Below are 57,671 nucleotides of genomic sequence, written 5' to 3' on the forward strand. Positions count from 1 at the left end.
TCTTCCTTCGCGAGTCGTAGCTCCTCAGCCATTAATTCAATAAGCAGATCGGTCTGGTTGCAGGCAACGCAGTTGTAACGGAACTCAAAGTAGTCGAACGGCATCCCCGCCTCGAGATCCTCACGGTTAGGCTCGAGCAATGGAGACCCGCAAGCGCGGCATACGCAAGTCTTAAGTAGTTCGCGTGTATGCTCCATAACCCCTAGCTCTGCCCAATGGCGTTGAATCTCATCCAAGTTGCGAGCGAAGAACTCATGATTTTTGAGCATCACCTCCCATGTACTACCTAACAGGGCTGCTGGGTTCTCCGAAAGCTCGTGCGTGATGAAATCTCTCAGGAGCGGGAAAAGGTCAAGCAAGAACTTGTTGATGTCTTCCAATGGGTGTTTTGGATGCAGATGTTCAAGATCGTTCCGGCACGTTTGCAAAGCGTTAATCGCTTTCCAGTCAGTCCGTATTTCCAACCCTTCGAAATGAAGCTGAATGTCTGCTACATCGATGGTCTTGTTTCTTTCAAGCTCGGGGCGCCATTGGATCATTCCGTCATCGGTGCGGCATGGTTTGAATTTCCTGGCCTTGTAGATCAGGCTCGCCGCGTGCTCCGGGGAATCGGCTAGAGTTGAAATCTTGTATTTGAATAGTAGAAGTACACCGGCGAACAGATTACGAGCGGCTGATACAGCTCGGAGTGGGTTTCCGGTTTTTCCCTGAGTGAATTGATAGTCCTCAATTCCCAGCTGGATTGAGGTCACCGCGTTTTCAAGAATCTTCGCCTTATCTAACGTCGGCGCGTTGTTCCCGGACATCTATCTCCCTCCCTAGTACCGCGCGGCGCATTGAGGCAGCAAGATACCTGATGCCTGACTAACAAAAACTTCCCTCAAGCCCGCGCTGGGCAGCCTTGTTGCTATGACTTGGTTCGCTGCTGCGCTGCCGATCAATCGTCCGGCCGCCGCGATAGTTTTCTACAGGTCAAATCTGTCTTGGTGACACGTAACTCACCCCATCTGAATTTTTTAAGGTCAGTCCCCTTTTTTGTGTAGCTCTCGACCAAGGTTTCAGGTCTTGAGGTCCAAAGGCCCCGCCATCGATACCGTTGTTCAATCGACGAACGTTACCCGTGGGTCGGATAGTACCTTTCTGCGACAAGCAGCAATCGGCCAAAAGTTGACAATCTACGTCACTATGAACTCGGGTAAATCCCCATTACGCATCAAGGAAATTGATGCGTAATGGCAGAGTACTTTACGCTACTAAGTCTTCGACTTTTTTCCATTCAATACAATTCTCTGGCTTTGGCTTACCAGGATCCAAAAGAAAATCCAAAAGTGCTTTAACCTTGTTCGCAGCTTCGGGATCGTTTTGAATTTTCACGAATGCTCGATACGGTTTTTCATCTTTCTCTTCGCTTCCAAAAAGTGCTGTTTCAAAACAGGTTTTACAAGCGACTAGCCGAACTTTTCCCTTGGCATTTTCCAAATCAAAAACCGATTGGATAGTTTTATTCATTCCCCAGGCAGGGTTGGCTTTTCCTTTGGCTGTCTCGGGAGAATCAGTGTCGTGCAAAATAGTGAACTGTTTAGAAAACTGAAGAAGCACTTTAGCGACTGAAGGGATTATCCCCTTGCCGCGAGCGCGTATAATCTGTACGTCCTTGTACTCATCGATATACATGTCTCTTATTATCGAAAATGCAGTATATTCAGTATCGCCTTCAACAATTACTTGTCGACCGCCAAAAAAGAATTCATTAAGGTAAGGGTCGCAAATATTGAGCATCTTCAGATTTTTCTTGTCGTCGCTATCTAGTCTTGCTCGTTCAGGGCGAAATAATGTGGTGCTTTTAACATTTTCATTCTCGCCACGGAATACTCTAACTATTGTCGTATTGTCCCGAGATAGATCGATAAATATTGGCGAATGAGATGTAATCATTACCTGCCAATTACCGCTTTGAGGTAAGTCGTAAAGTACAGCGCGAGCCTCTCGAATAGCTGAAGGGTGCAAACAGATCTCTGGCTCATCCATAAGCAAAACGTGTGGCCGGGTTCCTTCGCCATCATTTACTTCCGAGAGATACTTTAATGCCGCCCACAGGAGCGTTCGACGGGCTCCACTTCCCTGATTTGCGATACCCGACAAGTATCCATCTTTTGGCCCCATTAAAAGATCTGTAGTGGCCTTGAAGGGAGTGTAGGCCTTTTCAATGTCCAGTTCAGGCTTAGCGTCAAACATGACGTGGTGATTGGGGAATAATTTGTCTAGATATTTGGAGATCTCGGCCTCGATTACTTTGACCTCTTTATCTGTCGCTGCCACTGCTTTTGTTTGCAGGTCTCTGATTTTTTCTATTACCAATTCATAGTCAGATTTTTCTTGTTCGGGATCGCTTTTTATTTTCGTTAACTTGTCCTTTAATAGTGATGTTATTAATTTTGAAATTTCAGTGGCTTGGTCGTCGGGAGAAGCAAAAGCATCAATTCGATGAGGCCTTGGTCTTTTTGAATTAGCTATATTAGGTGCGCCCCAAGGGACTTGCTTGTCCCAACTTCCTTTTTGGACGTCCCAACCTTGGCGTATAGGGTCTTTGCCAGGATTTTCCCAAGTCCATTGTTCCCTGACTAAATATTCGTTATTCGGTAGCAAGCCTAGCCAGCGGTCTCCGGGGGCTTTATCAAAAACTATCGTCTGCAATTCAATATTTGGAAGCCTCTCCACGTCAACCATGCCGCTTGGAAAATCTTGAATATTTAATTTTCCGTCATTTGAACCATGAGACATGACTGTTTCATACGCTTTTAGAATGCTACTTTTTCCAGCGTTATTCGCACCAACGAGTACAACTATATCGTCAAGTTCTATTTCGACAGGTTCTGAGCCGATAGACCTAAAGTTTTTAATTATAAGTTTGTGTAGGCGTGGACGGGGCGAATCTGGCGCGGTTAACGAAACTGCTTCCAAAACAGCTGCTTTCTGCTTTGCCATTTTGCAATCCTCAGACACGGTAATGATCCAAGGCCACGTCTACGCTCCCTGTAGATCAGTACCGATCGTGAGCCCGCATTTACCAGTATGTCAATTTAATATCACTCTCTCGCCTTCCCATTCGTCGGGCAGGGTTAAGAAACAAGACAGATATTTTCGAGCCTATCGTATGTCCGCTTTTGGCCGACAGCAGTCGCTAAAGAACGTCTGTATGAATCAGAAATTCAACAATAATACAGCTGTGGATTATGTGAACCCGACGCAATGCGCCGGGTTTTTATTTAGAAGCTAACCTCTACCGCGGCTCAACATTATCCAGCGCCCGGTTCGCCAGCAACGAACTCAGCTCGATCAGTTGCTGAATGCCGAGGGCGACGTGACGACGTGAGCCGTCCAGCTCGAATGCCAGATCACTGACCATGGCATCAGCCGAAGCCAGGGTTTCGCTGAGGTTGGCGAGCAGGCATTCGTTGTCGACTTCTTCTACGACGGTGAATAGCTGGCCCGGTTGAGTGTCCGCTTTGGGCTTTGTCTGTTTGGGTAACAGGTAGAAATCTAGGGCACGTTTGGCGGCGGCATCGACTTTTTGGGCATTGATGCCATCGATGTGGGGGGAGGTTGGGTCTGCTTCTGGAGGATTCGGAGTTATTTTGAACATTCGTATATTTCCACTAGTAGGGCCGCAACCGTCTCGCTACTAAACGAAAAGGCGGCAGCTGTGCGCAAGTTAGTAGACCGGTGAAATACACAAAGCCCGGCGCGCCCGAAGGCGCCATGCGCACAGCCACCATCGAATGCAGGCGAACGCCTGATTGATGAGGCTCATGCAGCCATGTGTATTACCGGGCTACTAAACCCGACCACTGATGGGCAGTGGCAGGAAAACGATAGAGCCTAGGGACATGGCGCACAAGCGGGCGGATTCTGGCGTAGTTGTAGGTAAAGGCGCAAGGATGCGTGGCCTGTCGGAAGCACGGCAGTCAGGCTCTGAGTCCCGCCCTGGCGGGACGGCCTGCACGGCGATGTGAAACCAAGCAATGTGATGCTGAGCGAAGACGGCGTGCGTCTGTTCGATTTCGGCTTGGGCCTGGCAACGGAAGGTCCCTTGAAAGACCTTCCCCACCTGAATCGCAACCGCCTCAACGCATGGACCCCAGGCTATGCCGCGCCCGAGCTATTGGACGGCTCGCCGCTGTCGGCGAGTGCCGATGTTTATGGCGTGGCTTGCGTGTTGTATGAACTGGCGAGCGGCAGGCATCCGTTCCGCCGCCTGCCTTCAATTCAGGCCCGCGATGACGGGCTGGAACACGGGCTCAAGGCCCCACCCAACCTGCCCAGGCGCTGCTGGCCGGCGTTGCGAACGGCCCTAGCGCTTGATCCGGGGCGACGCAACATTGGCGCGGCTCAGTTGCGTGATGCCCTGGGAGGTGTTTCGTCCTGGTGGTGAGGGGGCTGGGGCGAGAAAAGCGGAAGAGGCAGTACTTGTCAGCCAACCATCAAAAACTTTGGGAACGGAGTTGCTCGCGGATGCGAATAGTCAGTTGCATCAACATCGAGTGTTCCGGCCTCATCGCGAGCAGGCTCGCTCCCACAGGGTGGGGTGGTGGTGTTGTGACTATTGCGCTTCGACGTTAGCCAGCGCTCGGTTTGCGATCCCGCTCGAATACCAGATTGCTGACCGCCTGCCTGCTGAACGTATTTCGGAATGGGGACGGTATTTGCTGGCATCGCCTTCCAAGGGATTGGCGAGGCGGCAATTTGCCATCTACTCTGCGAGTGGGCGTGCAGAACCTCCTGAGCCCCCTCGCCTTCTTAGGGAAGAGATCATGATTAACATTAACGTGACTTGGTCATCCGTGGTTGTGGCTGTTTGCTTACTGACAGGATGCGCGCCTTATCAGAAGTCCCGGGTTCTTGAGGCCGACGAGCGGTTGCTGACCTACTCCACTCGGGTGGATGGAGATGGCAACAAAACCGAGGTGCTGTGCCCCGAGCCCAGCCCGGATGCGCTCAAAACGTTGGCCGGTTCGTTATCCGCAGAAAAAGCGGATGTGGCTGCACTGGCGGCCGCGTTCCAGGAATCAGGGGCAAGTATCGGCCTGCGAACCCATTCGATCCAGCTGTTGAGGGATCAGCTTTACAGTATTTGCCAAGCCTACGGTAACTCCGGCATTACACCGAGCGCCTACCGGATGATGCTCACCCGGAACCAGCGCAACACTGTCGCTCTCATGGCGATTGAACAACTCACAGGGGTTGTCCGTAGCCCAAGCGTAACGCTGAGCGGCTCAGCGACAGCAGACAGAGCGGGCGCTGTGCTTGAACTGACCACCCAGTTGAATGCGGCGAATGCGAAGTACAAGGGTATGGATCCAGCGACGGATGAAGCCAAGCAGTTGAAAGCGTCGATTGATTCCATTGAGGCTGCGCTGAAGGAGGCGAGGAAATCGCTTGTTACGACCTCTGGATCAAGCGCCTCCACATTGGCAAGCACGAGCGAGATCAACAAGGACGTAATGGCTGTGGTTGCAGCCAGTGTCGAGAAAATTGCTGGCTCGGTTATCGGCGTAGATGATCAGTTTTATCTGTGCCTCGATCTGTATGAAAGTATTGGCGAAGCCAGGGTCCCGGCCGTACTGAGAGCCAGGTGCTCTGCCGTTTTTGCCAGGGATTTGAGCGAGGGCGTGAAAAGTCTAGGTCGATCAGATACACATGGGCAGTCCAGCCAACCTGATGCTGGAGGCGTTGTTGATACGACTCCACCACCTACTCTCGGAGATAACTCCAGAGTCGCTCGTACGGTAACCCTGCCATCGGGTGCACAGCTGTTTATCTATGATGATAAGAGTATGGCGGTGATGAGAAAGCTGGAGCCTGATGAGTCATCCGAGAAGGCGATGGCCGCCGATTCCAAAGGTTTGCAAAAAGCGATTGAGGAACTTCGCCGAGGAGCGATGTAGTTTTCGTGGGAAGCGAGCCAGAGCGGAATGACCTCGCAACCTCTTGAGCAAAAGGCCAAGTTCGCACCTTGGCCCCAGCGTTGATTGCGCTAAGAGCCCCGGCGACCTTCACACACCCGACGGAATAGGCGCTTTCTTGCCCAAGCGGATCAACTCATTGGAGAAGCACAGCCCAACGATGATCAGCGCCGCGCCCACGTACAGGCTTTCACGCGGGACTTCATTGAGCACCACGAACGCCAGCAGCGCGGCGAACAACGGTTCGGTCAGTTCCAGCGCTTGCACCTGGGAAGGCTTGAGGTACTCGATGGCCTTGGTGGTGCAGAAAAAGCCGAGGATGGTCGGCAGCGCGGCCAGCGCCAGCAGAGCGGCAATGGCCAGGGGCGACAACTCGCCGATCACGAAGCCGTCGGCCGCCGCCGGCATCAGCAGATACAGGCTGCCGAAGAACAGCAACTGACGGGTGAAGTGCAGCCCACCGGACACGCCCATCCGCTTCATCGCCACCGAAAACGCCCCGTAGCCGCAGCCGGCCATGGACGCGAGTGCCGCGCCCTGGAGGGTGAAGCCCTGTTGCAGGTCGGCGCCGAAGATCACCGCGATGCCGGCAATCGCCAGCGTGGCGCCCACGGTGGCGTTTGCGGTGATGGCGTCTTTCAGGAATATGCGACCCAGCACAATCGAGGAGATTGAGGCACTGGCCATCAGCATCACCACGACGCCCGCCGCGGCGTAATGCCGATAGGCAGAGGTTTCGAAGTGGAACAGCACGAAGATGCCGAGGAACGCGCAGATCGCCGCCTGGGTCCATTTGGCCGTTGTCGCCGGGCGCTTGAGGAACAGCAACAAGGCCGAGAGCAACAGGCAACCCAGGAAGGTCTTGATGACGGCAACGCTGCTGGCGGTGAAGCCATTGCTCATGAGCACTTTGCTGAGCACACCGATTGTTGCGTTCAGTGCAGCGGCGGAGAGTGCAAAGATGACGCCTTTGCTGAAACTGGCTTGCATGGATGACGGTCCCTGTCGCGGTTGGGTCGTTCGATAGAGGTCGGCCACATCGACGACGCAAAATTAGAGGAGATGCATATCCCGCCAAACCCGGCAGTCGTTGCGGCATAGTCCGCGTCGCAGAGCAGGATCCGATGGGCCTTCTTGAGATTCCAGTACGGGGTGGCAAAAAAGAGAGGGTGAATCGTGTGGAAGTTCTCTCCATGCATGACCGCGAAGAATGCTCGGCGAGTTCAATCAACCAAGTCAAGGCCCTGGAGGAATGTTGCCGCTGGCAACGTGATGCTTGACAGGATACCGTTGCCGCCGACCGGCAAGCCGGATCGCCAGTAGGGAAACAATCATCCATCTAAAGGACCTGACATGAGCGACACGCACATCCAGCCGAAGGGCTTTCGCAGCATCATCGCCAACCTGGGTATCAAGGACAGCCGTGACGATTTCATGGCTGTCATCTCCGACGTGCCGGCCAGCATCAGTGCCGTGTTCACCCAGTCGCGCTTCGCCGGCCCAAGTGTGACTTTATCCCGCGAAGTCGCGCAGCGTGATACCGCACGGGGCGTGGTGGTAATTGCGCGCAATGCCAACGTCGCCACTGGCCCCGAAGGCCTGGCCAATGCCCAGGAGGTGCGCACGGGGTTGGCTCGGGCGGTGGACGTCGACCCGCAGGAGTTGGTGATCGCCTCGACCGGCGTGATCGGCCGCCAGTATCCGATGGAGAAGATCCGCGCCTTCCTGGGTGACGTGCCGCCATCGCAGCCTGCCGATTTCCAACGCTGCGCGGCGGCGATCATGACCACCGACACCCACACCAAGTACGCAGCGCGCACGGTTGGCAACGCAAGCCTGGTGGGCATCGCCAAGGGTGTCGGCATGATTGAGCCGAACATGGCGACCCTGCTGACGTTCTTCTTCACCGACGCCAGGATTGCCCCCGATGTGCTGGATGCGCTGTTCCGTCGGGTCATCGACAAAACCTTCAACGCCTTGAGCATCGACACCGATACCTCCACCAGCGACTCGGCGGCGATCCTCGCCAACGGGCTGGCTGGCGAGGTGGACCTGGTGGCGTTCGAGCAAGCGCTTTACGACATCGCCTTGGGGCTGGTGCGCATGATTGCCTCGGACGGCGAAGGGGCGAGCAAGGCCCTGGAGGTGCAGGTCACGGGAGCCCGTGACGATGCGCAAGCCAAGCGTGTGGCTAAGGCCATCGTCAATTCGCCGCTGGTGAAGACAGCCGTACATGGCGCAGACCCGAACTGGGGACGCGTGGCCATGGCGATCGGCAAGTGCGAGGCGGAGCAGGACATCGATCCGGACAAGGTCCGCATTGTGTTTGGCGAAACCGAGGCCTATCCGCGCCAGTTGGACGAGGCCGGGTTACTGGCGGTCAAAGGTTACCTGCAAGGCAAGGAAGTGTTGATCTCGGTTGACCTGAACATCGCCCAAGGGCAATTCACCGTTTATGGTTGCGACCTGTCGGAAGGGTATATCCGGATCAATGCCGACTACACGACCTGAAGCGTAACCAATGTGGGAGCGAGCCTGCTCGCGATAACGATGGGTCAGCTAGCATCCGTGTCCGATGTGCCGACGCTTCGCGAGCAGGCTCGCTCCCACAGGGGCCTGCGTCGGCCCATTGGCCTTTTAGCAGCGCCCTTCCAGGATCGCCGCATAGCCTTCGCGAAAGCTCGGGTAGCGCGGGGTCCAGCCCAGGGCTTTGGCCCGGGCGTTGCTGCAGCGCTTGCTGCCGGCGCGGCGCACGCTGGCGTCTTCAGCCCATTCGGTGACGCCCATGTATTCGCGCAGCCAGCCCACCACATCGGCGAGTGCGGCGGGGGCATCGTCGACGCCGATGTAGCAGTCGTCGAGGGGTTTGCCTTGGCGATCCGCTTCCAGCAGAAACGCCAGCAGGCCTGCGGCGTCGTCGGCGTGGATGCGGTTGGCGTACAGCGGCGGGTCGACCACCACGCGGTAGCCCTGGCGCACTTGGCTCAACAGCCATTCGCGGCCCGGGCCGTAGATGCCGGTCAGGCGCACGCGGCTGGCCGGGATGCCGCTGTCGAGGGCCAGTTGCTCGGCTTCGAGCATCAACCGGCCGGAATAGCCGCCGGCCTCGGTGGGCGACGTTTCATCGACCCACTCCCCCGCCTTCTGTCCGTACACGCTGCTGCTGGACACGAACAGCAGCCGTTTGGGCTGTTGGCCGTGCTGCTTCAGCCAGCCCAACACATGTTGTAACCCTTCTATATAGGCCGCCCGATAGCCCGCTTCGTCATGGTCGGTGGCGGCGGCGCTGTAAACCAGGTAATCCAGCGACCCGGTCGGCCAGGTGGCTGGGCATTGCGCGCTGAACAAATCCCCCGCCACCCCGATAACGCCCGCCGGCAGGCTCGAAACCGAGCGGCGCAAGCCATAGACCTGCCAATGTTCAGCCAGCAACTGGCTGGCGAGGCGGCCGCCGATATCACCGCAACCGGCGATCAAAACAGAAGACACGGACATCAAGCTCTCCTCGGGTAAAGCCGCAGACTAGCGCGCGGAAGAGACGGGCGGCTAGGAATGCAGGAAAAAAAGATACTCTATTACTTTTGTTAACAAGAATTACTTGCAATAATGCACCCCACTTTTGTTCTCGGCCTCACGAGGCCTGGAAGAACATCGACTTCTTTACTCTCAGGTCCGGCCAGCATGAATCGCTCTCTATCCTCCGCTTCGCCAACCAACCGACCTCGCGCCTGGGGCGCCATGGCAGCGCTGCTGTTCAGCCTGCTGCTGGCACCGACCGCCGCGTTCGCCGATGCACAGACGCCAGCCACGCCCCCAGCCACCGCGCCGGCCGCCACCCAGGCGCCTGCCGAAGCTGCTGCCCCCGTCGCAACGCCAGTAGTCGGCGAGCCGGCCCAAGCCGTGGAAGCCGGCGCCCCTGAGGCGCTCGAAGCCGACAACTCCCTGGGCATGGCCCACGACCTGTCCCCATGGGGCATGTACCAGAACGCCGACATCATCGTGAAACTGGTGATGATTGGCCTGGCGATCGCTTCGATCATCACCTGGACCATCTGGATCGCCAAGGGCTTCGAGCTGATGGGCGCCAAGCGTCGCTTGCGCGGTGAGATCGCGGCCCTGAAGAAAGCCACTACCCTCAAGGAAGCCAGCGCCACGGCGGCGAAGGAAGGCACCCTGGCCAACCTGCTGGTGCACGACGCGCTGGAAGAAATGCGCCTGTCCACCAACAGCCGCGAGAAGGAAGGCATCAAGGAACGCGTGAGCTTCCGTCTCGAACGCCTGGTGGCCGCCTGTGGCCGCAACATGAGCAGCGGCACCGGCGTTCTCGCCACCATCGGTTCCACGGCGCCGTTCGTGGGCCTGTTCGGCACCGTGTGGGGCATCATGAACAGCTTCATCGGCATCGCCAAGACCCAGACCACCAACCTCGCCGTCGTCGCCCCCGGTATCGCCGAAGCCCTGCTGGCAACTGCCCTCGGGCTGGTGGCGGCCATTCCTGCGGTGGTCATCTACAACGTGTTCGCCCGCTCCATCGCCGGCTACAAGGCCCAGGTGTCCGACGCTTCGGCCGAAGTGCTGCTGCTGGTGAGCCGCGACCTCGACCACCAGCCGACCGAGCGCAGCTCGCAACCGCACATGGTGAAGGTGGGGTAATCGGCCATGGGCCTGCATTTGAAGGAAGGCGCAGACGACGATCTGGCCGAGAACCACGAAATCAACGTCACGCCGTTCATCGACGTGATGCTGGTGCTGTTGATCATCTTCATGGTGGCCGCCCCGCTGGCGACCGTGGACATCAAGGTTGATCTCCCGGCGTCGACGGCCAAGCCATCGCCGCGTCCGGAGAAACCGGTGTTCCTCAGCGTCAAGGCCGACCAGCGCCTGTTCCTGGGCGAGGACGAGGTCAAGACCGAAACCCTCGGTGCCACCCTCGATGCCAAGACCCAGGGCAAGAAGGACACGACGATCTTCTTCCAGGCCGATAAAGGCGTGGACTACGGCGACCTGATGAGTGTGATGGACGCCCTGCGCGGCGCCGGCTACTTGAAGGTCGGCCTGGTCGGACTCGAGACGGCGCCGAAGAAATGATCACGACGCGCCAAAAGCTGACGCGTTACGGGGCTAGTCTGGCGGTGGTGTTGGGCGTGCATGCGCTCGCCATTGCGCTGGCGCTGAACTGGACGTCGCGCCCGCCCATCGAATTGCCGCCCCAGGCCATGATGGTCGAGCTGGCGCCAATGCCGGCCCCGCCACCGCCCGCGCCGCCGAAGGTCGTCACGCCGCCGCGGCCGCCGGAACCGGTTGAAGAGCTGCCGCTGCCGAAACTCGCCGAAGCGCCGAAGCCGGAGATCTCCGTGCCCAAGCCGGTCAAGCCCAAGCCGAAGCCTCAACCGCCCAAGCCCAAGCCTGTGGAAGAGAAAAAGCCGGAGCCGCCGAAGGAAGAGCCGTCGGATAAGAAGCCGAGCGACACCCCGCCGACCCAGGCCCCGAGCGAAAAGTCCGCGCAACCGGCTCCTGGCCCGTCGCCGGCGCAAATGGCGGCCAAGGCCAACTGGCAAGGCACGCTGCTGGCGCACTTGGCCAAGTACAAGAAGTACCCGCTCAGGGCCCGGCAGATGAACAAGGAAGGCACCAACCGCCTGCGTTTCGTGGTGGATGCTCAAGGTAACGTCCTGTCGTTCAAACTGGTGGACAGCGCCGGCACGGAGTCCCTGGACAAGGCCACCCTGGACATGATCCGCGACGCCCAGCCGCTGCCCAAGCCACCGGCCGACATGCTGACCAACGGCTCTGTCGAAATCGTCGCGCCGTTCGTGTATTCCATCGACAAGCGTCGGCGCTGACCCCCTGCTTCGATCGTTCCCACGCTCCGCGTGGGAATGCCTCAAGGGACGCTCCGCGTTCCAGCTCCGGCACACCGCAAGCAGGTGTGACGCAGAGCGTCACGGGCTGCATTCCCACGCGGGAGCGTGGGAACGATCGGCACAGACAGACGACATTGGACAGTGTCACACCGCGCCCGCAGTCTGATAACGTGCGTCTATCGATTGCAGCCGGTATGCTTGGCTCGCAACTTCACGGACGCTCGCCATGACCCTCACAGAATTACGCTACATCGTGACCCTCGCCCAAGAGCAGCACTTTGGCCATGCGGCCGAGCGTTGCCATGTCAGCCAGCCGACGCTGTCGGTGGGCGTGAAAAAGCTGGAAGATGAACTCGGCGTGCTGATCTTCGAGCGCAGCAAGAGCGCCGTGCGCCTGACGCCGGTGGGCGAAGGCATCGTGGCCCAGGCGCAGAAAGTGCTTGAGCAGGCCCAGGGCATCCGCGAGTTGGCCCAGGCCGGCAAGAACCAGCTGACCGCTCCGTTGAAAGTCGGCGCCATCTACACCGTCGGCCCGTACCTGTTCCCGCACCTGATCCCACAACTGCACCGGGTCGCCCCGCAGATGCCGTTGTACATCGAAGAAAACTTCACCCATGTGCTGCGGGACAAGCTGCGCAACGGCGAGCTGGACGCGATCATCATCGCCCTGCCCTTCAACGAAGCCGACGTGCTGACCCTGCCGCTCTATGACGAGCCGTTCTACGTGTTGATGCCGGCCCAGCATCCCTGGACTCAGAAAAAGACCATCGACGCCGGCCTGCTCAACGACAAGAGCCTGCTGCTGCTCGGCGAGGGTCACTGTTTCCGCGACCAGGTGCTCGAAGCCTGCCCGACCCTGACCAAGGGCAGCGAAGGCGCCAAGCACACCACGGTGGAATCCAGCTCCCTGGAAACCATCCGTCACATGGTCGCGTCGGGTCTGGGTATTTCGATCCTGCCGCTGTCGGCGGTGGACAGCCACCACTACGCCCCCGGGGTGATCGAAGTCCGCCCGATGACGGCGCCCGTGCCGTTCCGCACCGTTGCCATTGCCTGGCGCGCCAGCTTCCCGCGGCCCAAGGCCATCGAGATCCTCGCTGACTCGATCCGCCTGTGTTCCGTGGCCAAGCCGCCTTCGGCCAAGTAACCCTCGACCATGACTGAGCTGTCCAAAGTACCGGTCACGACCCTCAAGGGTGTCGGTGAAGCCATGGCCGAGAAATTGGCCAAGGTCGGTCTGGAAAACCTCCAGGACGTGTTGTTCCACCTGCCGCTGCGTTACCAGGACCGCACCCGCGTGGTGCCCATTGGTCATTTGCGGCCGGGGCAGGATGCAGTGATCGAAGGCACCGTCAGTGGCGCCGACGTGGTCATGGGCCGCCGTCGCAGCCTGGTGGTGCGCCTGCAGGACGGCACCGGCGGGCTCAGCCTGCGCTTCTATCACTTCAGCAATGCGCAGAAGGAAGGCCTCAAGCGGGGCACCCGCGTGCGTTGCTATGGCGAGGCGCGCCCCGGTGCGTCGGGGCTGGAGATCTATCACCCGGAATACCGCGCCATCACTGGCGACGAACCGCCGCCAGCGGACGAAACCCTGACCCCGGTCTATCCGCTCACCGAAGGCCTGACCCAACAGCGCCTGCGCCAGCTCTGCCAGCAGACCCTGACCCTGCTGGGCCCCAGCAGCCTGCCCGACTGGCTGCCCAAGGAACTGGCCCGGGACTATCAACTGGCGCCACTGGCCGACGCGATCCGTTACCTGCATCACCCGCCAGCCGATGCCGATGTCGAGGAACTGGCCCTCGGGCACCACTGGGCCCAGCACCGGCTGGCCTTCGAAGAGCTGCTGACCCACCAACTGTCGCAACAACGCCTGCGCGAAAGCCTGCGTTCGCTGCGCGCCCCGGCCATGCCCAAGGCTCGGGACTTGCCAGCGCGCTACCTGGCCAACCTGGGCTTCACGCCAACCGGGGCCCAGCAACGAGTGGGCAACGAAATCGCCTACGACCTGAGCCAACCCGAGCCAATGCTGCGGCTGATCCAGGGCGACGTGGGCGCCGGCAAGACCGTGGTCGCCGCCCTCGCCGCGCTCCAGGCCCTGGAGGCCGGTTACCAGGTGGCGCTGATGGCGCCCACCGAGATTCTGGCCGAACAGCATTTCATTACCTTCCAGCGCTGGCTCGAACCCTTGGGCATCGAAGTCGCCTGGCTGGCCGGCAAGCTCAAGGGCAAGAACCGCACCGCCGCCCTGGCGCAGATCGCCGAAGGCGCACCGATGGTGGTGGGCACCCATGCGCTGTTCCAGGACGAAGTGCAGTTCAAGAACCTGGCCCTGGTGATCATCGACGAACAGCACCGTTTCGGCGTGCAACAACGCTTGGCCCTGCGCCAGAAAGGCGTGGGCGGGCGCATGTGCCCGCATCAGTTGATCATGACCGCCACGCCGATTCCGCGGACCCTGGCCATGAGCGCCTACGCCGACCTCGACACCTCGATCCTCGACGAACTGCCACCCGGGCGCACCCCGGTCAACACCGTGCTGGTCACCGACACCCGGCGGGTCGAGGTGATCGAACGGGTGCGCAGCGCTTGTGCCGAGGGGCGGCAAGCCTACTGGGTCTGTACGTTGATCGAGGAATCCGAAGAGCTGACCTGTCAGGCCGCCGAAACCACATACGAAGACCTCACCGCCGCCCTCGGTGAGTTGAAAGTCGGGCTGATCCACGGCCGCATGAAACCCGCCGAAAAAGCCGCCGTCATGGCCGAGTTCAAGGCCGGTGCCCTGCAATTGCTGGTCGCTACCACGGTGATCGAAGTCGGTGTGGACGTGCCCAACGCCAGCCTGATGATTATCGAAAACCCCGAGCGCCTGGGCCTCGCGCAGCTGCACCAGCTACGTGGTCGGGTGGGCCGGGGCAGCGCCGCCAGCCATTGCGTGCTGCTCTATCACCCGCCACTGTCGCAGATCGGCCGCCAGCGCCTGGGCATCATGCGTGAAACCAACGACGGCTTCGTCATTGCCGAAAAAGACCTCGAATTGCGCGGCCCCGGTGAAATGCTCGGCACGCGCCAGACCGGTCTGCTTCAATTCAAGGTAGCCGACCTGATGCGCGACGCCGATCTGCTCCCTGCGGTACGCGACGCCGCCCAGGCTCTGCTGGAACGCTGGCCCGACCATGTCAGCCCACTGCTGGACCGCTGGCTGCGCCACGGGCAGCAATACGGCCAAGTGTGAGCACGCTCGCAGTTTCCGGGCGCATCTGCCACGGCAAGCTGGTTATACTGCTCGACTTGTAGGAAAACGGATACAGACCATGACTGAAGCTGCCCTCGTCCCCGAAATTCCGCACGCTCCGTCAGTGATTCGGCAGTTGCTCGAGAAATTAGGCATCGGCTTTGACGAAGTAATCGAACGACCAAGCCTGAACCCCGCCCGCAAGGTGCAGGCGGTTCTGCTACACGATGCCGTCGGCGCACTCATGGTGCTGTTTCCACAAAGCCAGCTGCTGGACCTCAACCGCCTGGCCGAACTCACCGGTCGTAAACTCACGGCGGTACCGACCGAACGCCTGGAGCGCATGCTCGGCAAACATAGCCTGAGCCTGCTGCCCGGCCTGCCGGCACTGACCAGCTCGCCGTGCCTGTACGAAGAGAGCCTGCTGCGCGAACCGAAGCTGCTGATCCATTCGGGCGAGCCGGGGGTGCTGCTGGAAGTCACCAGCGAAGCCTTCAAGAGCATGCTCACCAAGTCCAGCGCCGCGACATTCGGCGAGCCCGTGAGCAATATCACCCCCAACCTGGACCGCCCGCACGACGACCGCGCGGAAATCACCCAGGCTGTACAGGCCTTTACCGCGCGCCGGATCCAGCAACGGCTGGAAGAAACCATCGAGATCCCGCCACTGGCGGAAACCGCGCAAAAAATCATCAAGCTGCGGGTCGACCCCGACGCCACCATCGATGACATCACCGGTGTCGTCGAAACCGACCCGGCCCTGGCCGCGCAGGTGGTGAGCTGGGCTGCGTCGCCGTACTACGCCTCGCCGGGCAAGATCCGCTCGGTGGAAGACGCCATCGTCCGGGTGCTGGGTTTCGACCTGGTGATCAACCTGGCGCTGGGCCTGGCCCTGGGCAAGACCCTGAGCCTGCCCAAGGACCACCCGCAACACGCCACGCCGTACTGGCACCAGTCGATCTACACCGCCGCCGTCATCGAAGGCCTGACCCGCGCCATGCCCCGCGCCCAGCGCCCGGAAGGCGGCCTGACGTACCTGTCCGGCCTGCTGCACAATTTCGGCTACTTGCTACTGGCCCATGTGTTCCCACCGCACTTCTCGTTGATCTGCCGCCACCTGGAGGTCAACCCGCACCTGTGCCACAGCTACGTGGAACAGCACCTGCTGGGCATCAGCCGCGAACAGATCGGCGCCTGGCTGATGCGTTACTGGGACATGCCCGACGAGCTGGCCACCGCCCTGCGCTTCCAGCACGACCCGCACTACGACGGCGACTATGCCGCCTACCCGAACCTGGTCTGCCTGGCCGTGCGCCTGCTGCGGGCCCGTAGCGTCGGCTCAGGCCCGGACGAAGAGATTCCCGATGCACTGCTCGAACGTGTGGGCTTGACGCGGGAGAAGGCTAACGACGTGGTCAGCAAAGTGCTGGAAGCTGAAGTGTTGTTGCGGGAGTTGGCTTCGCAGTTCCATAGCTGAAGAGCACACCGGATCACTGCGTCACCGAGCCTTTGTGGCGAGGGGATTTATCCCCGCTGGGCTGCGTAGCAGCCCTAAAATCTGTATGCCGGGTGTGTCAGGCTGATTGCATCCAACCTTGTTGGGGCTGCTTTGCAGCCCAACGGGGATAAATCCCCTCGCCACAAAAGCAGTCACTAGGCTTTCGTCTTCCTCGGCTTCAGATACCGCATCAGCCCCTGAAACCAGATCACCAGCGCCGGGCTGCCCTTGATCTGGATCGACTTGTCCTGAATCCCGTTCATGAACGCCAGCTGCTTGTTCTTGGCCTGCATGGTGGCGAAGCCATAGGCGGCGTCCTTGAAGGCGATGGCGAAGGCCGGGGTGGGGTAAGTGCCAGAGTGGCTGGTGATGCGCTGATTTTTCACGGTGAAATGCCGGGCGACCTTGCCGTCCAGGGTTTGCAGCTGGAACACCAGCTCCTTGTCGCCCAACTGCTGCTGGAACGCTGGATTGGTCCGGCTGGCCTTGCCCATCAGCAAGCCCAGCATCCACAGCAGGAAACGAAATTTCATGGGCAACGTCTCGAAGAAAGATGAATGGCTGGCGCAGTTTAGCGATTCTTCGGCTAAACGCCATCATCGGATCGCTTTAATGGGAGATGAATAGGTTTTCCTGCAAGATGACTACTAAGTCACTTCTGACAGATAGATGCCTAGGCTTTCATTTTCGTCAGCCGTTTCGGATATTTCCTGCAAAACGCCGGGCTGTTCATGAACTAGGCAGTGGGCCGAGGCACCGATAACCTTTGTTCGTCATCGCAAAAAAACGGTGACACGGACGTGCAAGTCCGTCTCAGGGCGCATTCGTTTATGGCTATTCGTCGAGCATTTTTCTATGCTCGCAGGCTTTTATGGCGGCTGCGCGTGGGAGACCTTCGGGTCTGCCGGGTTCCTGAGACCGGTCTTGCACACCTACGCACAGCCGCCACCCCTTCGAGTGCAAACGAAGGGTGTCGGCTCCACCTCTCAGGATATTCACTATGTTCAAAGTAACTCCGAATCCGCCGAACCCGGCAAAGTCCCGCACCGAAGCCCTCGAAGCCAAAAAACACGAAGACGCCGCCACCCGCGCCCTCGATTACTACCTCAACCCACCACCCTCCCCGCCTGAAGCCGACAAGCACCAGCTCTTCATCGTCGCCCCCCACATCGACACCGAAACCCTGCTGGCCAACGCCTCCGAAGACCTGCAATCAATCAGCACCATCGCCGCCGACCTGGCCGATGACGTCGACGACTCACGCCGCTGCATCGCCCTGGCGATCAGTCGCATGGCCGATGGGGTTCAGTTGCTGGTGGAGCGGGCGCTGGATCGTCTGGAAGCGCAGGAGACGGCGGCGGGGTAATCTCGGCAGGAATGGCGCCATCGCGAGCAAGCTTTGCTCCCACAGGTTCAACTCCACAGCCGAAAGTGACAGGTCGGCTATAAGGCCGCCTTGCTTTTGCCTTGCTTTGCTTTGCTTTGCTTTTGATCTTCAGGCCCCGTTAACCACGACGGCCGAACGCAGGCATTGCGTAGTGGGCAACCCGGCATGGATGCCGGGATAGCCGCGCTGGGCCATGGATGGCCCTTCGCGACGGGCCCACGGAGCAATGCCGGAGTGAGGGCATGCCGAGCCTAGGCGAGGCACCGAGTGGTGGGGCCAAGCCTTTTTTGCTTACTTTTTTTGGCGTCTGAAAAAAAGTGAGCCGCCGTAAGGGCGGAACCCTAAGTGGCCGTTACCGCAGCAATGGATATGTACTCGACGCAAGACCGCCATCGCGAGCAGGCTCGCTCCCACAAGGGAATCGGGGGATAACGCAAATTTTGCGGCCAGCACAAAACAACTGTGGGAGCGAGCCCGCTCGCGATGACGCGGGACCAGTCGACATTGAAGCCAACTGAACCGACGCCATCGCGAGCAGGCTCGCTCCCACAGGGTCTATGCAGTGATCAAATGATCAGCAGCAATCACTCAATCAAACATTCGGGCAAGGAACCGGTGCCCAGTCGCCCAGGTCCGGATTTTTGCACATGCTGTTGACTTGAGTATTGCCAGCGCTGGCGACCTGCTTGCTTTCATCCTGCTTGGCCTTGGCGGTCTGCAGGGTTTTCTCGGTGGTGACCGCTTCTTTCGGCACGGTTGGCAGCACAGGCTTTTTCGCCGGTTTCACGGCTTTCTTGGTCTTGGTGGTCGGCGCTACGACTGGGGTGGTTTCGGCGGTTGCCACGGTGACCACGTCAGTGCGCTGTACGCCCACTTGCTGCAGGTCTTTCTCGTAGGCCTGAGTGTAGTTGTTCAGGTCTTCGGAGGCTTTGCCGTTGACCGCGACGATCAGGTCGTTGGACTCTTTCAGGCCGGCGACGATTTCCGCCAGGCGCTTGCGGCCTTCGGTGTCGTTGACGGTCTTGGCCTTGCGGTCGGCGACCAGTTTGGTGAACGCGCTCTGGTAGCACTGCTGCGAAGCCTTGGCGTAGGCGGTGCTGCGGTCGATGTCGCCCACACGCTTGTTGACATCGGCGGCGTAGGAGGCGATGCGCTGGTTGTCATCAGCGATCTGCTTCTGGCGCTCGTTGTAGTAACCCACTGCACCACCGGCCAGGGCGCCACCCGCGGCACCGATGGCGGCGTTGCGGCCACGGTCTTCCTTGTCGGCGGTCAGGGCACCCAGCAGCGCACCACCGACGGCACCGACGGCGGCACCGGTGACGACCGACTGGGTCATGTTGCCTTCGGTGGCGCGCAGGTGCTGCACGGGCTCGTAGCAGTTAGGGTAGTACTCGACCTTGGTGCTCGACGCGACCTTGGACGTTGGCGACGTCGCGCAACCGGTCAGCACGGTGCTGAAGCCGACAGCGACCATCAGCAAGTGACGCTTGGAAACCGAAGCAGAAGGTTTACGGGAGAAAAGCATAGTTGTGTTCTCTTTTAAGTTTTGACCAACCCGGCACGGCCCGACGCCGCCTGGGTTCCCTCCAAGCTTGCCAACACTGAGCGCTCAAGACCGCAGGGCGCTCGTTGCCAGCAATTCCTTCAATATCGCCGCCGGGTCGGCTCGTTTTTGTTGACGATAATCCCCGACATGACGAACGAATAAGGTCGCGCGCGCCACCAGGCTCTTGCCCAGCACCGGCTTGCGCTCCATCTCCTCCTTGATGCGTTGAAACTGCGCCTGGATCACGGCATCGGTGTAGCGCGTGCCGGTCGCCAGGTTGTCGATATAGATCGCCACCGCGCCATCCAGCGCGCTGCGGCCGTTGTCGATGGCCGTGGCAAACAGTTGCGCGCTGGCATCGTCCTTGGCGTCCACCGCCGTCTGGTAACTGCGTTGCAGATTGGTCAGGCGGATGTTGTAGTTGTTGACGGTCTCGGCCACCAGGGCCGCCGACTGGATCAGGTTGCCGGCCGCTTCCTCGCGCTGCTGGGCGATGAGCGAGACGTTGCGCTTGAGCTCTTCGTTGACCAGTCCCAGTTCGGCTTGCAGGCGCGGGTCGACGCTGGCGGCGATGATGCTGTCCAGGCGTTTGGTCGGATCCTGGGCGTCGTCGATGGCATCGGTCAGGGACGCGAGGCGGCCTTCTTTCTGCCATTGGGCGAACAGTTCCTTGTAGCGCGAACGTGGTGCCGACAACGCGCCGACGGCCACCCGGAAGCCGGTGGTTTCGTTGCTCTGCTCGGTGCCGTCGGCAGCGAACAAGGGGTATTCGCGACGCATGCCGGTGAACAGCGTGCCCTCGCCTTCCAGGTAGTTACCGCCCTTGACCACGAAACCACCGTAGGCGCCCTGGCGCCGTCCGGAATGCACCAGTTGGAAGGATTCCTGAACCATCTCGGCCGCGTTGCCGATCACGTCGAACAAGCCAACGGGGTTTGGCAACTTGGTGCCGATAGGCATCAGTCGTGCGGCCTGGCCCGTGCCGCCGGCCACTTGGTTGAACACCGCCCAATCGGCCAATGGCCCGTCGCTTTCACTGCCCTCCAGGCGCCGTGGGAACAGGCGCCCTTCCAGGTCCTGGCGGCTGACGGCCTGTCCGCCACGGGCGGCGAATTCCCATTCGACTTCGGTGGGCAGGCGCACGAAGCCCAGCCCGCCGTCTTCGGCGGAGGTGCCGCGGCCGCTCACCGGCAGCAGGTCCTTGTGGTATTTCATCAGCCAAGCGCTGTACACCGCCGAGAAACGCTCAGCCTCGAACTTCGACAGTTTCACCTTGGGCAAGCGCCCGGCCATGCCCTGGGGCAGCTCGGCTTGCAAGGCTTCGCAAGCCGGTGCAGGTTCGCCGCTGGCCAGGGACTGCGCCTGGGCCATGACCTGGGCGTACTGCCGCGCCGTAACTTCGTATTTGCCGATGAAATACAGCATCGGCTTGAGCGGCGTCTGGGCGTCGGTCTTGGGCATCAACGGCGTGATGGTCTTGTTCCAGTCCTTGGGCAGGTCCTTGAGGGTGAACTGGCCGTTGATGAAGTCGCGTCGATAGCCGGAAATGAACGACTGTTGATAACCGGCCTCGCCCTCGCTGAACGGGTAGCCCAGGCTGATCTCGCGGTCGTCCAGAGTGCCCTGGGCGAGGATGTAGACGTAACGGAACACCATCTGTCCGTCACACGGCAGCGGCAGGCTGACGTCATCGGGTAACGGCTTGGGATTGTCCAGCTTGTCGCTGCCTTCATCGGCGCTTGCCAGGTTGCTCAGAGCGGCCAGACTGGCCAGGCTCAGCGCCACGGCGGCGCCCAATAACTTATACATCGCGAATTCCTTCAGAAGCCTGGATGCGCGCCACCCGCCAGCCGCCACAGGCCGCCGCCACGGCGCTGACGCCGAGCACGGCCACCAGGGCCAGGGTGTAGTGACGCAGCAGCAGATGGCTGGCGTACTCACCCGGCATCTGCGCAAATAAATGATTCAGCCCCGACTGCGCCAAGCCGTACAGCCCGACGCTCAGCACAGCTGCAAGGCCGGCGCTGTACAGCGCCTGCAACACCACGAACAGCAACAGCGCGGCGGTGGACACCCCCAGCAGGCGCAGCACCGACAGCTCCCGCCGCTTGCGCTCGACCGCCGCCAGCGCCCCGGCAAAAATCGCCGCGAACGCCCCCGCCAACGCCAGCCCGGCGATGATCCAGAACACGATCGACAGGTTGCGGCTCAACGATTGCACTTGTGCGATGGTCTGGGCCTGAGTCGACACCAACAGATTCTGCGCCGCGAAATACTGCCGCAGCGGCTCCACATCGCCGAGGCTGCGGGCGTACAAGCGAAACGCCGGATAGACACGCTGCCCGGCCACCCCCACCGCCTCGCCCGGCCAGCCGAACGCGGGCACGGCACGCCCGTCGCGGTAATCCTCAGCCGCTTCCAGCAAGGCCAGCGGCGCGAACAACCCATCACGGGCGAAGGCTTCCAGCGGCAACACGTGCAGCACCCGGACCCGGGTCCGCTGCGCCTCACTGCGACCGGCCACCTGCCGACCGAAACTGGCCTGCAACCAATCGCCGGCCTTGGCGCCGAGCTTTTCGGCAGCGGTCTGGCTGAGCACGACCTCGTCCAGTCCTTGGGGCAACGGCAGATGTTCGAGCAGCGGGTCGTTGGCGGCGGTGGGGATCATCTCGACGGTGACGGCCGCCGTCGCGTTGTTCAGGTCCGCCGTTGCGGCGATCTGCCGGGTGCGCGGAAGGGCGAATGACACATCGCTGCGCTGGCCCAACTGCTCGATGAACTCGGCGCTGAAACGACCACCACCCAGAGGAATGATTTCCCGGGTGGCCGGGTCGCTCTGCAGGCGCTCGGTCAGGCTGCTGACCAGACCGAATTTCAGCCCGAACAGCACCAACAACGGTGCCACCACCGCCACCAAGGCCAGCACCGAGCAGGCCGACAGCCAGGCGTCGTTGCGATAGTCTTGCCAGGCCAGGGAAGCCACCAGCGCGCTGCGCATCAGCAAGCCTCCCCAAGGGTGGCGGTGACACCGCCGTCGACGTCGCGACGACAACTGATGCGCCGCACCTGCAAGCCGCTGGCGCGGGCCAGGGCTTCATCGTGGGTGGCAACCACGCAGCACACGCCGCTGTCGCGGGCCTGGGTCACCAGCAACTGCATGACCCGCTCGGCGTTCAACGGGTCGAGGGCCGCCGTCGGCTCATCCGCCAGCAGCAGCCGTGGACCGTGGGCCAGGGCCCGGGCACAACTGACCCGCTGGCGCTGGCCGACGGACAGGTCCGCCGGTTTCTTGTCCAGTTGATCGGCAATATCCAGTTGCCCAGCCAGGCGCGTCACGCTGCTGTCATCCTTCAAGCCCAGCAGTTTGCGCGACAACTCGATGTTGCCACGCACCGTCAGGAACCCGAGTAAACCGCCGGTTTGCAGCACATAGCCCAGGTGCCGACTGCGCAGCTGCGCCAGCTCACTTTGCTCGGCGCCGCGCCACAGCCGGGCGATGTCCAGCGTGGTATTGGCAGGGGTAAAGTCGAACTGCCCGGCCTGATCCGGTGCAAGCACCAACGCCAGCATATCCAGCAAGGTGCTCTTGCCGCAGCCGCTGGGGCCGACCAGTGCCAATTGCTCACCGGCACGCAGTTGCAGCCGTGGAATCACCAGGCTGTAGCGTTGGCTGCCGGCACCCCGGCTTTTGTGCACTGCGCTCAGGCTCAGCATCATGGCAAGGTCGACAATGGAACACGGTACAGGGCATCGCCCGGCTCGGCGTCGCCGAAGCGCACCCAGTTGGCGAGGTCGTTGTGGAAGGTTTCGTAGAGACGGATTTTCGAATCCAGCTCGTCGATGAAGTCTTCCTGCTCGGCCACGCTCAAGGACAGCCACAGGTCCTGGGTCATGTTCAGCGACTTGCTGCGGTACGGCAGCCCTTCCAGGTACTCGCCCAGGATGCCGCCGTCGGCCAGGTTGCCGCCCTTGCGCAAGGCGGAAGGGTCGCGGCTCATGTAGGCACTGGCGCTGGCGATTTCCTGGAAGAAATCCTTGGGCGAACTCTGGGTCTTGCGGGCCGCGTCGACGATCAGTTTCAGCGACTGTTGCAGGTCGTTGAGCTGCAGCTTGGTCAGCATCACGCAGACCTGGAACGCCGGCAGCGCCGGGTTGGTCAGGTCGCGGTCGGCGGTCCAGGCGCTGACCAGTTGCGGTGCCTGGCTGGCGGCCTTGTGGCCGAGGAAATCCATGTGCATGGCATAGCCGACCGCCGCCGATTTGTCGGCCAGGCTCGGCGCGGCGCCCAACTGCGGAACTGCCTGCTCCTTGTTGCTGCGTACCTGGTGCACCAGGTCGGCGAATACCGTGCCGATCTCGTCCACCCGCTCGCCCAGCTTGCGCACATCTGCGCCCGCGACGGGAATGTACAGGTCACCGATCTGCGGGTTCGCGTCGGCGGTCAGGGTGCGGTATTGGCTCTGGGCACCGGCGTGGGTTTTCTTGCCGGCGTCGCTGAGCAGGTGCAGGGCATAGATCTTGATCTGCTTGCCCAGGGCCGCCTGACGCACTTCGGCTTCGTTCATCTGCGTGGTGGAAAAGGGATCGTTCTTGCGCAAGGCACCGGCGTCGGTAACGAGCAGGATCAGGCGCCCACCATAACCGGACCAGTCCATGTTCTCGACCGCTTCCATGACCCCGGCAAACGCATCCTCGTTGAACGAATGGCTCGACACCGTTGACGCCTTGACCTGCCGTGCAAGGTCGAGGAAGCGTTGCGGGTCACGGCCCTGCTCCAGGGTGATCAGGGTCTTGGCGACGTATTCCAGGCCCGGGGTTTTCTTGGTGCTGTTGCGGAACCCCACCAAGCCGAAGCTGACGCTGTCCAGCTCGCCGCGCTCGGCGATGCGGGTCTGCAGCTCATGGACCACGTCGCGCACCTGATCGATGTAGGGCTGCATGGACACGGTGGTGTCCACCACCAGGACCACAGCCGTGCGGAACGCATCGGCATTGGCGGTCAGGATCGGCGTGTTGTTGGACGCTGCCCGAGGGGTGTTGCCAGGGTCGATGGAGGCCACGTTGAGCAACTGCACCGGCTGGCCATTCTCGTCAAAGCTCTCGCGAGAGTCGAAAATCGGCAACAGGTAGAACTGGTTCTGCGGCACGGCGCTGGCGGCCGGCTCCAGGGCCAGCACTTGCTGGTTATCCTCGCGGTTCTGCTGGGCCTTGAGCAGCACGTTCTTGGCGTTCGACGGGTTGGCCAGCAGCTTTTCCACTTCACCAGGCTGACGCAGGAACATCACCGGCGCCCGGCCGGAACGTTCGGTGAACTTGAGCACAAGGCTCTGTTTCCAGTCGCTGACCTGGGCAGCCGGCAACCAGCCGTCGCTGCGTCCGTCCGTGGCGGCGCCGACCCGCATCCACTCGCTGCCATTGAAGTCCTTGCGCTGATACACGTATAGCACCGAGAACGCCGGCAGCTCCTTGCCCGGCGCGGCGCCCGGTTCGGCGGCAAGTTTCGCCCCCGGTTTGCTCAGCACTCGCTGGAACAGGGTTTTCTTGCCAGCCATCAACAACGGACGCTGGCCGCCATCGGCTTCCGTCGCCACGGGAGGATTGACCGGCGGGGCCACGGGCGGCTTGACCGGTGGCGCGTCGGGGCTCTTCACCGGAGGTGTCTCAGGCGCTTTGACCGGCGGCTTGCTGGACGAGGCCGTGGATGCCACGGACTGCTTGCTGGTTTTGCCGCTGTCACCGGACAACCACCAATACCCCGCGCCACCCAATGCCAACGCCACGGCCACCGCGACAGCGGCCAGGGCAAACACCGGGGTCTTGCGTGGCTGCGCAGCGGTAGGTCGCTGGGGCGGGCTGACCGGTGGCGCGGTTGGTTTCGGTTGTGGCGCCGGTTGTGATTGGGGCTGCGCCGGGCCGCTCGGGATGTCGATGGACATCGGCGTCAATCCCGCCAGGTCATCGCGACTCGATTGCGGCGGCACGGGCAGTGGCAATGGTCGGATCAGGGTCGCCTCAGCCGAATCCGCGGGCAGGTTATCCAGGGCCCGCAACAGCGCCGCCGCATCCGGGAAGCGTTCCGCCGGGTCCTTCGCCAACAGCTTGCGCAGCACGTCCTGGTAACGGCCGTGGTGCACCGGTAGCTCCGGCAGCGGTTCGGTCAGGTGGGCCAGGGCCGTGGACAGCGCATCGTTGCCGGTATACGGCAGCTTGCCGACAAGAATTTCGTAGAGCACCACCCCCAGGGCATACAAGTCGGCGCGGCCATCGATGTCCTGGCCACGGGCCTGTTCCGGGCTCATGTAGCTGGGCGTGCCTACCGCGAAACCGGCCTGGGTGAATTGGGTGCGGTCGTCCAGGGACTTGGCGATGCCGAAGTCCGAGAGCACCGCCGTGCCATCGGCGCGGAACAGGATGTTCGCCGGCTTGACGTCACGGTGCACCAGGCCCAGCCCATGGGCGTAGCCCAGGGCCGAGGCGATCTGGCGAATGTAGATCAGGCCCTGCTCCGGCGACAGGCCAGCGGCGATGCGCTCCTTGAGCGTGCCGTTGGGCAGGTATTCCATCGCCATGTAATACAGCTCACCGACATTGCCGATGTCATGGATGGTGACGGTGTGCGGGTGCGACAGGCGCGCCAGGGTCTTGCCTTCGCGCAGGAAGCGCTCGCAGAACGTCGGGTCGGCAGCCAGGGCGGCCGCCATGACCTTGAGCGCCACCTTGCGCTCCAGGGAGCGCTGGGTCGCCAGGTACACGCTGGCCATCGCGCCTTCGCCAATCTCGCCGTCGATGTCGTAGCCGGGGATCTGGATGTTCGAAACGGGGTTCATGACGGCACCTTCACAACCACCACGGTGATGTTGTCCGGGGCACCGCGCATCAGGCCCAGGGAGACCAGGCTGCTGGCGATTTCGCCCGGTTCGTCGTGGCTCAGCACTTCGCGGATTTCTTCGTCTTCAACGGTCTTGGTCAGCCCGTCGCTGCACAGCAGGTAGCTGTCGCCCGGCACCAGCAACAGCTCGGTCATCGCCACGTTCAACTGCGCCTCGACACCGATGGCGCGGGTGACGATGTTGGCCCGTGGATGCACCCGGGCTTCGGCTTCGCTGAGCAGGCCGCTGTCCTGCAGGTCCTGGACGTAGCTGTGATCCCGGGAGATGCCTTCCAGCACGCCGTCGCGCAGGCGGTACAAGCGGCTGTCGCCGGCCCACAGGCACATGCCGCGCAGGTCACGGGTGGCGAGTACCACCACGGTGCTACCCATCATGGTCACGCCACGGTTGGCGGTTTCTTCACGCACGGCGGCGTTGACCCGCTGCAGGTCGCTTTGCAGCGCCGCGACGTATTCGTCCAACGAACGGCCCACGGCAATGTTGCGCAGGCTGTCGACGATCAGGCTGCTGACGTAGTCGCCCGCCGCGTGCCCGCCCATACCATCGGCGACCACCCACAGACCGTTCTCCGGCAGGTCCAGACACGCATCTTCGTTGACCTGACGGACCATGCCGACATGGCTTTTGCTTGCAGACTTGCAGGCTTTCCCAGCACTTGGACGCATCTACACAACACCTTCTTGGCCGAGCAAAAATTGCGCAAAATCAGCGGCGGCCGGCAGGCCCTGGCAGCGCATCAAACCGGGCGCAATGCGCTCCGAACCCTGGCCCCACCACAGGCTCGCCCCTTCGCAGGCCGACTCGGCCAGGGCGCTCATGCGCCGCTGCGGGTCGGTGGCATCGAAGCGATGCAGGCTGGCAAACCGGCTGCTGGGCACCCGTGGCAGAAACATCGGACTGCCGAGGTTTTCCAGTTCCGCGCCGAAGGCTTCGAACGTGGCCTCTACGCTCAATGTGCTCAGCAACAGGTTCTCCACCCGCTCGAACCACCCGTCCGCACCGCCGACCACCGACGCCGGGTCCGCATCGGGCTCCAGCAGCACCGCGACAGTCAGCGGAAAATAGCGCCCGACCCGGTCGATGCTCGGCATCACCACCCCAACCGCAGCGTCCGGCCCACACACGCCGGGGGCGACCATGAAGCGCCACAGCGGGCTGACCAGATAAGCATCCAGCCAACGCTCGCCGAGGCTGGTCTGGCTGGCAAGCAAACCCGCCGCCAACCACGAGTCCCACGGACCGATAAAGCTCTGGGGCAAGCCACGGCTGACAAAGTCCCCGCGGCTGGCCAACTTTCCATAGAAACCCGCTGTACTCATAGCCGCTCCGGCAGGCTGAAGCCGCTGAGCACGCGGCTCTTGAACGGGTTGAAGGCACTGTTGGCCCGCAGCTCGTAGGAAGCGCTGGCGTTATCGACCCGCAGCCGCAGGTTGAAGCGGTCCGGCGAGTTGCCGGCGGTCAGGTCCGACTGCTCCAGCAACCGGAACCAGGCCCATGGCCCGTCCAGGGTGATGCCGGAGCGCCCGCTGGAAGACGGCGGCATGACCGAGATCCGCACCACGCCAATGCTGCCCGGATTAGGCCACTGCATGGCAGTCGGGCGACTCGGGCCGTGGTCGTAGCTCAACTGCTGGCCGTCGAGATCGAGCAGGAACTGGGTGATGGTCGAGTCCATCGCCACCGGCTTGAGTTCGAAACGCACCATCGGCTGGGTGCCGCCGGAACGGAAGAACGCATCGCGAATGGCCGCCGCGCGCTGGAAGGTCTGCAGCACGCCAGGGGCGATGCCGAGCTTCTGCGCCGCGCCCGGCTGCCAACGCCAGGTCGGCGTGGAGGTGTCGACGTAGGGTTGCAGGTACTTGCGGAAGTAGTTGTCCATCACCCCGCCGACGCCGAAGAACTGGCCGAAGTCATCGAGGGTTGCGTCCCGCGCACTGCCTGGCGACATCGGATAGCGCCCGGCCAGGGACTGGCGGTAGATGTTCACCACTTCGCTGGTCCAGGCGGCGTTCAGTTGATTGCGCACCCCGCCCATCATGCTGTTGGTGGTGGAGTTGACCACTGACTTGACCAGCCCCTGCACCAACGGCGGCTGCCGTTCGGCGTTGAGGCTGACCCGGGTAGCGGCTGCCGCGGCCTGGTTCTTGGCCTCGCCGAGCAAGGCGTCGCCGCTGGCCCCGACCATGGCACTGACCTGAACATACAGCGCGTTCATGTCGGCCAGCAGGCCATCGATGGCGGCCGGTTCACCGTCGTTCTTGCTGACGATGCTGTTGAGCTCGGCAAAGTGCGCCGTGATCGGGTCATCGCTGGCCTGCGGCGCGCTTTGCGTCGCCTGCTCCTGGCCGAGCAAGCTGCCCAGGCGTTCCTTGAGCTTGTCCACGCCGCCTTCCACTGGCGCGCCCTGGGCGGCCAGCAGGCGTTCGTCCTGTTGCAGGTCGGTTTCCTTCGCCACCGCCACCAACAGTTTTTTCAATGGCGAGGTCGGCCCGGAAATCACCCGCAGTACATCGGCGGCCTGGGCCACGCTGGTGATCGGCACGAAATCGATGTCGGCGAGCAAGGCGTCCCACTGGCGCTGATAGTCCTGGAAGTACAGCCGGCGCACATCGGCGGCCAGGCTGGCAACGTTCTGCTGATCGGCCTCTTCGTGCCCCAGCACCCATTGCTCTTCAGCCAGGGTGCCGGTCTGGCTCAGGCTGGTGAGCAAGAAGCCCTGGCGGTAACCCTTGACGGTGAAGAACCCGCTCAGCGGCTCGCCCAACGGCTTGCCGCTCTTGCGACTGAACACCAGCGCAGCGTCACGCCCGGCGGCTTCGTTGATGCGGAAGTCCGGGATGCCTTCGGGCAGCTTCTGCCGTTTGATCCGGTCGTAGACACGCTGGGCCACGGGCAGCTGTTGCAATTGGCGACGCAGGTCTTCGATCAGCCGTGGGTCCAGCCGTGCGGTAGGCGGGTGACGTTCGAACAGCGCTTGCAAATGCTCGCTCAGGGCCACCCGCTGTTCGGCCGGCAAGTCACGGGGCAGGCTGCGATCCCAGTCCAGGGCGATCCAGGCCTTGATGAAGTCGGCGTCGTAATGCTCGTTGTCGGCGAGCATCAGGTAGGCCTTCAAGCCTTCGTAGAGGAAGTCCGAATTGCCGCCGCTGTGCAGTTGCTCTTCGATGCGCGTCAGCAGGCGCGGCGCGAACACCGCGATCAGCAACTTGCGATAGACGCTGCCGGATTCGGCTTCCAGCATGTCGCCCTGGTACAGGCCCAGGCCCTCGGCCCAGTCCGGCGCATCCCCCGCCAGGTGTTTCACGGCGTTGAGCAACGGCAGCACCGCGAGCACATCGCGCTGTGCCGGGCTGAGGTTCTGCACGGTCTGGCCCAGTGGCGCGACCTTCTGGTCGACCTGGGCGATGTACGCCTGGTTGGCGCGATAACTGACCCACCACAAGCTGCCGACCACTAGTACCACCACCACGGTGGAGGCCAGTACGCCACGGGCGATCCATTTGCGCCGACGCTCGACCTTCGGATCGACGCCCACCAGCCCACGCTCGGCGAAGGCCACGGCGGTAAAGAGTTTTTCGATGAAGTAGCTGCGCCCGGTGCCGGTCTGGCGCGCCAGGTGCTGGCGGTCCAGGTTCATGCTCTGGGCCATGGAACCGATCAGTCGGTCGATCGGGCTGCCTTCCTGGGTGCCGCTGGTGAAATACACACCGCGCAGCAGTACGCGCTCTTCGAAGGCGTTGGGCTTGAACACGCCTTCGAGGAAGCTTTGCAAGCAATCCTTCAACGCGCCGAACTGCTGCGGGAAACCGTAGATCAGATCACGCCGCGCCGGGTCGCGTTCCTGTTGCAGGCGTTCTACCAGACGGTCGTTGAGGCGTTGCTCCAGACCGACGAATTCGCTTTGCAGGTGCGCCAGCGGACTGTCGTTGCTCTTGCCGTCGTCGAGGGCGAAGGTCATGCCCCAGACCTGGGCGCGCTCTTCCTTGCTCAGGGTGTCGAAATACTCCATGAACCCGGGCACCAGATCGAGCTTGGTCAGCATCAGGTAGACCGGGAAGCGCACGCCCAACTGGGTGTACAACTCCTGGATGCGCAGGCGAATCGCCGCGGCATGGGCGGCGCGCTCGGCGTCGCTGCCCAGCAGCAGGTCGGACAGGCTGATGGCGATGAACGCACCGTCAATCGGACGCCGGGCCCGCTGTTTTTTCAGCAGGCCCAGGAAGCCCAGCCAGGCGGCCTTGTCGATGGCCGCGTCGCTGTCCTGGGTGGTGTAGCGCCCGGCGGTGTCGAGTAGCACGGCTTGATCGGTGAACCACCAATCGCAATTACGGGTACCACCGACGCCACGCACCGCGCCAGCGCCCAACTGGGCAGCCAACGGGAAATGCAGCCCGGAGTTAACCAACGCGGTGGTCTTGCCCGAACCCGGCGGGCCAATGATCACGTACCACGGCAGCTCGTAGAGGTTACGGCGCTCGTCACCGCCCAGCTTGGCCTTTTTCAAGAGTGCCAGGGCTTCGTCCATGCGTTGGCGCAGGGTTTCGAGCTCTTCGGCGGTGGCGATGCTGGTGGGGTCGGGTGGCGTCTGCTCGGCCAGGCTGCGCATGACTTCGGCGGCCTGGCGACGGGCCTGGATGATGCGGAACACGCGGTAGGCGATCCACACCGCGAACACCAGGATGATCAATGCCCAGCGCCGGCCTTCGGGCACCAGCCAGTCCAGCAGCGGGCCGACGAACCAGATGATCAGGCTCAGGGCAATCAGCCCCAGCAACGGGATGACCCAGCGGATCATGAAACTGAAAAACGCCTTCACTCGACTCCCTCCGCCAATACGGTGATTTCAACCCGACGGTTGCGTGCACGCCCTTCCGTGGTGGCGTTGGACGCCAGTGGTTCGGTGTCGCTGCGGCCTTCGGCGCTGAAGCGCTCAGGCTGGCCGGTCTTGGCCGACAGAATCTGCAGCACCGACTGCGCCCGCGCTTCGGACAGCGCCCAGTTGGACGGGAAACGCAACGTGGCAATCGGACGGTTGTCGCTGTGGCCGGTCACCAGGACCTGGCCCTTGACCTTGCGCACCGCCTCGGCAATGCGCAGCATCAACGGCTCGAAATCGTCCTTGATGCTGGCACTGCCCGAGGCGAACAGTTCGTCGCCACGGATGGTCACCACCGAACGGTCGACGGCGTCTTCCACAGCGATGCGGCCAGCCCTGATTTCATCGGCCAGGAAACCGGCCAGGCGGGGTCGCTCGATCACTTTCGGTTGCACCACGGGGCGGTCGATGGTCTGCACCGGGATCTCGCCGAGGAAATGAATGTTCTTGAACACCGGTTCGGCATCGGAGGCGAGTTTCATGCGCAGGCCGAACAACAGCGCCAGCAGCAAGGCCACGCCGATGGCCACGGCGATCCACGGCGGCATGAATTGCGCCAGGCGGTCGCGGGCCACGGTGACGCCGCGCCAGTGTGGCGACAACTCGCGTTCGTAGTCGCCACGGGCACTGCGGATCACCGCACTGGTGCGTTCGCGCAACGCTTCGAGTTGGCTGCGACCGTCGTTCATCACCCGGTAACGCCCCTCGAAACCGAGGCACATGCACAGGTACAACAGCTCCAGCAGGTACAAGCGTTCCCGTGGACTTTGCAGGCAGTGCTCCAGCAGCTGGAACACCTTCTCGCCACCCCAGGCTTCGTTGTGCACGGTGATCAACAGGCTCTGCTTGCCCCAGTCGCTGGTGCCGCCCCACGGCGTGCTCAACACCGCTTCATCCAACGCGGTGCACAAGGCGTAGCGGGCCAGCAGCACGTCGTTGCGCACCACGCCGGCAGCCTCGGCGCGTTCCTCGAACTGGCGCAGGTACGCCAGCAGTTGTGCGCGCAGGCTGGCCGGTGCCGGATGCGCAATGGTATTGCGCAAGCGCGTCAGCAGGGCCAGCAGCGGGCCGGCGGCGCTTTCCAGCGGATTGAGGCCCTGGGCCTTGCCGGTCAAGACCGGCGCGGCCGGCATCGACAGCGGCGCGGGTGCTGGCTGCGGGCGTCCGGCATCCGGGCGGAACGGATCCGCGCCACGGCCACCGGGCGTTGGCATGAACTGGGTACGATCGTCGTTGCTCATCGCGAATTATCCTCGGATCGCCCAGAACGCCAGGTTCAGCCCTGGGAACTGCCCGGCGATGTGGAACGCAAAGCCGCCGGAGTTGCCCAGCTGTTTCCAGTGGTCGCTGCCCCGGTCGAGTTCGTAATAGGTGGAGCCGGCGTGATACGGAAGCTGACGTGGCGCCACCGGCAGCGGCAACAGGCCGATGCCCGGCAGTTGCAGGTTGACCAGGTCACGGATGTGCTCCACCGAACCAACCTTGCTCTGCTGGCCGAAGCGGCTGCGCAGGGTTTCGGCGGGAACGTCGGCGCGCACCACCAGGATGAAACTGGCGCTGTCGAGCAACGTCTTGTCGGCCAACATCGCCACGTGGATGCCATAGGCTTTTTCCACAATCGGAATCGGTGTGGCCTTGCTGTCGATCAACATCGACAAGGCCTCACGCAACGCCTGCATCACCGGCGTGAAGCTCAGCACCAGGTCATCATGCTGGTAGGCCGGGTATTCCTGCGGTCGTCGCCCGGAGGCGGTGAAGGTCGAGAACTCTCCGGCCAATGCCACCAGCTCGCTGTAGAACCGCTCGGGGTGCAACGGGCTCAACTGGCTCAGGTGCTGGACCAGCGGTTGGGCGCGGTTGACCAGTTGCAGCAGCATGAAGTCGGCGATCTCCGAAGCGCCACCGGCACCGGACGCCACGACCCGCCCGGCGAGGGCTTCGCCGCGTTGATGGAGCAGGCCCAGCAGTTCGCTGCGAAACGCCGCCAGGGGCTTGGAGGCGATCACATCCAGCAGCGGCGGGATGTAGGTGTCGTCGAGCACCAGGGCGCGGTCGGCGCGCTTCTCCTTGATGCGCACCACGCCGACGGCGGCGTAGTCGCCAATGCCGTCCTGGGCGGTCAACAAACGCAAGGCCCGGGAGCCCACGGCCACCGGCGCACGGTTTTCGAACGGTGCGTTGTCGTCGCGTACTTCACACACCTGGCTGACGTAACGCGCGGCCCCCAGCACTTCTCCTTCATCCACGGTGTCACGGGTACCGGCGCGCTTGAGCGGCAGGGCCAGGTACACCAGGCCGTCGCGCAGGCTGTCGTCGATGTTCAGCGGGGTCGGCGCCACGTCATCCTGGGGAATGTTGAAGGGCGTACCGTCCGGCAACAGGCCACGCGCCGAGATGATCGCCAACTTGCCCTGGGCCAGCAGGCCCTGGTCGATCAGCAATTCGGAAAAGCCCCAGGCGCCGGCCGACAAGGGCCGGCTGCGTGCGTCGATGAGGTTTTCCAGGTAACGGTCGTGCTGTTGGAAGTGCTGCGTTCCGATGAACATGCCTTCCGACCAGACCACGCGATTGTTCCAGGACATGGGGGCTCCGATTGCTTATTGGGCAGGGCTGGATGGGGGAACGACGACGTCGCTGCGCACGGCGCGTACATCGAGGCTGATCTGGTATTCGGTGTAGGCGCGCGGGGGCACATTCAACACCGTGCGCCACAGCGACTGATCCAGTTCGCGGTAGCCCACCAGGATGCCGATATAGCGGGTCGACGGGTCGAGGTCGCGTTGCAGGCTCAATTGCTGGTCGGGATGGATCAGCACTTCGTCCTGATCGATCAGATCGGCGCCCAGCGTCGCCTGGGCCCGTTCGGCCAGGGCGAAATAATCGGAACGGCCGAAGGTCGCCGCATTTTTCAATTCGAAAATCCGCACCCGCACCGGGGCCGGCTGGCCAGTGGCACCGGGGTTGAGACCGTTGATGGCGTGGAAGTGCAGCTCGACGGCGGCGGTATCGGCCTCAGCCTCTTCGGGCTGGGGTTTGGCCGCATCCTTGGCGCACGCCGTCAACAGAAGCGCGGTGGCAACTGCGAGTAAAAACCTGGGAATCATCCTGCGTCCTCAATGACGTTTGAGCTATCCGTTGTTTATCTTGTGAAGGATTATGGACAGCGACGCTCAACGGCGTCGCTGTCGGGTACTGTGTTCTTCGTAGGCACGACTGAATTCACGACCGAACAGGTCCTGGAAATCCTCCTGGGCTTCCCGGGAAATATTGCTGTAGAGCTCGGTAAATTGCTGCCAATACTGGGCCTGCCGCGAGCCGCTGAAAATCCCCGTCAGCCCGCCAGGCTTGCCCATGCGTTCTTCCAGTTGCGCCGGCTCGAAGCGCGCCAGCAAATGTTTGATCGCCGCTTCCACACCGGCCATTACCGCCAGTTGGTGCGCCCGCAGGTCATCGAAGCTGTCCCGCACGGCCGCGTCCGGTGCCATGAACGCCTGGTTGCCATGGCGCAACAGCAGCAACAGGGCTTCATCGACGTTGGGGGCGAATTTCAACGGGTTGTTTTCCACCGGCTGGATCATCGTCTGCTGGATGCGGAACTCGCCCTTGAGACTGCTGCGAGCGCGCAAGACGTCGATCAGGCCTTCGACCATCAACCGATAACTGCGCCCGATGCTTTCCATCTGCGCCTCGGCCTGGGTCTTGTCCAGGCGCAGCTGGTCCAGGCCGGCGCCGCGCAGGAAGGCTTGCAGCAGGTCGGGTTGGGCGGCGTCGACCGGAACGGTCGGCGTGACCGGCATGACTGGAGCGACCGGCGCGACTGGAGGTTCGACCCGAGCCACCGGTGGCTCGGGCAACGGCGCAGGTTCGGTCGGTATGCGGATATCCGCCAGATTGAACTCGGCGACACTCGTCTCAGGCGCGAAGATGTCCGGCAGCGGGATCGCAGGCTCGGGCATCTGGGGCACGGCTATCGAGACCGGCTCGACCACCGGCAATTGCGCGACCGGCGGCGGGGCAACGGACACCGGTGCCGGCTTGTCGCTGAACAGGTCCCAATCTTCCGGGATCACCGAGGCGGGACTCATTGCCACAGGCTCGACCACGGGCGGCGGGCTGGGACGAGGCATCGGCGTTGGTGGACGGAAATCATGCTGCTGGGCCGGCACATGATCGGGCTGGGTGGCCGGCGGCACGCTGGGCGGCGCAAGGAAATCGAACAGGTCCGGCATTGTGTCCATGGCAGAGACGCCCTGGAACTGCGCCGGCGGAACCATGGGGATCGGCGCGGGAGTATTCACTGGCGCGGCCGCCTGGCGGCCCATCAAGGCTTCGAAGCTGCTGGACGACTCGGCAAAGGGGTTGCTGTCGGTGGCCGGCAGACTGAAGTCGACCCGCGCCTGGATTTCATAATCACCGATGCGGATGATTTCGCCATCCTGCAGGGGTTCACTGTTGCCTTTGCGCAGGCGAACACCGGCCTTGACCAGCTCCACGCCATTGGTGCTGTTATCGGTTAAATAATATCGGCCGTCTTTGTATTGAATAACGCAATGTTTACCGGACACCAAACGTTCCGGGTCCGGCAATACCCAATCATTATCGGAACTACGGCCAATTGCCATCACTCCCTGATCCATGGACTTTTCAGAACACTGACCGGGGGTAATCTTGTGATAACTAGTGATAGTCAAACACAGCGGCATCTCGCCTCCTTGCCAAATACTTTTCACACGTCTGCGCGCGCGGGTGAGCTAGGGAAACATTCGCCTGGTGACTCACCGGAAAACCTTGCAAACAACCGCGAAACGGCTTTTTGCCAGCATGATGGCTGATATTAACCGGCCTGCATGACAAAAAACCGCTCTCAGAACCTTCCTCGACCTGCCAGTCGCGCGGGTTGTTAAGCGCCTCACAACTGTAACAGAGTGGAAATAGCTTACCTTGACAAGCGATAAGTACTACACCAAAAATGCACAACTCCTTGAATATAAATGATGGCACTTTAAGATCATCACGCATCTAAGGGGCCATTACCGTTAAGGGAGATGCGAAGTTCCACCCGGAACTTGCATGTGAACTGCCCGACTTCATTGTTCCTCGGGCGATAGGGAGATCGATCCAAGTGGATGTGCCTTTGTTGCTCGCCGCCGTTTCCGCGAACTCGCCTTGTGGCGAAGACCTGGAATATGACGCGGATTTCCTGCGCCTGGAACGTGATTCCCAAGGTCAACCCGAGCGCAGCATGGGCGACTCGATATTGCCCGCCGAGCCCCCCGAGTGGCGCAGCATCCAGCAACAGAGCCTGGACCTGCTGCAACGCAGCAAAGACCTGCGCATCACCCATTTCCTGTTGCAGAGCTCCCTGGCCCTCGAAGGTCTTCCAGGCCTGGCCCGCGTCTTGACGCTGATCAGCGAATTACTCAAGCAATACTGGGCCGACCTGCACCCGCGCCTGGATGCCGATGACGACAACGATCCCACCGTGCGCATCAACGCCCTCGCCGGCCTGACGTCCGATGTCACCATCCGCCTGCTGCGCGAGAGCATCCTGGCCCGTTCGCGCGCCTTCGGCCCGGTCACCCTGCGCGCCGCCGCCAACGCCAGCGGCCTGCAAAGTTTCGCGGACGAAAGCCTCGGTGCCGAACAACTGGCCGGCGCGTTGCGCGACAGCGACCCCGAACAGCTGGAAACCACCCGCGCGGCGCTGCTGGAAGCTCGCGCCGCTGCCGAAGCCATCGAGCAGGAGGTCAGCGATCAGGTCGGTTCCGCCCAAGGTGTGGACCTCGGCCCGCTGAAGCAGCCACTGAAGATGGCCTTGCAGATTCTCGGGCAGTTCGCGCCGCAGAGCGGCGACAGCACCCTCTCTGACGCCGTCGCCGACGACAGCGCCGCACCGAGCGAATACACCAGCGCGCCGAGCATGCCGCGCAATACCGGCACGAGCACGGTCAGCGGTGAAATCAACAACCGCGACGACGTGCTGCGCAGCCTGGACCGGATTCTCGCTTACTACACCCGTCACGAGCCCTCCAGCCCCCTGCCGGTGCTGCTGAATCGGGCCAAGAATCTGGTGCACGCCGACTTCGCGGCCATTGTGCGCAACCTGATTCCCGACGGCATGAGCCAATTTGAAAACCTGCGCGGCCCGGACAGCGAATAACAGCGAGCGGATCACGCAGTCACGTCACCGGCCCCACCGGATGACGCCAACACCGTCGCTCAAGCGACCAGGAGCAGCAACGTGGCGAAGCAAAGTTCTCAGAAATTCATCGCGCGCAACCGCGCGCCTCGAGTGCAGATCGAGTACGACGTCGAGCTCTACGGCGCCGAGAAAAAGGTCCAGTTGCCCTTCGTCATGGGGGTAATGGCTGACCTCGCCGGCAAGCCCGCCGAGCCTCTGGCACCCGTGGCCGACCGCAAGTTCCTTGAAATCGATGTCGACAATTTCGACTCACGCCTCAAGGCCATGCAACCGCGCGTAGCATTCCATGTACCCAACGAACTGACCGGCGAAGGCAACCTGAGCCTGGACCTGACCTTCGAGAGCATGGACGACTTCAGCCCGGCCGCCGTGGCTCGCAAGGTCGACTCGCTGAACAAGTTGCTCGAAGCACGCACCCAACTGGCCAACCTGCTGACCTACATGGACGGCAAGACTGGCGCCGAAGAAATCATCATGAAGGCGATCAAGGACCCAGCGCTGTTGCAGGCCCTGGCGAGCGCGCCGAAGCCAGCACAGGATCAATGATCATGACCGACAATACCGTCCGCGAAGGCGCACAGAACCTGGGCGCGACTGAAGAAACCAGCGAATTCGCGTCCCTGCTGCTGCAAGAATTCAAGCCCAAGACCGAGCGCGCCCGCGAAGCGGTCGAGACCGCCGTGCGTACCCTGGCCGAACAGGCCCTGGCGCAGACCGACCTGGTGTCCAACGACGCCATCAAATCGATCGAGTCGATCATCGCCGCCATCGACGCCAAGCTCACCGCCCAGGTCAACCAGGTGATCCATCACCCGGACTTCCAACAGCTGGAAAGCGCCTGGCGTGGCCTGCACTACCTGGTCAACAACACCGAGACCGATGAGCAACTGAAGATCCGTGTGCTCAACATCTCCAAGACCGACCTGCACAAGACCCTGAAGAAATTCAAGGGTACCGCGTGGGACCAGAGCCCGCTCTTCAAGAAGATGTACGAAGAAGAATACGGCCAGTTCGGCGGCGAGCCTTACGGCTGCCTGGTAGGCGACTACTACTTCGACCAGTCGCCACCGGACGTGGAGCTGTTGGGCGAACTGTCGAAAGTCTGCGCAGCGATGCACGCACCGTTCATTTCCGCCGCCTCGCCAACCGTGATGGGCATGGGCTCCTGGCAGGAACTGTCGAACCCGCGCGACCTGACCAAGATCTTCACCACACCGGAATACGCCGGCTGGCGCTCCCTGCGTGAATCGGAAGACTCGCGCTACATCGGCCTGACCATGCCGCGCTTCCTGGCGCGCCTGCCGTACGGCGCCAAGACCGATCCGGTGGAAGCCTTCGCCTTCGAAGAAAACACCGACGGCGCCGACAGCTCGAAGTACACCTGGGCCAACGCCGCCTACGCGATGGCCGTGAACATCAACCGTTCGTTCAAACACTTCGGCTGGTGCTCGCGCATCCGCGGCGTGGAGTCCGGCGGTGAAGTGGAAAACCTGCCGGCCCACACGTTCCCGACCGATGACGGTGGCGTGGACATGAAGTGCCCGACCGAGATCGCCATTTCGGACCGCCGTGAAGCGGAACTGGCGAAGAACGGTTTCATGCCGCTGCTGCACAAGAAAAATACCGACTTCGCCGCGTTCATCGGCGCCCAGTCGCTGCAGAAACCGGCCGAATACGACGATCCGGACGCCACCGCCAACGCCAACCTGGCCGCACGCCTGCCGTACCTGTTCGCCACTTGCCGTTTCGCCCACTACCTGAAGTGCATCGTGCGCGACAAGATCGGTTCCTTCAAAGAGAAGGACGAGATGCAGCGCTGGTTGCAGGACTGGATCCTCAACTACGTCGACGGCGACCCGGCGCACTCCACCGAAACCACCAAGGCCCAGCACCCACTGGCGGCAGCCGAAGTGATCGTGGAAGAAGTCGAAGGCAACCCGGGGTATTACAACTCCAAGTTCTACCTGCGCCCGCACTACCAGCTCGAAGGGCTGACCGTGTCGCTGCGCCTGGTATCGAAACTGCCTTCGGCCAAGGGCGCGTAACAACCCCTTGATGTGATCGTTCCCACGCTCGGCGTGGGAATGCCGCCCGGGACGCTCCGCGTCCCTGGAACGCAGAGCGTCCCAAGATGCGTTGCCACGCAGAGCGTGGGAACGATCAACACAACACAACGTGGTTAGAAACCACACAGGGAGAAAACATGGCTGTTGATATTTTCATCAAGATCGGCGACATCAAGGGCGAGTCCATGGACAAGGCCCACAAGGACGAAATCGACGTCCTGAACTGGAGCTGGGGCATGTCCCAGTCCGGCAACATGCACATGGGCAGTGGCGGCGGCGCCGGCAAGGTGAACATCCAGGACCTGTCGTTGACCAAGTACGTCGACAAGGCTTCGCCGAACCTGATGATGCACTGCGCCAGCGGCAAGCACATCGACAAGGTCAAGCTGACCGTGCGCAAGGCCGGCGGTGAAAGCCAGGTCGAGTACATGATCATCAACCTGGAAGAAGTGCTGATCACCTCCCTGAGCACCGGCGGCTCGGGCAGCGATGATCGTCTGACCGAAAACGTCACCCTGAACTTCGCCAAGGTGCTGGTGGACTACCAGCCTCAGAAAGCCGACGGCAGCAAGGAAGGCGGTCCGGTCAAGTTCGGCTGGAACGTGCGTCAGAACGTCAAGGTGTAATCGAACACGCCCCCGGTGCCCCGCGCCGGGGGTGTTTGGTGCTAGCTCTAATCCAATCCTTTGCAGCGCGGTGTCTGAGTCATGGCCAAGCCTTCGTTTATCAATTTGTGGAAAGCCTATTCCGACCTGTTGGTTGCCCATCCTGACGCAAAACCCTGTGACGGTCCCTGGGCAAACCAATGCGCCATACGCATGAGCCTGACGCTCAATGCGGAGAAAACCATCAAGGTCAACAAATCCACCTACACCAAAGACCCCCTGTGCAAGCATGAACACGCCAGGGGCGCCGAGTCATTGGCCAATTGGTTGTGGAAACATCATCTGGGCCGTCCAACTATTCTCAGTAACAGCCCCGAAGACCGAAAGACATTGATGGGCAAGACCGGCCTGATTTTCTTCAAGGACTGCTTCCAGCAATCCGGAGAGACTGCCGAAGGTCGTAGCGGCGACCATATCGATCTATGGAATCGTGGCCTGACCCAAACCAGCGACCTTTTCTATCGATCCAAGAAAGTCTGGTTCTGGGAGCTCACTTAATGAACAAGGCCCTGTTCGCCCTATGCCTGACGACTAGCCTGACCAGCCTGAGCGCATGCGCCGAGCATGCCGGGACGCCGACCACCCAGGCGGTTTTCGAGGGCCAGCCACTCAGCCTGGTGGACGATCAGGGTCAATGCACGCTGGTCAAACCCGACCAGAGTCGCATGAAGCTGGACATGGAATGGCCGTGCGGCTTCAGCTTGGATAAACAGCAGAAATTGCGCGTGGAAATGTTCAATAACATCCCGATTTTTGCGGTCTGGCGCAGCGAACACATGCCCGCCCCCAGCCGCGATTGTCTGAGCAAAATGCAGGCTATTCGTCAGCTGCCGGAAGGTTTCGAGGCGGGAACGGTCAGCCTGTATGCAGCTTGCGGCGCCGGCGGAGACCAGAAAATGTACGTGGCACCCTTTACGTGGTAACCGAAATCGCCACCCGCGATCGCCTCCAACCCTCCCTATTGGACCGGTTGACCGACGACGATCCGACCAACCCCAAGGAAAGCGCCGACAAACGCGTGCTGTCCCTGACCCAATTGAAGGCCTCGGTGCTGCGTGACCTGGCGTGGCTGCTCAACACCACCTCATTGCTCGACGCCGATGCCACGCTGCACACCCCGGCGGGTACCTCAGTGGTGAACTTCGGGCTGCCGGCGCTGGCCGGCAACAGCGCGTCGAACGTCGATCTTTCGGCGCTGGAAGCGCTGATCCACCAGGCCATCGCCACCTTCGAGCCGCGCATCCTGCGTCATACCCTGCGGGTGCGGGCCCGGTCGACGGCCGAGATGAACCACAACGCCTTGAGCTTCGAGATCGAAGGCGACCTCTGGGCGCAGCCGGTGCCGTTGCGCCTGATGCTGCAAACCGACCTGGACCTGGAAACCGGCCATGTGCGCGTGGTCAACGCCGATCAGCGGAGACGCTCATGAACCCGCGCCTGCTGGAGCTGTACAACCAGGAACTGCACCACGTGCGCGAAAGCGCGGCGGAGTTCGCCAAGGAATACCCCAAGATCGCCAGTCGGCTGACGTTGTCCGGCATGGACTGCGCCGACCCCTATGTCGAGCGGCTGCTGGAAGGTTTCGCCTACCTGACGGCGCGGGTCCAACTCAAGCTCGACGCCGAGTACCCGACCTTCACCCACAACCTGCTGGAAATCGCCTACCCCCATTATCTGGCGCCGACGCCGTCAATGACCGTGGTGCAGATGCAGGCCGACCCTGACGAAGGCTCCTTGAGCAGCGGCTTCGAGCTACCCCGGGACAGCGTCCTGCGCGCCGCCCTGGGGCGTGAAACCCAGACCTGCTGTGAATACCGCACGGCCCACTCGGTGACTTTGTGGCCCTTGCAGGTCAGCCAGGCCGAGTACTTCGGCAACCCGTCCACGGTGCTCGGACGCCTGGCCGCCAGTGAGCCGAAAGCCAAGGCCGGCCTGCGCCTGACCCTGCGCACCGGGGCCGAATTGCCGTTCAACAGCCTGGCTCTGGACAATCTGCCGCTGTACCTCAGTGGTGCCGACGAACAACCGTTCCGCCTTTACGAACAATTGCTGGGCAGCGCCTGCGCGGTGTTCGCCCGCCAACCCGGCGGCAATTGGGTCGAGCGACTGCCCCAGGATGCGTTGCGCTCGCGCGGCTTCGATGATGTCGACGCTGCGCTGCCGGTGGTGCCGCGAGCGTTCCAGGGCTATCGCCTGTTGCAGGAGTACTTCGCCCTGCCCCAGCGCTTCCTGTTCGTCGACTTCACCCAACTGAGCCGAGCGGTCAAGCGTTGCGACGGCCAGGAGCTGGAGTTGATCGTGCTGTTCGACCGCCACGACCCGAGCCTGGAAGGCAGCGTCGGCGCCGCGCAGTTCCTGCCGTTCTGCACCCCGGCCATCAATCTGTTCCCCAAGCGCCTGGACCGCATCCACCTGTCGGACCGGGTCAACGAGCACCATGTGATCGCCGACCGCACCCGGCCGATGGATTTCGAAGTGCATTCGCTGACCGGCCTCACCGGCCACGGCACCGGGCCGGAGCAACCGTTCCTGCCGTTCTATGCCGTGCGCGACCCGTCCCGTTATGGCCGCGACCAAGCCTATTACACGGTGCGCCGTGAGCCCCGGGTGTTGTCCAGCGATCAGCGACGCAACGGCCCGCGCTCGACCTACATCGGTAGCGAAACCTTTGTCAGCCTGGTGGACAGCCAGCAGGCGCCCTACCGCCATGACCTGCGCCAACTGGGCGTGACGGCGCTGTGCACCAACCGCGACCTGCCGTTGTTCATGAGCGTGGGCAGCGGCAAGACCGACTTCACCCTGGCCGACAGTGCGCCGGTCGGCGCCGTGCGTTGCGTTGCCGGGCCGAGTCGGCCACGGGCCAGCCATGCCCACGACGCCAAGGCCTGGCGGCTGATCAGCCAGTTGTCGCTGAACTACCTGTCCCTCAGTGAACAAGGCCAGGGCGCCGCCGCCCTGCGCGAACTGCTGCGCCTGTACGGCGACAGCAACGATGCGGCGCTGCAATTACAGATCGAAGGCCTGCGGGAAGTCAGCAGCAAAGCCTGCACCCGACGCCTGCCGATGCCCGGCCCGATCGTGTTCGGTCGGGGCCTGGAGATCACCCTGGAATTCGATGAAAACGCGTTCCGCGGCACCGGGGTGTTTCTCCTCGGCGCCGTGTTCGAACGCTTCCTGGCACGCTACGTGTCGATCAACAGTTTTACCGAGACGGTGATCCGAACCACCGAACGCGGCGAGATCATGCGATGGAAAGCCAAGCCCGGACGTCGTCCGACCCTGTGAGTACCCTGGACGCGATGCACCAGGAACCCTGGGAATACGACTTCTTCCAGGCGTTGCGGCGCATCGAGTGCGAAACCCCCGAACTGCCGCGCCTGGGCCATTCTTTGCGCCTGGCCGATGATCCGCTGCGCCTCGGGCAACAGGCCGACTGCACCTTTGCCCCGGCCACCCTCGCCTCGGTGCAACCGGGTGTCGACGGTGCGCCGGCGCGGCTGGAGCAGTTCTTCTTCGGCCTCGGCGGCCCCAACGGCCCGATGCCGTTGCACATGACCGAGTACGTGCGCGAGCGTCAGCGCAACAACGCCGACAGCACCAGCAAACGCTTTCTCGATGTGTTCCACCATCGCCTGCTCAGCCTGTTCTATCGGGCCTGGGCCGAAGCGCGGCCAACGGTCAGCCATGACCGCCCGGACGACGACTACTGGTCGGCGCGCCTGGCGGCGCTCAGCGGCCGGGGCATGCCGAGCCTGCTCAAGCAAGGGCTGATCCCTGATACGGCAAAACTGCATTACAGCGGTCACCTGGCAGCGCAAACCCGCTACCCGGACGGTTTGAAAGCCATCCTCAGCGAGTATTTCGGCCTGCCGGTGGAGATCGAGGAATACGTCAGCCAATGGCTGGAGTTGCCCGAACGCAGCCGCGTCGGCGTCAGCGCCCATCAACTGGGCGTGGACTTCTGCCTGGGCCGCTACGTGTGGGACCGCCAGCACAAGTTCCGCATTCGCCTCGGGCCGCTCAAGTTCGTCGACTACATGGGCATGCTGCCCGGTGGTGAGCCGTTCAATGAGCTGGTGGCCTGGGTCGCCGAGTACCTGGGCCATGAACTGGACTGGGACCTGAACCTGGTCCTGGAACAGCCCGAGGTGCCGGCGCTACAACTCAACGGCCGTTTCCGCCTGGGGTTCAACACCTGGCTGGGACAGCCCGAAAAAGATGCCAACGATCTAATACTGGCCCGGCATTACGCCGAACAGGCCAACACCTCACAGACCTCAAGGAGCCATGAGCATGGGTGAAATCAGTCGCGCCGCGTTGTTCGGCAAACTCAACAGTGTGGCCTACAAAGCCATCGAAGCCGCCACCGTGTTCTGCAAGCTGCGCGGTAACCCCTATGTGGAACTGGCCCACTGGTTTCACCAGTTGCTGCAGCTGCAGGATTCGGACCTGCACCGCATCATCCGCCAGTTCAACGTCGAGCCGGCGCGCCTGGCCCGGGACCTGACCGACGCGTTGGACCGCCTGCCACGGGGCTCGACCTCGATCACCGACCTGTCCTCCCACGTCGAAGAAGCCGTGGAACGCGGCTGGGTCTACGGCAGCCTGATGTTCGGCGAAAGCCAGGTGCGCACCGGTTACCTGGTGCTGGGCATCCTCAAGACCCCAAGCCTGCGCCATGCCCTGCTGGGGCTGTCGTCGGAGTTCGACAAGGTCAAGGCCGAAGCCCTGAGCGAGCGCTTTGACGAGTACGTCGGCGACTCCCCGGAAAACGCCCTGACCGCCAGCGACGGTTTCAACGCGGGCAGTGTGCCGGGCGAAGCCAGCGGTGCCATGGCCCCCAGCGCCATGGGCAAACAGGAAGCCCTCAAGCGCTTTACCGTCGACCTCACCGAACAGGCCCGCAGTGGCAAGCTCGACCCGATCGTCGGCCGTGACGAAGAGATCCGCCAACTGGTGGACATCCTCATGCGCCGCCGGCAGAACAACCCGATCCTCACTGGTGAAGCCGGCGTGGGCAAGACCGCCGTGGTCGAGGGCTTTGCCCTGCGCATCGTTGCCGGTGACGTGCCGCCGTCCCTCAAGGACGTGGAACTGCGCAGCCTCGACGTCGGCCTGTTGCAGGCCGGCGCGAGCATGAAAGGCGAATTCGAACAGCGTCTGCGCCAGGTCATCGAAGACGTCCAGGCCTCACCGAAGCCGATCATCCTGTTCATCGACGAAGCCCACACCCTGGTGGGTGCCGGTGGCGCCGCCGGTACCGGTGACGCGGCCAACCTGCTCAAGCCAGCCCTGGCCCGCGGAACCCTGCGCACCGTGGCCGCCACGACCTGGGCCGAATACAAGAAGCACATCGAGAAAGACCCGGCTCTGACCCGGCGCTTCCAGGTGGTGCAGGTGGCCGAGCCGTCGGAAGACAAAGCCCTGCTGATGATGCGCGGCGTGGCCTCGACCATGGAGCAGCACCATCAGGTGCAGATCCTCGACGAAGCCCTGGAGGCCTCGGTCAAGCTGTCCCACCGCTACATCCCCGCGCGCCAGTTGCCGGACAAATCCGTGAGCCTGCTGGACACCGCCTGTGCTCGCGTCGCCATCAGCCTGCACGCCGTGCCGGCCGAAGTGGATGACAGCCGTCGGCGCATCGAAGCGCTGGAAACCGAACTGCAGATCATCGCTCGTGAGCACGCGATTGGCGTGGTCATCGGCACACGCCAGACCCAGACCGAAAGCCTGCTGAGCGCCGAACGCGAGCGCCTCGCCGAGCTGGAAAGCCGCTGGGCCGAGGAGAAGACTCTGGTGGACGAACTGCTTGCCACCCGCGCCACCCTGCGCGAACGCGTCGGTGTGGTGGACAGCGAGGACGCCAGCGAAGCTTCCGACAACGAAAGCCACGCCCTGCGCGAAAAGCTGGTGGACCTGCAACAGCGCCTGACCGCCCTGCAAGGCGAAACCCCGCTGATCCTGCCGACCGTGGATTACCAGGCCGTGGCCTCGGTGGTCGCCGACTGGACCGGTATCCCCGTGGGCCGCATGGCCCGCAACGAACTGGAAACCGTGCTCAACCTCGACCAGCACTTGAAAAAACGCATCATCGGCCAGGACCATGCCCTGCAGATGATCGCCAAGCGCATCCAGACCTCCCGCGCCGGCCTCGACAACCCGAGCAAGCCCATCGGCGTGTTCATGCTCGCCGGCACCTCCGGCGTGGGCAAGACCGAAACCGCCCTGGCCCTGGCCGAAGCCATGTACGGCGGCGAGCAGAACGTCATCACCATCAACATGAGCGAGTTCCAGGAAGCCCACACCGTGTCCACCCTCAAGGGCGCGCCACCGGGCTACATCGGCTACGGCGAAGGCGGCGTGCTGACCGAAGCCGTGCGGCGCAAACCGTACAGCGTGGTGTTGCTGGACGAGGTGGAGAAAGCCCACCCGGACGTGCACGAGATCTTCTTCCAGGTGTTCGACAAAGGCGTGATGGAGGACGGCGAAGGTCGGGTGATCGACTTCAAGAACACCCTGATCCTGCTGACCACCAACGCCGGCACCGAGCTGATCGCCGAGGTGTGCAAGAACCCGCAGGACGTGCCCGAGCCGGAGGAAATCGCCAAGGCCCTGCGCCAACCGCTGCTGGAGATTTTCCCGCCGGCCCTGCTCGGCCGCCTGGTGACGATCCCGTACTACCCGCTCAGCGACGAGATGCTCAAGGCCATCACCCGCCTGCAACTCAACCGCATCAAGAAGCGCGTGGAGAGCACCCACAAAGTCGCTTTCGACTACGACGACGCGGTGATCGACCTGATCGTCTCGCGCTGCACCGAAACCGAAAGCGGCGGCCGCATGATCGACACCATCCTGACCAACAGCCTGCTGCCGGACATGAGCCGCGAATTCCTGACCCGCATGCTCGAAGGCAAGGCCATGGCCGGCGTGCGGATCAGCGCGGTGGACAACGAATTGCAGTACGATTTCAGCGACGCGGCCTGACCTGACAGGAACACAGAAAACCCTGTGGGAGCGAGCCTGCTCGCGATAGCGGAATTACATTCAACCTCGCGTTGACTGACCCACCGCCATCGCGAGCAGGCTCGCTCCCACAGTGGGTTGCGCTCCTTCAGCCAACACAACTTGCACGGGACACTCGATGTTATTCAACCAAGCCTCACGCCTGGCCAAAATCACCAGCCCCCTGGGGCCCGAGGTGCTGCTGCTCAAGGACATGGGCGGCGGCGAAGAGCTGGGAAGGCTGTTCAACTATGAGTTGCAGCTGCACTCACTGGACAACGCCATCGATCTCAATCAGGTGCTCGGCAAACCCATGTGCGTGAGCATGCAACTGGACGGCGGTGGCGAGCGGCATTTCCACGGCATCGTGGCCCGCTTCAGCCAGAACGTCGACCAAGGCCAGTTCGCCAGTTACCAGGCCACGCTGCGGCCCTGGCTGTGGCTGCTGACGCGCACCTCCGATTGCCGGATTTTCCAGAACCTGACCATCCCGCAGATCATCAAGCAGGTGTTCCGCGACCTGGGTTTCTCCGATTTCGAAGACGCCTTGAGCCGGCCCTATCGCGAGTGGGAATACTGCGTGCAGTACCGCGAGACCAGCTTCGACTTCGTCAGCCGCCTGATGGAGCAGGAAGGGATCTACTACTTCTTCCGCCACGAGCAGGGCCGTCATGTGCTGGTGCTGGCCGATGCCTACGGTGCCCACACCAGCGCGCCCGGCTACGCGTCGGTGCCTTACTACCCGAAGAACGAGCAGCAACGCGAGCGCGACCACATTCACGACTGGCACCTGGCCCAGGAAGTGCAGCCCGGCTCGCTGGAACTCAACGACTATGACTTCCAGCGCCCCAGTGCGCGCATCGACGTGCGTTCGGCGATGCCCCGGCCCCATGCCGCCGGTGACTATCCGCTGTACGACTACCCCGGCACCTACGTGCAGAGCGAAGACGGCGAACACTATGCCCGCACCCGCATCGAAGCCTTGCAGACCCTGCACGAACAGGTCGAGCTGGCCGGTAACGCGCGGGGCCTGGGCTCGGGTCATCTGTTCAGCCTGACCGGCTTCACCCGCCAGGACCAGAACCGCGAATACCTGATCGTCGGGGCTCGCTACTACCTGTCCCAGGAAAGCGGCGAAACCAGCGGCGGCGCACCGTCGGCACAGTTCGAAAGCAGCCTGACCTGCATCGACGCGCAGCAGAGCTATCGCCCGCTGCCCCACACCCATCGGCCCATCGTCAAAGGGCCGCAGACCGCCCTGGTGGTCGGCCCCAAGGGCGAGGAAATCTGGACCGATCAGTTCGGCCGGGTGAAGGTGCACTTCTACTGGGACCGACACGACCAGTCCAACGAGAACAGCTCGTGCTGGATCCGCGTGTCGCAATCCTGGGCCGGCAAGAACTGGGGCTCGATGCAGATTCCGCGCATCGGCCAGGAAGTCATTGTCAGCTTCCTCGAAGGCGACCCGGACCGGCCGATCATCACCGGCCGCGTCTACAACGCCGAACAGACCGTGCCTTACGACTTGCCCGACAACGCCACCCAGAGCGGCATGAAGAGCCGCTCGAGCAAGGGCGGCACGCCGGCGAATTTCAATGAAATTCGCATGGAGGACAAGAAAGGCGCCGAGCAGTTGTACATCCATGCCGAGCGCAACCAGGACATTGTGGTCGAGGTGGATGAAAGCCATTCGGTGGGTCACGACCGCAACAAGAGCATCGGCCATGACGAGACAGTGACCATCGGCAACAACCGCCTGCGCATCGTCAAACAGGAAGACATTCTGTCGGTGGGCCTGCGCAAGACCGACAGCATCAGCCAGAGCTACGTCATCGAAGTGGGCGAAAACCTGCGGCTGGTGTGCGGTGAAAGCATCCTGGAGCTCAATGCCAGCGGCCAGATCAACCTGACCGGCGTGCAGATCAGCTTCTATGCCAAGGGCGATGCCGAGTTCAACACCGGTGGCGTCCTGCACCTGAACAATGGCGGCGGCCCGGGTGCCACCCCTGACGGCCAGGGCGTCAAGGCCAGCATCGACGCCAACGTCAAAGCCGCGTTCCCCAAGGGTTAATCCAGAGATTCAGGCGCCATGACTTACCGCATCAACGAATTCCAGCTCCAATTGCCGCCCAGCGAGTTGCTGGACGCGACGATCAACATCCTCAAGTTCCCCGAGCTGGGGACTTCGCTGATCGTCAGTCGCAGCTTGCTGGCCGACGGCGAAACCCTGCAAAGCAACCTCGACGATCAGCTCAAGCGCCTGGAAAAACAGGTACAGGAACTGCGCTGCCAACCGGGCGCCACGGTACGCCTGGGCGCCAACCAGGAAGTCGAAGGCATCGAGCTGCGCAGCCAGTTCAGCAAGGGCAACGAAAAAGTCTTCCAGTACCAGTTGGCCCTGGTGCTGCCCGGTACTCGCAAGATGTTTGCCCTGAGCTACGTCAAGCCCGAGCCACTCGGCGCTGCCGAAGCCGCGCATTGGGCTACGATCAAGAGTTCGCTCGTGTTCGACGGGCCGGTCTGATGAGCGACGTGCATGTCTGACGCGCTCTGGGCTGCAAGGCTGGGCGACGCGCTGGATCACACCTCGATGATGGCCGACATCCTCGGCGGGGTGCTGGAGGTGGCGGCCAACATCGCGATCACGGCCGTCGCCACCGCTGCCGTGGTCGCGGCCACCGGCATCACGGTCGCGACCGGCGGCCTCGGTTGCTTCCTGCTCGGCGCCGTGGTCGGTGCAGTCGTCGGCCTCGCCATGAGCAAGACCGGCGCCGACAAGGGCCTGAGCAATATTTGCGAGGGCATCGGCAACGCCCTCTTTCCGCCCACGGTGCAGGCCAACATCCTCACCGGTTCCACCGACACCCTGACCAACAACATTCCCGCCGCCCGCGCCGCCGGGGCCATCGAATCCCATGTCGCACCGGCCGGCACCGAGCTGGAAGCGCCCGAGCCCAGCTACCTGGACATGGCCGAGAGTTTCTTCTCGCAGATGTGGCGGCCCACCGTCGCCACACCCGCCCCCGGTGCCGTGCCCAAGCCGCTGGACATGATCACCTGCCTGAAGCACCCGCCGATGCCGCCGCAGTTCCTGGCTGAAGGTTCGGATAAGGTCACCATCAACGGCCAGCCCGCCGTGCGCAGCGGCGACCGCAGTACCTGCGAAGCCAAGGTGGTCTCGTCCGGGCTGATTTCTCCCGACGTGACCATTGGCGGCGGCACCGTGGTGGTACGCGAGATTCGCAGCGGCAAGACGCCGGGCGTGGGGCTGGCGGTCACCGCGTTGCTGATGCTCAAGGGCGGCAAGGGCAAGTTCCTGAGCAACCTGCCGTGCATGTTGATAGGCGGCGCGGCCTCGATGGCGGTCAGCAGCGCGATGGGCGCGGCGGCCAACGCGGCCATGGGCTCATCGAACCCGGTGCATGCGGCGACCGGCGCCAAAGTATTGGGGGATGTCGAGGAACTGGACTTCGTCTTGCCGGGCATCCTGCCCATCGACTGGCAGCGTTTCTACAACAGCCGCGACGAACGCCGTGACGGCCTGTTCGGTGCCGGCTGGAGCGTCGCCTACGAAATACGCGTAGAGGTCCTGCCCCATCCCGAGGGCGGCGAAACCCTGATCTATACCGACGAACAGGGCCGGCGCATCGACATGGGTTCGATCCCCTTGGGCGGCGCGGTGTTCAGCGCCGGCGAAGGCCTCAGCGTGCGGCGGCACGCCAACGGTGAACTGCTGATCGAAAGCGCGGACGGGTTGTACCGGTTGTTCAAGCCCACATCGGCGAATGCCACGCGGCTGCGCCTGGAGCAGCTCGGTGATCGCAACGACAACCGTATCCACCTCGACTACGACGAAAGCGGGCGCCTGGTGCGGCTACGCGACACCTTCGATCAGGTTCAGGTCGAACTGGCCTACGACGAGCACCAGCCACGACGGGTCAGCCGAATCGACCGCCTCTACCCCGACCAGCGCCGCGAAGTACTGATGCACTACGGCTACGACGCCCAGGGAGACCTGGCGCAGGTGCGCCAGTCCAACAGCCAGGTCAAACGCCGTTATGCCTACGACTTCGGGCGGCGGATGGTGGAGCATCAGTTGCCCACGGGGCTGCGGTGCTTCTACGAATGGGCCTTGGTCGAAGACCGGGAATGGCGTGTGGTCCGCCATTGGACCGACGCCGGCGATACCTACACATTCGACTATGACCTGGCCGGCGGCATCACCCGCATCACCGACGGCTTGAATCGCGTCAGCACCCGGCGCTGGGATGCGCGCTACCAGATCACCGAAGCCACCGATGCACTGAATCGCACCTGGGCATTCGAATGGAACGACGAAAGCCAGTTGCTGGTAGCGACCGACCCCAACGGTGGGCAGCATCAGTTCAGCTATGACGAAGCGGGCAATCTCTGCCAAACCCTCGACCCGCTCGGCCGCAGCGAATCGACGCTGTGGCTCGAACACTGGGCCCTGCCTCTGGCCGAAACCGATGCCGCGGGCAATACCTGGCAGTACCGCTATGACGCGCGTGGCAATCGCATTCGCGAAACCGACCCGCTGGGCCACGTCACCCGCTATCGCCACGACGCCCACGGCCAAGTGGTGGAAGTCATCGACGCCAGCGGCAAAAGCAAGACCATGCGCTGGACGGCCCTCGGCCAACTCAGCGAACACACCGACTGCTCCGGCTACACCACCCGGTTGAACTACGACGAGCGCGGTCTGTTGCTCAGCAGCAGCGATGCGTTGGGGGAACGCACGCGCTTCAGCTACGACGACCAGGGCCGGTTGCTGAGCAAGCAGTTGCCGGACGGTCGCATCGAACACTATCAACGCGATGCCAGCGGCCAGTTGATCGGCTACAGCGATCCCGCCGGCCACACCACGTCTTTCCAACACACGCCGAGCGGTCAACTGCGCCTGCGCACCGATGCCCATGGCCGACGGGTGGAGTTGAGCTACGACAGTTATGGGCGGCTGCTGGCCCTGACCAACGAGAACGGCGAAAGTTATCGGTTTGCCTGGGATGCGGGCGACCGCTTGAGCGCCCAGCACAGTCTGGATGGCAGCCTCAAGCGCTACGCCTACGATGCGCTGGACAACGTCACTTGCGTGCAGGCCTTCGCCGTTCCCGGCAGCACCGACCTGGACCTCTCGCCGCAAGCGCCCGTCATCCATGAGCTGGAACGCGATGCCATGGGTCGGTTGGTCGCCAAGGTCACCGCCGATGGGCGAACCGAATACCGCTATGACGCCCTCGATCAGGTCAAGGCCATCACCTTCACCGGCCTGGCCGGCGAACAGCAAAGCATCGGCTTCAGCTACGACGCGCTTGGTCAACTGATCACCGAACAAGGGTGGGCCGGTCGCCTCACGCATCGCTATGACGAACTGGGCAACCTTACACAGACTCAGCTCCCCGATGGTCGCTGGCTGAACCGCCTGCACTACGGCAGCGGCCATTTGCACCAGATCAACCTCGATGGCCAGGTCATCAGTGACTTCGAGCGCGACCGCCTGCACCGCGAGGTGCTGCGCACCCAGGGCAGTCTCAGCACCCGTAGCGAATACGACCGCAGCGGCCGCTTGCGGGCCCGTCAGCGACGGCAACGGGAGCAGTCGACACTGCTGCCGCCAGCGGCGCAGTCGTTGTTTGCCTACGACGGCAGCGATCAGCTGGTGGAGCGCTTCGACAACCAGCCCGAAGCGCCCCATCGTCAACTGCTGCACTACGACGCCACCGGCCGCATCCTCGCCAGCCAGGACAATCTCAAGGGTCAGCGTGAAGGTTTCGCCTACGACCCGGCCGCCAACCTGCTCGACGGACTGGCGGGCTCCGGCCACGTCACCCATAACCGCTTGCTGACCTATCAGGACAAGCGCTACCGCTACGACGGCTTTGGCCGCATGGTGGAAAAACGCAGCAGCCGACGCGGTGTCCAGCGCTTCAAGTACGACGCCGAACAGCGTTTGGTGGAGGTGCACAACGACAACGGCTCGGTCGTGAAGATGACCTACGACCCGCTGGGCCGACGCATCGAAAAAACCGAGTACGATCGCCATGCTACCCCGCTTGGTCGTACGCGCTTTACTTGGGATGCGCTGCAACTGTTGCAGGAACACCGCGACAGCCAGACCAGCCTCTACATCTATGCCGACGACGGCCACGAGCCTTTGGCGCGGGTCGATGGCCTTGGTGAGCAGCAAAAGGTCCGTTACTACCACAACGACTTCAACGGCCAGCCCGAACAACTTTCGGAAAGCGACGGCCATACGCTCTGGCGCGCCCATTACCAAGTGTGGGGCAACACCGCCGAAGAGCTGCGCGAACCGTATTACATCGAAGAGCAGAACCTGCGGTTCCAGGGCCAGTACCTGGACCGCGAAACCGGGCTGCACTACAACACCCTGCGCTTCTACGACCCGGACATAGGCCGTTTCACCACGCCGGACCCCATCGGCCTTGCCGGGGGGCTGAACCTCTACCAGTACGCACCGAACCCGGTGAGCTGGATCGACCCTCTGGGGCTGATGAAATGCACCACCCCGCCGAAGGGGCGCAAGGTCAATCGGACGGTTTATCGGTTCGAAGAACCCGGGCGGATCAGCACCACCTGGACCGCCCACAAGTGGAACGTTGCCGCCCGGCACCGTTATACCGCGCCGGGGCTTGGCGGCGTCTATGGCGCCAACTCGCGCAAGACCGCCATGGGCGAGGTCAATCACTGGGGCGTGGACCTGTCCACGCGGGTGCTGGTGAGCAAAAAGGTGCAGCTCAACAACGTCCTCGATCTGACCCGGGCCGATGTGCGCAAACAACTGGGCGTGTCCCTTAAAAGCATCACCGGCAACAAATACACCCAGACCCACCAGATTGGCGCCTGGGCCAAGGCCAACGGTTATGATGGGATCCTGGCGCCGTCGGCGCGAAACCCGACCGGCAGCAACTTGATCTCCTTTGCAGGTTTTTGACATGGGACTGGAAGACGAATATGTCGGCGACGCCGACTGGCAAACTTTCGTGCGCCTGTACGAAGAGGACTACCTCGACGACAGCGCTCGCACGCTCGCCAAGGCCATGGACGACCACCTCGACATGGCCGTGGTGCTCTACGGGAAACGCGGGCTCAAGGAGGGCATGTGGTGGCTGGAACAGGTCGTGCCGGCCCTGGGTAACAAGCGCCCGGCCGATTGCCTCAAGAATCCAAAGCTGGTCAAACGCCTGAGAATGGCCTTGATGAGCATGCCGTAACCCATAGCAATACACCGTGAAGTGCTGTGCACCCAAGGGCAGACCCGCACCCGCAGCGAATAAGACCGCAGTCCCTGTGCCTTGCGCACCGCATCAGTCGAAACTCAGCACCTCGCCGCCCTTGGCCTCGAGCATTTCGCTGAACACCGGCAACCTGGCAACGAAATCCGCTTCGAACGCCAGGTAGCGGTCCTGTGCCGGCAGGTAACGCACCTGCGGCTTGATACGCCGGATATCCTGGCTGGACAGTTTGAGCACCTGGTTGTCGAGCTGATTCCAGAACCAGGCCAGGGTGTACGAGCCGAACGTATTGGTGGTGTAGTTCCAGACCCACCAGTCACCGTGCCCTCGGCTGACATGAACATGCCCGTGGAACGTGCGTAGCGTGATGAGGTTCTTTGGCTCTGTGACGAGCAGGCGAGTGTCCTGGCGCACCTCGCTGCCAAAGCCATCCAGCAGCGCCTTCGTTGCGGTGCCCGTGACCAGGTTGAAGCGCCACGCCAGCAGCACGGTCTCGTGGTAGCGCGGGTCTTCGAGATTAGGGCGCTTGTCTTCGCTGAACAGCAGGATCTCATCACCCCCCAGGTAGGCGGTCGAAGCCCTGAGGTGGTAGCCGTCCACCGCCGGCATCGGCCTGGCGGCGATGGCCTGGTGCGGTGGGTCCTGGTTCCAGATCCAGCACTGTGGGCCGTTGTGTTGCATGAACAGCAGGCGACGGGGGCCGATAGGCAGTATCGTCAGTTCATCCGGGTGTTCGAAAATGACTTCGCTGGCCTGCGCGGAGATCCGCCAGATACGCGTCATCGGCACCGGCTCGTAGATGCGCTGGCGTTCGAAGACCTCGGTATCCACCACGACGCAGGGTTGTTCAAACCCTGGCCACTCTACCTCGGCAGGGCCGAAAGCCTGGATGTCGTCGCCTTGGCGAACTTCGTACTTATAGCGGTCGTCCGAACTGTAGTCGCCGCTCCTGACCCGACGCCGCCACAGGCTGCGCCGGGCATTGGCGTCGATGAGCTGCAGATCGGCGCCGTCGAGCCCATCGGTGCGATGTTCGAGCATGTCCTGCTCGGCGGGCGGCCACTGATTGTAGTCAATCAGGAAGCACAGCCACTGCTCATCGTCCTGCTCGGTAATGGCGGCCCAACCGTTGTGGTAGTTGCCGTCATGGACGTAGGTGGGGCCGGGATAGTCGTGCACTTCCTGGAGCCAGTTCACCTTGCTGCGCCTGGCCGGTTTGCGCGCGGTTTTCCGCTCAGCGACCCTAGCCTTTTCCGGCTCGATCAAGCTCGCTGTGAAGTCCTCCTGGTCTTGCCAGTGCCTGGCAAATGCCTCGCGCTGCTCGGTCGGGACCACCACCGGCCGATAATCATCGCCGCCAGCGTCCAGGTTCCACAGGTCATAGGCGCTTTCAGCCAAGGCGTTCGCCAGCGCCTGGAAGCAGATCTCGGGCATTTCGTTGGAGAGCTCGTCCAGCAACGCCTCGAATGGCTGGCCGACAAACACGTCGATATCGGGGTAGTAATGCTGGAGCAACCCAAGGAGCTCGCCGCCCGGCGTTTTCCAGTCGATATGAACCAGCGGATCAAAACGAGATTGCATCACGCCTGCCTTCCTTGAGTGTAAGGGCCAGCCCTAAATGCCAGTCAGTTAAGCCTGTGGGAGCAAAGCTTGCTCGCGATAGCAGTAAGTCAGTCACCCATAATGTTGACCGGCCTGCCGCTATCGCGAGCAAGCTTTGCTCCCACAGGTTTCTGCACCGCCCTGTCAGATGTTGGCCGGCACGAAATCCGGGCCGCCCAGCTTGTCACGCACTGTCACTGCCGAGCGCATCAACGGTGTCCACATGCCATCCGGGCTGTTCCACGTAGCGCCCGCCCAGCGGGTATCGGCTACCAGTTCGGCCTTGTGCCGTTCCAGCAAACGCTTGAGGGCGACGGCGACACTGCCCATGTCCACGTCAAACAGATCGCCATAGGGGCCTTGCGGCTGCTTGCGCTGTTTGTCCTGACAGAAGCGGTAGTACCAGACCCAGTCGTGGGCGATGTAGATCGCCCGCGTGCGGTCCGGGTAGGTCGCCAGCATCGTCAGCAGCGCCGAGACGAAGCGCATGGGGAAGCTGGCGTCGTGGGTCTGGCGCCAGTACGGCATGATCAACTGGTCGAACGCGGCCACCACGTTCTGCGGCTCGTCGTTATCGCTCTTGGCTTCGAGAAAGTAGAACGGCTCGCCCACCAGGAACTTGTCCAGATCGTTATTGGCCAACGCCAGCAGCAGCACGTTGTCACTTGGATTGCTCATTGGATTCTCACTACGTCTCGGGTGGTCATCAACGCGTTGATATCGTTGCCATGGGCGATGGGCACGTTGTCCAGCACCGCTTCGCGCATGCCGCCCGGATGGGTCAGGCCGCCCGGCCGCCACAGCGAGTTCACCCCGCCTTCGTTACCGGTGGGCATCAGCACCTTGGGGTTGTCCAGGTTCATCATGTAGATGTCCTTGCCCACCAGCGATCCCGGATCGTAACCCAAGGCCGACTCAAGTACCGACACGTCGCCGGTTTTCTTGTACTCGGCGACCACGGCGTTCAGGTCGGATTTTGCCATGACGAACTTGTTCGGGTTGAACGAACCATATTTGGGGTTGGCGATATCGTCCGAGGTGAACAGGAAACTGCCACCCTCCTCCTCGAAGGTCTTGAGGTGCTTATCGACATACGGGCCTTCCAGATAATCCCGCGGCGGCGGTCGGCTGCCCTTGGGAATCGCCATGATATCGGCTTCGGTCACCCCCGCCTTGTAGGCCGCCGCGCGGGGTGTCGGGGTCGCGCCTAGGCGAGCCATTTTCGGCCCCAGGCCCAGCAGCGCCATGCCGGCGATGCCCTGGAGCAAGTCGCGATAACCCGGGCCGAGGCGGTCGCCCAACTGACCCAACAGCGCCATGCCCCCCATCATCGCGCCACCGATCACCACAAACCCGGCGAAGGCCGCCGCACCGGCCATCGCCGCCAGCACCGCGGCGGCGCCCATGGCGACCATGCCCAGGGCTTCCAGCCCGGTGTGCAGCCACCCTTCGAGATCGAGGACAAAGGCGACCGCAACCGTTGGCCCGCCAATGAACGTATTGGGGCTGCCGCTCTTGATGTGCGCGCCGCAGACCATCTTGCTCTGCAACCGCGCCGCCGGCCTGCCATTGATGAAAACTGTTGCGCTGCCTTCGGCGAT

General features: G+C 62.4%; 44 protein-coding genes and 1 pseudogene (2 of these 45 cut by a window edge). 24 read left to right on the forward strand and 21 right to left on the reverse strand.

The window, feature by feature from the left end; genetic code table 11:
* From FGE05_RS02140 to FGE05_RS02150, 3 genes are all read right to left on the reverse strand, one after another.
* Window positions 1–806, reverse strand: partial view of a hypothetical protein gene (locus FGE05_RS02140; protein ID WP_139641168.1) — the 5' portion only. The gene continues 226 nt to the left of window position 1, outside the view; the window shows 806 of its 1,032 coding nt (coding positions 1–806); its start codon is at window positions 804–806; the stop codon falls past the left edge of the window.
* Between the two features lie 439 nt (window positions 807–1,245).
* Window positions 1,246–2,985, reverse strand: a complete 1,740-nt coding sequence (locus FGE05_RS02145; RefSeq protein ID WP_139641170.1) for an ATP-dependent endonuclease — start codon at window positions 2,983–2,985, stop codon at window positions 1,246–1,248.
* 295 nt (window positions 2,986–3,280) lie between these two features.
* The gene (locus FGE05_RS02150; protein WP_139641172.1) at window positions 3,281–3,643 is read right to left on the reverse strand and encodes a DUF6124 family protein; all 363 of its coding nucleotides are present in this window, start codon (window positions 3,641–3,643) and stop codon (window positions 3,281–3,283) included.
* Between the two features lie 345 nt (window positions 3,644–3,988).
* On the opposite strand from FGE05_RS02150, the pseudogene FGE05_RS02155 reads away from it, so the two are divergent.
* Together FGE05_RS02155 and FGE05_RS02160 are read left to right on the forward strand one after the other, a co-directional pair.
* Window positions 3,989–4,432 (forward strand): annotated as a pseudogene (locus FGE05_RS02155) (protein kinase); the annotation flags it as partial.
* 379 nt (window positions 4,433–4,811) lie between these two features.
* On the forward strand, window positions 4,812–5,945 hold the full coding sequence (locus FGE05_RS02160) for a hypothetical protein (RefSeq protein ID WP_139641174.1): 1,134 nt from the start codon (window positions 4,812–4,814) through the stop codon (window positions 5,943–5,945).
* A gap of 108 nt (window positions 5,946–6,053) precedes the next feature.
* Here FGE05_RS02160 and FGE05_RS02165 read toward each other — a convergent pair whose 3' ends face one another.
* Window positions 6,054–6,953 carry a DMT family transporter gene (locus FGE05_RS02165; protein ID WP_139641176.1) on the reverse strand — a complete coding sequence of 300 codons (900 nt, stop codon included), beginning with the start codon at window positions 6,951–6,953 and terminating at the stop codon, window positions 6,054–6,056.
* Window positions 6,954–7,316: 363 nt separating this feature from the next.
* On the opposite strand from FGE05_RS02165, the gene argJ reads away from it, so the two are divergent.
* Window positions 7,317–8,474, forward strand: coding sequence for a bifunctional glutamate N-acetyltransferase/amino-acid acetyltransferase ArgJ (gene argJ / locus FGE05_RS02175; protein ID WP_139641178.1), 1,158 nt, complete (start codon window positions 7,317–7,319; stop codon window positions 8,472–8,474).
* Window positions 8,475–8,600: 126 nt separating this feature from the next.
* On the opposite strand, the gene FGE05_RS02180 is transcribed toward argJ, so the two are convergent.
* Window positions 8,601–9,458 (reverse strand): SDR family oxidoreductase, encoded by an 858-nt coding sequence (locus FGE05_RS02180; RefSeq protein ID WP_139641180.1) that lies wholly within the window; start codon window positions 9,456–9,458, stop codon window positions 8,601–8,603.
* Window positions 9,459–9,644: 186 nt separating this feature from the next.
* Between FGE05_RS02180 and exbB the strand changes: the two genes are divergently transcribed.
* The 6 genes from exbB (at window position 9,645) to FGE05_RS02210 (ending at window position 16,536) form a co-directional block, all read left to right on the forward strand.
* On the forward strand, window positions 9,645–10,616 hold the full coding sequence (exbB, locus tag FGE05_RS02185) for a tonB-system energizer ExbB (protein ID WP_139641182.1): 972 nt from the start codon (window positions 9,645–9,647) through the stop codon (window positions 10,614–10,616).
* 6 nt (window positions 10,617–10,622) lie between these two features.
* The gene (exbD, locus tag FGE05_RS02190; protein ID WP_041024074.1) at window positions 10,623–11,051 is read left to right on the forward strand and encodes a TonB system transport protein ExbD; all 429 of its coding nucleotides are present in this window, start codon (window positions 10,623–10,625) and stop codon (window positions 11,049–11,051) included.
* Entirely contained in the window at window positions 11,048–11,806 is a 759-nt protein-coding gene (locus FGE05_RS02195; protein ID WP_139641184.1) for an energy transducer TonB, read from the forward strand. Before exbD ends, FGE05_RS02195 begins: the two co-directional genes overlap by 4 nt.
* A 247-nt stretch (window positions 11,807–12,053) precedes the next feature.
* Window positions 12,054–12,974, forward strand: coding sequence for a hydrogen peroxide-inducible genes activator (locus tag FGE05_RS02200; protein ID WP_041024076.1), 921 nt, complete (start codon window positions 12,054–12,056; stop codon window positions 12,972–12,974).
* A gap of 9 nt (window positions 12,975–12,983) precedes the next feature.
* The gene (gene recG / locus FGE05_RS02205) at window positions 12,984–15,059 is read left to right on the forward strand and encodes an ATP-dependent DNA helicase RecG (RefSeq protein ID WP_139641186.1); all 2,076 of its coding nucleotides are present in this window, start codon (window positions 12,984–12,986) and stop codon (window positions 15,057–15,059) included.
* 79 nt (window positions 15,060–15,138) lie between these two features.
* Window positions 15,139–16,536, forward strand: coding sequence for an aminoacyl-tRNA deacylase and HDOD domain-containing protein (locus tag FGE05_RS02210; protein ID WP_139641188.1), 1,398 nt, complete (start codon window positions 15,139–15,141; stop codon window positions 16,534–16,536).
* Between the two features lie 176 nt (window positions 16,537–16,712).
* On the opposite strand, the gene FGE05_RS02215 is transcribed toward FGE05_RS02210, so the two are convergent.
* Window positions 16,713–17,090 carry a helicase gene (locus tag FGE05_RS02215; RefSeq protein WP_139641189.1) on the reverse strand — a complete coding sequence of 126 codons (378 nt, stop codon included), beginning with the start codon at window positions 17,088–17,090 and terminating at the stop codon, window positions 16,713–16,715.
* Window positions 17,091–17,557: 467 nt separating this feature from the next.
* Between FGE05_RS02215 and FGE05_RS02220 the strand changes: the two genes are divergently transcribed.
* Window positions 17,558–17,923, forward strand: coding sequence for a DUF6124 family protein (locus tag FGE05_RS02220; protein ID WP_139641191.1), 366 nt, complete (start codon window positions 17,558–17,560; stop codon window positions 17,921–17,923).
* A 613-nt stretch (window positions 17,924–18,536) separates the two neighbouring features.
* Here FGE05_RS02220 and tagQ read toward each other — a convergent pair.
* The 12 genes from tagQ to tagH form a co-directional block, all read right to left on the reverse strand.
* Complete coding sequence (tagQ, locus tag FGE05_RS02235) at window positions 18,537–19,472, reverse strand: type VI secretion system-associated lipoprotein TagQ (protein ID WP_041021312.1); 936 nt, start codon at window positions 19,470–19,472, stop codon at window positions 18,537–18,539.
* An 84-nt stretch (window positions 19,473–19,556) separates the two neighbouring features.
* Window positions 19,557–21,302: an SUMF1/EgtB/PvdO family nonheme iron enzyme gene (locus tag FGE05_RS02240; RefSeq protein WP_139641196.1), complete on the reverse strand. Its 1,746-nt coding sequence runs from the start codon at window positions 21,300–21,302 to the stop codon at window positions 19,557–19,559.
* Window positions 21,295–22,491, reverse strand: coding sequence for an ABC transporter permease (locus tag FGE05_RS02245; RefSeq protein ID WP_139641198.1), 1,197 nt, complete (start codon window positions 22,489–22,491; stop codon window positions 21,295–21,297). Before FGE05_RS02245 ends, FGE05_RS02240 begins: the two co-directional genes overlap by 8 nt.
* Window positions 22,491–23,207, reverse strand: coding sequence for an ABC transporter ATP-binding protein (locus tag FGE05_RS02250; protein ID WP_139641649.1), 717 nt, complete (start codon window positions 23,205–23,207; stop codon window positions 22,491–22,493). The genes FGE05_RS02245 and FGE05_RS02250 overlap by 1 nt, the downstream gene beginning before the upstream one ends.
* A complete protein-coding gene (locus FGE05_RS02255) occupies window positions 23,207–26,320 on the reverse strand; it encodes a serine/threonine-protein kinase (RefSeq protein WP_139641200.1) in 3,114 nt (1,037 codons plus the stop codon). Before FGE05_RS02255 ends, FGE05_RS02250 begins: the two co-directional genes overlap by 1 nt.
* A complete protein-coding gene (locus FGE05_RS02260; RefSeq protein ID WP_139641203.1) occupies window positions 26,317–27,048 on the reverse strand; it encodes a PP2C family serine/threonine-protein phosphatase in 732 nt (243 codons plus the stop codon). The genes FGE05_RS02255 and FGE05_RS02260 overlap by 4 nt, the downstream gene beginning before the upstream one ends.
* Entirely contained in the window at window positions 27,049–27,702 is a 654-nt protein-coding gene (gene tagF / locus FGE05_RS02265; RefSeq protein WP_139641205.1) for a type VI secretion system-associated protein TagF, read from the reverse strand. It abuts the gene before it with no gap.
* Window positions 27,699–31,199 (reverse strand): type VI secretion system membrane subunit TssM, encoded by a 3,501-nt coding sequence (gene tssM / locus FGE05_RS02270; protein ID WP_139641207.1) that lies wholly within the window; start codon window positions 31,197–31,199, stop codon window positions 27,699–27,701. Before tssM ends, tagF begins: the two co-directional genes overlap by 4 nt.
* Window positions 31,196–32,500 carry a DotU family type VI secretion system protein gene (locus FGE05_RS02275; protein ID WP_139641210.1) on the reverse strand — a complete coding sequence of 435 codons (1,305 nt, stop codon included), beginning with the start codon at window positions 32,498–32,500 and terminating at the stop codon, window positions 31,196–31,198. The genes tssM and FGE05_RS02275 overlap by 4 nt, the downstream gene beginning before the upstream one ends.
* Window positions 32,501–32,506: 6 nt before the next feature.
* A complete protein-coding gene (tssK, locus tag FGE05_RS02280; protein WP_139641212.1) occupies window positions 32,507–33,841 on the reverse strand; it encodes a type VI secretion system baseplate subunit TssK in 1,335 nt (444 codons plus the stop codon).
* Window positions 33,842–33,856: 15 nt separating this feature from the next.
* Window positions 33,857–34,363, reverse strand: a complete 507-nt coding sequence (gene tssJ, locus FGE05_RS02285) for a type VI secretion system lipoprotein TssJ (protein ID WP_139641214.1) — start codon at window positions 34,361–34,363, stop codon at window positions 33,857–33,859.
* Between the two features lie 66 nt (window positions 34,364–34,429).
* Window positions 34,430–35,962, reverse strand: a complete 1,533-nt coding sequence (tagH, locus tag FGE05_RS02290; RefSeq protein ID WP_139641216.1) for a type VI secretion system-associated FHA domain protein TagH — start codon at window positions 35,960–35,962, stop codon at window positions 34,430–34,432.
* 419 nt (window positions 35,963–36,381) lie between these two features.
* Between tagH and tssA the strand changes: the two genes are divergently transcribed.
* The 14 genes from tssA to FGE05_RS02360 all read left to right on the forward strand — a co-directional run bounded on the left by tssA (window position 36,382) and on the right by FGE05_RS02360 (window position 54,447).
* Complete coding sequence (tssA, locus tag FGE05_RS02295; RefSeq protein ID WP_139641218.1) at window positions 36,382–37,419, forward strand: type VI secretion system protein TssA; 1,038 nt, start codon at window positions 36,382–36,384, stop codon at window positions 37,417–37,419.
* 81 nt (window positions 37,420–37,500) lie between these two features.
* A complete protein-coding gene (tssB, locus tag FGE05_RS02300) occupies window positions 37,501–38,007 on the forward strand; it encodes a type VI secretion system contractile sheath small subunit (protein WP_003177230.1) in 507 nt (168 codons plus the stop codon).
* Window positions 38,008–38,009: 2 nt separating this feature from the next.
* Window positions 38,010–39,506, forward strand: coding sequence for a type VI secretion system contractile sheath large subunit (gene tssC, locus FGE05_RS02305; RefSeq protein WP_024776801.1), 1,497 nt, complete (start codon window positions 38,010–38,012; stop codon window positions 39,504–39,506).
* A 158-nt stretch (window positions 39,507–39,664) separates the two neighbouring features.
* Window positions 39,665–40,153 carry a type VI secretion system tube protein Hcp gene (locus tag FGE05_RS02310; RefSeq protein WP_047698356.1) on the forward strand — a complete coding sequence of 163 codons (489 nt, stop codon included), beginning with the start codon at window positions 39,665–39,667 and terminating at the stop codon, window positions 40,151–40,153.
* Window positions 40,154–40,234: 81 nt separating this feature from the next.
* Complete coding sequence (locus FGE05_RS02315) at window positions 40,235–40,690, forward strand: T6SS effector amidase Tae4 family protein (protein WP_024776799.1); 456 nt, start codon at window positions 40,235–40,237, stop codon at window positions 40,688–40,690.
* The gene (locus FGE05_RS02320) at window positions 40,690–41,115 is read left to right on the forward strand and encodes a hypothetical protein (RefSeq protein ID WP_024776798.1); all 426 of its coding nucleotides are present in this window, start codon (window positions 40,690–40,692) and stop codon (window positions 41,113–41,115) included. Before FGE05_RS02315 ends, FGE05_RS02320 begins: the two co-directional genes overlap by 1 nt.
* Window positions 41,109–41,621, forward strand: a complete 513-nt coding sequence (tssE, locus tag FGE05_RS02325; protein WP_139641220.1) for a type VI secretion system baseplate subunit TssE — start codon at window positions 41,109–41,111, stop codon at window positions 41,619–41,621. Before FGE05_RS02320 ends, tssE begins: the two co-directional genes overlap by 7 nt.
* Entirely contained in the window at window positions 41,618–43,477 is a 1,860-nt protein-coding gene (tssF, locus tag FGE05_RS02330; protein ID WP_139641222.1) for a type VI secretion system baseplate subunit TssF, read from the forward strand. The genes tssE and tssF overlap by 4 nt, the downstream gene beginning before the upstream one ends.
* The gene (gene tssG, locus FGE05_RS02335) at window positions 43,441–44,493 is read left to right on the forward strand and encodes a type VI secretion system baseplate subunit TssG (protein WP_139641225.1); all 1,053 of its coding nucleotides are present in this window, start codon (window positions 43,441–43,443) and stop codon (window positions 44,491–44,493) included. The genes tssF and tssG overlap by 37 nt, the downstream gene beginning before the upstream one ends.
* A complete protein-coding gene (tssH, locus tag FGE05_RS02340) occupies window positions 44,486–47,176 on the forward strand; it encodes a type VI secretion system ATPase TssH (protein WP_055136873.1) in 2,691 nt (896 codons plus the stop codon). Before tssG ends, tssH begins: the two co-directional genes overlap by 8 nt.
* 157 nt (window positions 47,177–47,333) lie before the next feature.
* On the forward strand, window positions 47,334–49,265 hold the full coding sequence (locus tag FGE05_RS02345; protein ID WP_024776793.1) for a type VI secretion system tip protein VgrG: 1,932 nt from the start codon (window positions 47,334–47,336) through the stop codon (window positions 49,263–49,265).
* Window positions 49,266–49,283: 18 nt separating this feature from the next.
* Window positions 49,284–49,718 carry a DcrB-related protein gene (locus FGE05_RS02350; RefSeq protein ID WP_139641227.1) on the forward strand — a complete coding sequence of 145 codons (435 nt, stop codon included), beginning with the start codon at window positions 49,284–49,286 and terminating at the stop codon, window positions 49,716–49,718.
* Between the two features lie 12 nt (window positions 49,719–49,730).
* Window positions 49,731–54,167 carry an RHS repeat-associated core domain-containing protein gene (locus FGE05_RS02355; protein ID WP_139641229.1) on the forward strand — a complete coding sequence of 1,479 codons (4,437 nt, stop codon included), beginning with the start codon at window positions 49,731–49,733 and terminating at the stop codon, window positions 54,165–54,167.
* A gap of 1 nt (window position 54,168) precedes the next feature.
* The gene (locus tag FGE05_RS02360; protein WP_139641231.1) at window positions 54,169–54,447 is read left to right on the forward strand and encodes a hypothetical protein; all 279 of its coding nucleotides are present in this window, start codon (window positions 54,169–54,171) and stop codon (window positions 54,445–54,447) included.
* 93 nt (window positions 54,448–54,540) lie between these two features.
* On the opposite strand, the gene FGE05_RS02365 is transcribed toward FGE05_RS02360, so the two are convergent.
* The 3 genes from FGE05_RS02365 to FGE05_RS02375 form a co-directional block, all read right to left on the reverse strand.
* The gene (locus tag FGE05_RS02365) at window positions 54,541–56,049 is read right to left on the reverse strand and encodes a hypothetical protein (protein WP_139641233.1); all 1,509 of its coding nucleotides are present in this window, start codon (window positions 56,047–56,049) and stop codon (window positions 54,541–54,543) included.
* Between the two features lie 165 nt (window positions 56,050–56,214).
* Entirely contained in the window at window positions 56,215–56,748 is a 534-nt protein-coding gene (locus tag FGE05_RS02370; protein ID WP_139641234.1) for a hypothetical protein, read from the reverse strand.
* Window positions 56,745–57,671, reverse strand: the 3' portion of a protein-coding gene (locus FGE05_RS02375) for a PAAR domain-containing protein (RefSeq protein ID WP_139641236.1). 369 nt of this gene lie beyond the right edge of the window; the window shows 927 of its 1,296 coding nt (coding positions 370–1,296); its start codon lies beyond the right edge, outside the window; the stop codon is at window positions 56,745–56,747. The genes FGE05_RS02370 and FGE05_RS02375 overlap by 4 nt, the downstream gene beginning before the upstream one ends.

The sequence above is a fragment of the Pseudomonas sp. ICMP22404 genome, assembly GCF_006227205.1.
Classification (GTDB): Bacteria; Pseudomonadota; Gammaproteobacteria; order Pseudomonadales; family Pseudomonadaceae; genus Aquipseudomonas.

Excerpts from the sequence above, each read along its gene's own strand:
- FGE05_RS02145 (WP_139641170.1), bottom strand. The coding sequence starts at position 2,985 with ATGGCAAAGCAGAAAGCAGCTGTTTTGGAAGCAGTTTCGTTAACCGCG.
- FGE05_RS02150 (WP_139641172.1), bottom strand. The coding sequence starts at position 3,643 with ATGTTCAAAATAACTCCGAATCCTCCAGAAGCAGACCCAACCTCCCCC.
- FGE05_RS02160 (WP_139641174.1), top strand. The coding sequence starts at position 4,812 with ATGATTAACATTAACGTGACTTGGTCATCCGTGGTTGTGGCTGTTTGC.
- FGE05_RS02165 (WP_139641176.1), bottom strand. The coding sequence starts at position 6,953 with ATGCAAGCCAGTTTCAGCAAAGGCGTCATCTTTGCACTCTCCGCCGCT.
- argJ (WP_139641178.1), top strand. The coding sequence starts at position 7,317 with ATGAGCGACACGCACATCCAGCCGAAGGGCTTTCGCAGCATCATCGCC.
- FGE05_RS02180 (WP_139641180.1), bottom strand. The coding sequence starts at position 9,458 with ATGTCCGTGTCTTCTGTTTTGATCGCCGGTTGCGGTGATATCGGCGGC.
- exbB (WP_139641182.1), top strand. The coding sequence starts at position 9,645 with ATGAATCGCTCTCTATCCTCCGCTTCGCCAACCAACCGACCTCGCGCC.
- exbD (WP_041024074.1), top strand. The coding sequence starts at position 10,623 with ATGGGCCTGCATTTGAAGGAAGGCGCAGACGACGATCTGGCCGAGAAC.
- FGE05_RS02195 (WP_139641184.1), top strand. The coding sequence starts at position 11,048 with ATGATCACGACGCGCCAAAAGCTGACGCGTTACGGGGCTAGTCTGGCG.
- FGE05_RS02200 (WP_041024076.1), top strand. The coding sequence starts at position 12,054 with ATGACCCTCACAGAATTACGCTACATCGTGACCCTCGCCCAAGAGCAG.
- recG (WP_139641186.1), top strand. The coding sequence starts at position 12,984 with ATGACTGAGCTGTCCAAAGTACCGGTCACGACCCTCAAGGGTGTCGGT.
- FGE05_RS02210 (WP_139641188.1), top strand. The coding sequence starts at position 15,139 with ATGACTGAAGCTGCCCTCGTCCCCGAAATTCCGCACGCTCCGTCAGTG.
- FGE05_RS02215 (WP_139641189.1), bottom strand. The coding sequence starts at position 17,090 with ATGAAATTTCGTTTCCTGCTGTGGATGCTGGGCTTGCTGATGGGCAAG.
- FGE05_RS02220 (WP_139641191.1), top strand. The coding sequence starts at position 17,558 with ATGTTCAAAGTAACTCCGAATCCGCCGAACCCGGCAAAGTCCCGCACC.
- tagQ (WP_041021312.1), bottom strand. The coding sequence starts at position 19,472 with ATGCTTTTCTCCCGTAAACCTTCTGCTTCGGTTTCCAAGCGTCACTTG.
- FGE05_RS02240 (WP_139641196.1), bottom strand. The coding sequence starts at position 21,302 with ATGTATAAGTTATTGGGCGCCGCCGTGGCGCTGAGCCTGGCCAGTCTG.
- FGE05_RS02245 (WP_139641198.1), bottom strand. The coding sequence starts at position 22,491 with ATGCGCAGCGCGCTGGTGGCTTCCCTGGCCTGGCAAGACTATCGCAAC.
- FGE05_RS02250 (WP_139641649.1), bottom strand. The coding sequence starts at position 23,207 with ATGCTGAGCCTGAGCGCAGTGCACAAAAGCCGGGGTGCCGGCAGCCAA.
- FGE05_RS02255 (WP_139641200.1), bottom strand. The coding sequence starts at position 26,320 with ATGAACCCCGTTTCGAACATCCAGATCCCCGGCTACGACATCGACGGC.
- FGE05_RS02260 (WP_139641203.1), bottom strand. The coding sequence starts at position 27,048 with ATGCGTCCAAGTGCTGGGAAAGCCTGCAAGTCTGCAAGCAAAAGCCAT.
- tagF (WP_139641205.1), bottom strand. The coding sequence starts at position 27,702 with ATGAGTACAGCGGGTTTCTATGGAAAGTTGGCCAGCCGCGGGGACTTT.
- FGE05_RS02275 (WP_139641210.1), bottom strand. The coding sequence starts at position 32,500 with ATGAGCAACGACGATCGTACCCAGTTCATGCCAACGCCCGGTGGCCGT.
- tssK (WP_139641212.1), bottom strand. The coding sequence starts at position 33,841 with ATGTCCTGGAACAATCGCGTGGTCTGGTCGGAAGGCATGTTCATCGGA.
- tssJ (WP_139641214.1), bottom strand. The coding sequence starts at position 34,363 with ATGATTCCCAGGTTTTTACTCGCAGTTGCCACCGCGCTTCTGTTGACG.
- tagH (WP_139641216.1), bottom strand. The coding sequence starts at position 35,962 with ATGCCGCTGTGTTTGACTATCACTAGTTATCACAAGATTACCCCCGGT.
- tssC (WP_024776801.1), top strand. The coding sequence starts at position 38,010 with ATGACCGACAATACCGTCCGCGAAGGCGCACAGAACCTGGGCGCGACT.
- FGE05_RS02310 (WP_047698356.1), top strand. The coding sequence starts at position 39,665 with ATGGCTGTTGATATTTTCATCAAGATCGGCGACATCAAGGGCGAGTCC.
- FGE05_RS02315 (WP_024776799.1), top strand. The coding sequence starts at position 40,235 with ATGGCCAAGCCTTCGTTTATCAATTTGTGGAAAGCCTATTCCGACCTG.
- FGE05_RS02320 (WP_024776798.1), top strand. The coding sequence starts at position 40,690 with ATGAACAAGGCCCTGTTCGCCCTATGCCTGACGACTAGCCTGACCAGC.
- tssF (WP_139641222.1), top strand. The coding sequence starts at position 41,618 with ATGAACCCGCGCCTGCTGGAGCTGTACAACCAGGAACTGCACCACGTG.
- tssG (WP_139641225.1), top strand. The coding sequence starts at position 43,441 with ATGGAAAGCCAAGCCCGGACGTCGTCCGACCCTGTGAGTACCCTGGAC.
- tssH (WP_055136873.1), top strand. The coding sequence starts at position 44,486 with ATGGGTGAAATCAGTCGCGCCGCGTTGTTCGGCAAACTCAACAGTGTG.
- FGE05_RS02345 (WP_024776793.1), top strand. The coding sequence starts at position 47,334 with ATGTTATTCAACCAAGCCTCACGCCTGGCCAAAATCACCAGCCCCCTG.
- FGE05_RS02350 (WP_139641227.1), top strand. The coding sequence starts at position 49,284 with ATGACTTACCGCATCAACGAATTCCAGCTCCAATTGCCGCCCAGCGAG.
- FGE05_RS02355 (WP_139641229.1), top strand. The coding sequence starts at position 49,731 with ATGTCTGACGCGCTCTGGGCTGCAAGGCTGGGCGACGCGCTGGATCAC.
- FGE05_RS02360 (WP_139641231.1), top strand. The coding sequence starts at position 54,169 with ATGGGACTGGAAGACGAATATGTCGGCGACGCCGACTGGCAAACTTTC.
- FGE05_RS02365 (WP_139641233.1), bottom strand. The coding sequence starts at position 56,049 with ATGCAATCTCGTTTTGATCCGCTGGTTCATATCGACTGGAAAACGCCG.
- FGE05_RS02370 (WP_139641234.1), bottom strand. The coding sequence starts at position 56,748 with ATGAGCAATCCAAGTGACAACGTGCTGCTGCTGGCGTTGGCCAATAAC.